Here is a 57,671-nt window from a genome sequence, read left to right on the forward strand (position 1 = left end):
TTGTTATTCCGGGGATGTGTAATTTGTGTGTGAGCTTGTGGGTGCAGAGCCTCTCTGCCCGGCTGTCCGGTGCTTTTGCTGCGGTGTTACATCATGCAGCCGCAGTTTATCCGTTTTTCTTGGCATTCTGGCGCAGATTTGCCCGCACATTTTTCACCTGTGCCGCATTTTCCACCATGGTCTCCTCGGTGTTGCGGAGCATATTGTCGCAGTAGTCCGTCACGGTCTGGCGCAGGGTGCGCACCTCATTCTGGGCTGCGGTGGTGATCTCCGCGGCACGCTGCTGCGCCGCCTTCACGATCTCCGCCTCGCTGGTCAGGATGCGGGCTCTTTCCTCCGCCTTTTTCACAATGACCTGTGCCTGCGCGTTGGCCGTTTCCACGATCTGGGCGCGGTCGTTCACGATCTGCTGGGCCTGCCGCAGCTCACCGGGCAGGTTTGCGCGGATCTCGTCCAGCAGATCACGGATCTGCTCCACGTCCACGATCTTCTTGCCGCCGGACAGAGGGACATTTGCGCCTTCCTCCAGTGCATCCTCAATGGTATCCAAAAGTTCGTTCACGTTCATAGTGCTTCTCCCTTCTGCTCATCACCGGCCGGCTGCATGGGCTTTGTGTACTTCCACAGCAGCACTCTGCCGTACTTGTACTGCTTGCGCAGGGTCAGGCCGCCTGCCTCGGCCGGCAGCACGATGCCCGTCTCGCTCTCGCACAGCACGATGCCGCCGGGTGCGGTGCATTTGTCCACCGCCGGCAGGATCTTTTCCAGCGTACCATTGCGGAAGGGCGGGTCCAGCAGTACGATGTCGAACTGCTCCCGGCAGGCGGAAAGATACCGCGCAGCCTCGCCGATATTGACGCGGCTGCGGTCGAACACGCCGCAGGCCTTGCAGTTGCGCATGATGATATTCACTGCCTCGCGGTTCTCGTCCAGAAACACGCAGCGCGCCGCGCCGCGGCTCAGTGCTTCAATGCCAAGCTGGCCGCTGCCCGCATACAAGTCCAGCACCCGTGCGCCGGGCAGGTCGAACTGGACGATGCTGAACATCGCCTCTTTTACCTGCGAAAGGGTGGGCCGGGTCACATCTGTTCCCGGCAGGGCCTCCAGACTGCGGCCCCGGGCTTCTCCTGCGATCACGCGCATGTTCTCTCTCCTCCTCCTTGCAGCCGGAAGATGCAGCTGCAAACACATTTTTGTATCACTTTATTATCACCCAACTGCATATTCTTGTCAAGAGCCGCGCGTTGCGCCGCCTGTCGGTTTGTGCTACAATAAAACCGGCAGCGCCGGGCTTTTGCGGCGCATTCTGGACACCAAAAGGAGAGTATCTGCATGAAAGTTCTGCTCATCAACGGCAGCCCCCACGAAAAGGGCTGCACCTATACCGCCCTTTCCCTCATCGCAAAGGAACTGAACGACGCCGGTGTGGACACCGAGATCCTGCATGTCGGCGGCAAGCCCGTAGGCGGCTGCATCGGCTGCGGCGGCTGCGCCGCAGGCAATGGCTGCGTGTTCGGCGGTGTGGTCAACGAAGCCATTGAGAAGGCCAAGACCGCCGACGGCTTTGTGTTCGGCAGCCCGGTGCACTATGCATCCGCTACCGGCAACATGACCAGCTTCATGGACCGCCTTGCCTACGCAGGCGGCAGATATCTGGCCTACAAGCCTGCCGCCATCTGCTGCTCGGCACGCCGCGCGGGTACCACCACCACGCTGGACCAGCTGGTGAAGTACCCGCAGTTCTTCCACATGCCGCTGGTGAACGGCTCCTACTGGGCCATGGTGCATGGCTCCAACGCCGAGCAGGTCCTGCAGGACGCCGAGGGCTGTGCCGTGATGCAGGAGCTGGGCCGTAACATGGCCTGGCTGCTGCACTGCATCCAAGCCGGAAAAGCCGCCGGCATTGAGCACCCGCAGAACCCCAAGCGGCCCATGACCAACTTTATCCGCTGAAGCAAATACAGAAAGGCCGGAGCCGCACACCGCAGCCCCGGCCTTTCTTATGTGACGCAACGGATTATGCCGCTACATTCAGATTTTTGTTTGGTGCTTTGAAGTCCACCGTGCGGGTCACAGGATAGCCGTCCGCGCCCACATACCGCACACGCAGCGTATAGCTACCGCGGCGCACCTTGACGGTGAATCGACCCTCTGCATCCGTAACAGTCTCTGCTATGACCTTATCGCCCTGCAACACCTGCACAGCAGCAGGCCGAACTGCCTGGTTGGTGCATTTGACCGTACCGCTGACTTCCACCGGCATCAGCAGCACAACGCCTACAACTGCCGCCACGGCCACGACACCGACCACTGCCGCACCGGCACCACCGCCGCCGGAAGGAGTGTCCGAATCGACCGGGTCAGTCGGCTGGACCGGGTCTATGGTAATGTCGTCCCGTGCACAGGCCACAACATACACCATCTCGCCGGTACTTGCGCCCGTGCGGAACGGCACGCTCAGTTCGCCGTCTGTTGCTGCAGTGATCTGATTGATGTAGATCAGGTTATCCGGGTTCAGCGGATTGGTTTCAGAGCGACTGATGATAACGGCATAGTCCTTGCCCGCGCTCACATTATCAAATGCTGCGCTGAAGGTGCCGTTGCTAGCAGCTGCGGAACCGGTTGTGATGGAGTTTTCAGAGGATGTATTCTCGGGAAGGATATCACCATCGGTACAGTGGATGGTAGCGGAAAGGAGGGGGTCATTGCTACTCTCACTTGGTATCTTATTCCACTGTTCCCTTGTTCCAGAATAGAAAACATTCGTTAGACTGCTACAGCCATAAAATGCAGCACCACTAATGCCAATCACACTGCTCGGAATTTCGATACTTGTCAAACTGCTACAGTTAGCAAATGTAGAGCTTTCAATTATGGTTACGCCATTCGGGATTGTAATGCTTGTTAAACTACCGCAGTCATAAAATGCAGCATGACCAATGCTGGCCACCTGGTTCGGAATCGTAATGTTTGTCAGACTGCTGCAGCCAAAAAACGCATAGTCTCCAATGCTAGTCACACTGCTCGGAATCGTAATACTCGTCAGGTTTTTGCAATCTTCAAATACAAAATCACTAATGCCAGTTACACCATTCGGAATTGCAATACTTGTCAGACTGCTACAACCCTCGAATGCATAGCCGCCAATGCTGGTTACGCTGCTTGGGATTGTAATGTTTGTCAGACTACTACAGCCAAAAAATACAAAGTCACTAATACTTGTCAGACCGTTCGGAATTTCGATGCTCGTTAAACTGCTACATTTAGAAAATGCGCCGCTGCCAATGCTAGTTACGCTGCTCGGAATTTCAACACGTGCCAAACCACTACAGCCAGAAAATGTGCTCTCTCCAATGCTGGTTATACCATTCGGGATTTCGATGCTTGTCAGGCTGCCACAGCCACCATAAAACGCATAATTTCCAATACTGGTCACACTACTCGGAATCGTAACGCTTGTCAAATTTTCGCAAGCATAAAATACAAAGTCTCCAATACTGGTTACACCGTTCGGGATTTCGATGCTTGTCAAACTTCTGCAACCAGAAAACGCATGGTCACCAATGTTTGTTACACCATCCGGAATCGTAATATGTGTCAAACTGCTACAACCGTTAAATACAGAGCTACCAATTCTGGTTATACTGTTTGAGATTTCGATACTTGTCAGACTGCTGCAGCCATAAAATGTAGCATCGCCAATGTTGGTTACGCTGTTCGAAATTATAATACGTGTCAGACTGCTACAACTATCAAATGCAGCACCACCAATGCTGATTACACTGTTCGGAATTTCGACGCTTATCAAACTTCTGCACCCCAAAAATGCATGGTTTCCAATGCTGGTTACGCTGTCCGGAATTGCAACACTTGCCAAACTTCTGCAACCAAAAAATGCATAGCTACCAATGCTGGTCACTCCGCTTGGAATTACAACATCCGTCAAATTTTTACAATCATAAAATGCATAGCTTCCAACACTGGTTATTCCTTCTGCTATTTCCACATTTTTTATTTCACTTTTTACCGCATTCCACGGAACATCTTCCGCTTTATTCCATTCTGCTTTTTGATCCATTTCTCCTTTACCTTCAATGATTAACTTTCCGTTTTCGTCCAACGACCAATTCATAGTTATACTAGAGTCCGGCCCATCTGGATTTTCGCCAGTTCCCGGTTTGTCCGGTTCCGGTTTTGAAATATCAATAGACCCCGCTTTGATCTGAACATCGACTGCATTTTCTGTAATAGTAAACGTAGCATCTCCATACGGCACATTGGAATCTTTCACTGCAGCAACTGTGTAAGTACCCGGCGCAAGATAGCATCGCATCTTTCCATTTTCAAGCGCTATGCCTCCGAGAGCCTTTGCCTTGCCTTCCAGAACATCACTCATGGAGCCCATCAAGTAAGAAATTCCCTGGGGATTTTCCTGATCCACAGATAGTATCACACGATATAACTCATGCGGACATTTATTCCATCCCCACTCATCATATTCCGGTGAATAATACCCTTCCAGTGGACCTAGCGTCAGTTCCGCAAATTGTTTTTTCTTAGGCGTAATTCCTATGATTTCAAGTGTTGCGCCAACTTTTACGATTGTTGACACCTTCACTTCAAAACAGCCTGCACATGCGTGTCTTGACTCATCATTGAATGTATCGTTGTCAATTGTTGTAATTTTCTTTGTGCCCTTCAATTCTGCTCCAACTTCCGCATCCAATGTCAATACTGTAACTTTTTCGAGAATCTTTGCTTTCGGTTTAAAATCAAATCCAATGTACAAGCTTCCTTCTGCAGAAATGTTGAATTCAACTTCAGGTTCTTTGCTTGTATTTGAAAATCCAGAAGAGCTATAATATTCTGCGCCAATTGTTGCAGTATATTTTAATTGCAGCTTACCCGTAATCTCCGCTTTTCCTTTTACTACGGGTTCAAATCCAACCCACAGGCCAAAAATCGGTCGAACACCTAAAGATCCCAGTTTGATTTCGCCTTCTGATTTTGCTGAAAAAGACACAGCTCCTGTCACTTCAAATTCATTCGAATCCGAAATAAAAGTCATATCATTTGCAAAATAGTACTGAATTTTTATTCCAAGACTGATTTTAATAGATCCCTTGACTTTTAGATTTGAGTCTCCGACTTCTTTTAGTATAAATTCATTTCCTACCTTAATTTCTCCCTGACCTGCTGCATTTGTCAAATCTATTTCGTCAGGTTCATCATAGCTCGTTCCATTATATTCTACACCAGCATCTGCTTCGGTACCATCGTAAGTAAAATCTCCGCTATCGGCATCACTTTCAATTTTGACAGCATCAAACACATCGGAGATATCCAGTGCGCTATCACCGTAAATAGTTACAGTATCTCCACTTACTGTAATGTTCTGCACACGTGCGATCAACATCACACCCGGCTCATATTCGTAAGTCAGGATATCGTTCGGCTGCAGGTTTTTGATCTCATCACTGGCATTGCCAATAACGTATACCAATGCATCATCATCTTCGCTGATGACTTGATTCTTCCCTGCAGCATTATTCTCGTATGTCACAAGCGTCGTTTCGTCACTGACAACGGCAAAGTTCGTATCATCCTGCCCATCCAGATTGATCACACGATCTTCCGGGAAGTCACTGGCTTTCGCGGTGCTCAAATCAACCATAACTTTTGTGCGCGAAGAGTCTGTATACACCTGACTCAGCGGCTCATGGGTATTTTTATTCAGCAAAAATGCCTTAACCGTATAATACTCCGGGATCTCGCCTTGAATCGCCACGGAAACCGAATCATTCCCGCCGCTGCCGGACACTTCTGCAGTACCGCTGGCAACCATTTCTTCTGCGTTGCTGTCAGTGTAAACAGCCACCACAAGGTCAGCCGCTTTATCCGTAACAAATTCCACTGTGGCAGTATGTCCGTTCATCTTCAGACTCGTAACGCGGCTAGTATACTCGCCATTCGTTCCGTTTTGCTCGTCCATACTGTTCATAAGCAGCTGGCCAAAGCTGTTGGTCGCAGTCAGCGATACATCCGATGTATCCACCTCTGCCTGCTGGCTCTGGTTTTCCTCCGTCTGCGCAGAGACATAGTTCCGCCCAAATGGATCGTATGTACTTTGCAATGCACGGGCCATTTCTTCCTGCTGCGCAGCTGTGCTCTCCGCCGATGTTTCCGGCAGAGACTCCGTGCCGCTCCCTTCCGCAAACACACTGAAAGGTACAAAGCTGACAGCCATGGCCACCGTCAGCAACGCCGCAATGAACCTTTTCATGTTTCATGATTCCTTTCCATTCTATTTTGAAGCACGTTTGCACTTCTACTTTGAATTTTACTCTCTCTTCCAGCTTTTTCAACATTTTTCAGCATCCGTCCGTATCTTTGACGAAATCACCATTTTTTCGTTTATTTATTTGTAACAATTGTTGTCGCGCAGCCAGTAATTCCAAACTTTTTTGAGCACTCTCCCGCTTTTTGTGCTGAAACGGCTAAAAATCCTTTGCAAATGGGGCTGCGGCTTCTTTTTTCGTTCATATCTTTGTGTTACTATAAGATGTAAAGTGATTTTATCAGATGGAGCGCTGCTATGGAACACTACGATTGGAATGAAGGCTGGCTGTTCACGCCCCGGTTCGACCCGGCACTGGTGCGGCCGGAATGCGAGCTGGAACTGGAGCCGGTGCGCATCCCCCATACCGTGCGGGTGCTGCCCTACAACTATTGCAGTGAAAACGAATACCAGTGTCTGTGCGGCTACCGGCGGGAATTTTTTGCGCCCAGAGAGTGGAAGGGCCGCACCGTGCTGCTCACCTTTGGTGCCATTGCCCACGATGCCACTGTGTTCTGCAACGGGCGGCGGCTGTTCCACCACGGCTGCGGCTACACCGCCTTTACGGTGGACCTGACCGGCGCACTGCACTTTGGCCAGAAAAACGTGGTGGCCGTGCGCTGCGACAGCCGCGAGGACCTGAACATCCCCCCCTTTGGCGGGCAGATCGATTATCTGACCTATGGCGGCATCTACCGTGCTGTCAGTCTGGACATCAAGGAGCCTGCTTACCTGCGGGATGTGTTCATTGAGGCAAAGGCCGAAGGCGATTTCCGCATCTACACCTCCACCGTGGGCGAGACCGTGGGCTGCACCCTGCAGGCCGAGATCCGCAGCCCCTCCGGCAGCCTCGCCGCCTACAGCGGCGAGCTTTCGCTGCCCATCACCGGCGTGCTGAACGGCGTGCATCCGTGGAGCATCGAGCATCCCACCCTGTACACCCTCACGGTGCAGCTGATCCGTCCCGGCTCTGCCGGTCTGCCGGACCGCGTGCTGGACGAAAAGACGGTGCGGTTCGGCTTCCGCACCGTGCAGTTCGTGGCTGGCGGGCTGTACCTGAACGGCCAGCGGGTGGAACTGCGCGGCCTGAACCGCCACCAGAGCTTTGCCTATCAGGGCTATGCCATGCCGGACAGCATCCAGCGGCTGGACGCTCAGATCCTGAAAAAAGATCTGGGCTGCAACGCAGTGCGTACCAGCCACTACCCCCAGAGCCCTGCATTTCTGGACGCCTGCGATGAGCTTGGCCTGCTGGTGTTTACCGAAATGCCCGGCTGGCGGTACATCGGCGATGAGAGCTGGAAGGCGCAGGCCCTGCAGAACTGCCGCGAAATGGTGTGCCAGTGCCGCAACCATCCCAGCATTTTTCTGTGGGGCGCCCGGGTGAACGGCAGCGGCGACGACGAAGCTTTCTATAAGCGTACCAACGAGGCCATCCACCGGCTGGACCCCACCCGCCCCACGGCAGGTGCACGGAACCACCGCAAAAGCCAGCTTCTGGAGGATGTGTACGCCTACAACGACTACTCCTGCCGGGGCCGCGGTGCCGCCTGTGAAGCCCGCGCCGCAGTGACCCCCGACACCCGCAAGGGCTACCTGATCAGCGAATTTGGCGGGCAGCAGATGCCTACCAAACCCTTTGACGACGAAACGCATCGGCTGGTGCAGGCGCTGCGCACCGCCGCCGTGCTGAACGATTCCATCGCGCAGCAGGGCGTGGCCGGCAGCTTTGGCTGGTGCATGGCCGATTACAACACCCACCGGGAATTTGGCAGCGGCGACCGCATCTGCTACCACGGCATGCTGGACATGTTCCGCAACCCAAAGCTTGCCGCAGCCGTGTACGCCAGCCAGAAAACGCCGCGTTCCCCTTCGGACATCGTACTGGAGGTCTCTTCCGGCATGGCGCTGGGCGACCTGCCCGGCGGCGCGCCTACGGCCTGCTGGGTGTTCACCAATGCCGAAAGCGTGCGGCTGTACCGCGGCAACGATTACATTGCCGAGTTCTCTCCCGACCGGCACGGCCGCTTTGCCGCCATGCCGCACCCGCCCATTGAGATCAACGATTTTGTAGGCTCTCTGCTGGAAAAGTACGAGGGCATGGACCCGCCTTCCGCTCAGGCCGCTGCGGCCATCCTGAATGATATGCGCCGGTGCGCCATGGAGCTTTCGCCGCTTTCCAAGGCGCGGATGCTCTCGCTGCGGCTGAGCTGGAACGAAGTGGCCCGCATGTACTGCAAATACATCGGCATTCTGGGCAGCCCCAGCCCCGTGTACCGCTTTGAGGCGGTCTGGCACGGCCGGGTCGTGGGCACAGTGGTGCGGGAGCCGGTGCAGAGCGTCCGGCTGGAATGCACCGTGCACAATCCCATCCTGACCGACGGTCCCACATGGGACTGCGCGGCTGTCAGCCTGCGTGCCATCGACCAGAACGGCAACCTGCTGCCCTACTGCGGCGAGGCTGTCCAGCTGCGTGTGGACGGCCCGCTGAAGATCATCGGCCCCAGCGTGGTGCCGCTGCGCGGCGGCATGGCGGGCACCTATCTTGCCACCACCGGCGAGGCGGGCCGCGCCGTGCTGCACTGCCGCATGGAGGGTGCGCTGGACACCGACGCCGTCCTGACCATCCGCAGCCGGGAGAACGGTTAATTTCCGTCCCTTCATGATAGATTTGCACTCTGTTCAAAATTTCATCATGGTTGGCTGGTATCCTAAGAAATGTAAAATAACAGCGGGCACATCCCGCTTTCCGCTTTGATTCCAAAACAAAAGGATGCAGGACTTATGAAAGAAAAATTCCGTCAGTTTATGATCGGCCGCTACGGCACCGATGGCCTGAACCAGTTTCTGAGCATGGCCTCCATCGTGCTGCTGCTGCTCTCGCTGCTCACCCGCTTCAGCCTGTTCACCTGGCTGGGTCTGGCGCTGCTGATCCTGTGCTACTACCGTTCCCTCAGCCGCAATATTTCCAAGCGCACCGAGGAAAATTACCAGTACTACACCCTGAAGGACCGCATCGACCGCAAATTCCACTCCCTGAAAGATCAGTGGGCCAACCGTAAGATCTACCACTACTACCGCTGCCCCAAGTGCCGCCAGAAGCTACGCGTGCCCCGGGGCCGGGGCCGTATCCAGATCTCCTGCCCCCGCTGCGGCACCCAGTTCATCAAAAAGAGCTGACCGGATATGTTTGGTTATGTTGTTCCCAATCAGGCCGCGCTTTCGGACGAGGCGCAGAAGCGCTACCGCACCGCCTACTGCGGGCTGTGCCGCCGCATCGATGCACTGCATGGCCTGCGGGGCCGCTTTACCCTGAGCTATGATCTCACCTTTCTGAATCTGCTGCTGTGCAGCCTGTACGAGGGCGAGACCGAAGCTTCTTCCGGGCACGACCGGTGCCCCATCCACCCCTTGGGCGGTGTGGAATGGCGGGCGGCCTCCCCCACCGATTACTGTGCAGATCTGAGCGTAGCTTTGCACTACTACAACGCTGAGGATAAATGGAAGGACGACCACAGCCTGCTGGGCCTCGGATACGAAAAGCTGCTTACCGGCTGCAGACAGGACGCCGAGAGCCGCTGGCCCCGTCAGTGCAGCGCCATCCGCACCTGCCTTGACCGGCTGGCCGGATACGAAGCTGCCGGCAGCGAGGATCTGGACGCAGTGTCCGGCTGCTTTGGCGCGCTGATGGCTGAGCTGTTCGACTACCGGCAGGATCACTGGTCGCCGGAGCTGCGCAGCATCGGCTTCCATCTGGGCAAATTCATCTACCTGCTGGATGCCTACGACGATCTGAAGCGCGATCAGCACAAAGGTGCCTACAATCCGCTGAAAAGCCTGAGCACCCAGCCCGGCTATGAAGAGGAAATGAAGGAGATCTTTGAGCTGCTGCTGGCACAATGCGCCCACAGCTTTGAGCGTCTGCCCTGTGTAGAGGATGCAGACCTGTTGCGCAACATCCTGTATTCCGGCGTATGGCTCAAATACAACTGCAAGACCGCAAAGGATGCCCGCAAACGGCAGTCTTGAGCGGTTTTGCTTGATTTTTGCACGGCAATACGGTAGACTATAAATGTTATGCCGCAATGGCGGCTGCATGAAATGAGACGTGAGGAAGTATATCCATGAGAGATCCCTATGAGGTGCTGGGCGTTTCGCGCGGCGCAAGCGATGACGAGATCAAAAAAGCATACCGCGCCAAATGCAAGCGCTGGCACCCGGACCTGAACCCCAACGACCCCACCGCCGAAGAGCACTTCAAAGAGGTGCAGGCGGCTTATGACGCCATCACCAAAGGCGAGACCGGCCCTCAGGGCGGCAATCCCTACGGCAGCTACCAGCAGGGCTACGGCCAGCAGAGCTATCAGCAGCAGGGCTACCAGAATGGTTACGGCGGTTTTGGCGGCTTTGATGGTTTTGACGGCTTCGACCCGTTCGGCTTCGGGTTCGGCTTCGGCGGGCAGCAGGGCTACGGCCAGCAGGGTGCCAGCTACTCCGGCTCCGACAGCCCGGAAATGCAGGCCGCCCGCAACTTTGTGGTCAATGGCCGCTACGCGGAGGCCCGCCGGGTGCTGGACGGCATGACCGGACGCAATGCACGGTGGTATTATCTTTCCTCCCTTGCCAATCAGGGACTGGGCAACCGCATCGATGCGCTGCAGGATGCCCGCCGCGCCGTGCAGCTGGACCCCAATAACACCGAATACCAGATGCACCTGCGCCGGATGCAGAACCCCGGCCAGACCTACCGCACCACCCAGACCACCTACGCACGCCCCGGCGGCCTGATGCAGTGGTGCTGGAGCATGATCCTGCTGAACCTGTTGTGCAACTGCTGCTGCGGCGGCTGGGCCTTCCGGTTCCGCATGTGATCCATTTTTTCCGCAGGATACAGCAAGGCCCCGCACCTTTTAGGTGCGGGGCCTTGTTTTTGTTACAGCATTACTTTACGATGATATTGCGGCTGATCTTGCTGCAGTTGTAATTGCCGCCGATCTCTGCCGTCTGCGTATAGGTGCCCGGCTTGGTGGGCAGCTCGCTGGTGCTCTCGGTGAACCAGCCCTGTTTCTTATAGGTATAGCGGATCTTATCGGTGGGCACCACCTGACCATCCACCTCCAGCACGGCTGCTTCGTTGAAGGCTTCCAGCTCTTCAGCAGTCATTGCCTGTTCTGCCTGCTGGGCCCAGTACATGCGCACACCGTCGCGCTTGGGCTTGATGCGGAACATGGCAAAGCCTGCCGTGTTCATATCGCTGCTTTCCAGCGCCAGCGCACCCGCCACATAGTTACCGGAATCCACCGGCTGCTCGTCCAGATAAATGCGGCTGAATGCCCCCTCCGGCAGATACTTGCGGATCAGGTTCAGTGCAAGACGCAGGCCGTTGGACACCTGATCGATGGTGGGCACATAGAAGTGCAGCACATCCATCACCGAGACGACCTCATCGGCCACCCGCAGCAGCACGCCGACGTCGTTGCCGTCGATCAGCTGCTTGAGGTAATTGTACACATTGAACTCTTCCACCTGATCCGGCGTCTTGGACATCACCCGCGGCAGAGGGATCATTTTGAGCAGGGTGCGGATCTTATCCGAGAGCATCAGCGTCACATAGCCGTTTGCCTCGCCGCCAATACCCACAACGACACCGATATACTGGGTATCGGCAGGGGTGGTCTGCACTTCCAGTTTATAATCCGAACCATAGACAAGGTCGCCCGTAGCCTTGATCCGGATGGACACTATTCCGTTTTCCTGTTCCACTGCTGCGGTCTGCTGCGGCAGTGCGGCGGCGGCGAACACCGGTGTTGCTGCTGCGCTGAGCATGAATGCCGCTGCCAGCACAAAGGATATCAATCGTTTGGCCTTCATCGTATAAGACCTCCTGTCTTTCAAAGGATCACGCAGCCGTACCCACCGGCACGCTGCATCGGGAACCGGCATGATGCCATGCCCTGTTATACTCCGATTTTACCGCAAAACGCTGTTTCGGTCAATAACTGGATTCAAGTGATTCAAATGTTTTATATTTTCGCACAAAAGAGGGCCTGCCTTCGCAGCAGGCCCTCCCGGCTTGTCATTCATCGATAAAGTATTCCGGATGGATGCTGCGTGCCTGCGCCACCGACTGCTTGTACCGGCTCAGGTGGCTTTCCAGTGCTTCACTCACATCGTCCGGGCTGCCGTGCAGCAGCGCTTCCAGGATCGCCGTGTGGGTGGCGCACACCGACTTGTTCTCCTCGGTCTGCAGGCTGAACTTGCGGATGCGCTCCACATGCTGCAGGCTGGCAAGCATGTAGTCATAGTGCGCCGCCATCCCGATCAGCTCAAAGGATCTGCGGTGGAACGCATTGTCCAGCTCCAGCAGCCGGGTGGGACGCTCAGGCTGGGTCAGATCTGCTTCCAGCACGCGGTAGTCCTCGATGTTCCTGCGGTATTCCGCTTCCTGCTGGGGTGTCACATGGCCGCGCAGCCGGTTCAGGATCTCCTTTTCCAGCGTAAAGCGGGCAAACTGCTCCATTTCCATCAGCCGCAGATTGATGGGTGCCACATGGGTCCCGCTCTGGGGCTTGATGTCCACCATGCGGGCCAGATTGAGCATCAGCAGTGCCTCCCGCATGGGGGTGCGGCTGATGCCAAGCTCCTCTGCCAGTTCACGGTCATTCAGCGGGTCGCCGGGCTTGAGCTCCATGGTGATGATCCGGCTGCGGAGGGTCTGGTAGGCCATTTCGCGCGCACTCAGTGATGCCATACGGTCTCTCTCCCTTCAGGGTGAAGAATTGATATACTAGTATTGAAGTTGTAAGACCATATTACCCAACCTGCTGGCGGCTGTCAAGTGTAACGGCAACTAAAAATCGCCCGTTTTTTTCTCTGTTTTGTCCATTTGTCCGCGCCCGTGCGCAAGAAAAGCCCCCGGCCGGGGGCTTTTGGTCATTTTCCTGCAGGGCGGTACACCACCGGCACCCACACGAAGGCCACGGCCAGACCGCACACCACATCTATGATGGAGTGCTGTTTGGTGAACACCGTGGAAGCGCAGATCAGCGCCGCCCACACCCATGCCAGCACTTTCAGGGCCGGGCGGTCCTTTGCCAGACGGCTGTTGGTGAAGGCCAGCGCCATGCAGGCCGAGCTCTGGCAGTGGATGGACGGGCACACGTTCACCGATGCATCCGCCTTCCAGATCAGCTGCAGGATGCTCATGGCAATGTTGCTGCGTCCTATCGCCTCTGCCGTGGGGCGCAGTTTCAGACCGTTGGGCAGCAGCATATAGAGGATCAGGCAGAAGGTCATGCCCGAGAACATGGTCAGGCAGAGCTTATCATAACTTTGGGTGTCGCACCACCACAGCAGCGCCGTCACCCCGGCCAGCAGCAGAAACCAGCTGCAATACGGAAAGATGAACCACTCGTTGAAGGGGATCCGGTCGTCGATCCTGCTGTGGATGATGTATTTGGGATCTGTGATGGTAAGGTCCAGCCAGAAGAACCAGATGAGGTACACCACCCAGTACAGCTGAAACCACAAATGCGGGCGGCACTGGGCCCGCAGCTGCTTGCGATTCATGGTATTTCTCCTATAATTTCAATGTGTTGACGTATGATTATACCACATCCCGCCATCTTGCGCAAACTCCTGCGGTGCGATAAAATAGACAGAGAGCTTTTTCCTGTGGAAATTGTACTGATTATAAAAGGAGCCTTTATGTTGCAAAGCTTTCCTTCTGTCCGCCTTGTTGCGCTGGATCTGGACGGCACTCTGCTGAGCCGGAACAACGAAGTCACCGCTGCCACCCGCGAAGCCATCGCCCGCGCTGTGGCGCACGGCGTGGCCGTGGTGCCTGCCACCGGCCGTCCGCTGGCCAGCCTGCCGCCTGTGGTGGCAAAGCTGCCCGGCATCCGGTATGCCATCACCTCCAACGGTGCGGCCGTGTGGGATCTGGGCGACGACCCCATGGGTGCTGTATACAGCCGCTACTCCAATGCCGCCCAGCGCCATACCAGTGAGCCCGCCTGCCTGCTGCACCGTCTGATGCCGACGGAGACTGCACGGGAGGTCTTTGCTCTGTTCCAGCAGTACGATGGTGAACTGAGCGTGTTCTGCGATGGTCTTGCCATCAAAACGCCGGAGGGCATCGCAAAGCTTGCCTCCCGCACCACCCACTTTCTCTCCTCCGAGGCCCGGCAGAACCTGACCGACAGCCGCTTTACCGTCATCCCCGGCATCGAGAGCTGGATGTCCCGCCACGCCCACGAGATCGAGAAGCTGTGCATGTTCTTTGACAGCATCGAAAAGACCGCCGCCGCTCTGCCGGGATTTCAGGCCATCCCGGGCGTGGAGGTGGTGCAGGGCTCGCCGGACAACATTGAAGTGACCGCTGCCGGTGTGGACAAGGGCAGCGCCCTGCTGGCTCTGGCCGACCTGCTGGGCATCCCCCACGAGAATACTCTGGCCGTGGGCGACAGCGAGAACGACCGCGCCATGCTGGAAAAGGCGGGCATTGCCGCCGTGATGGCAAACGGCATGCCCCAGATCAAGGCGCTGGGCGACCTTGTGAGCGAGGCCGACTGCGATCACGACGGCGTTGCAGAGCTGTTCCGGAAGCTCGGCATCTGAGTAAGCAGGGGCAAACCGGGGCAAAACGGCCCTGCTTTTCAGGTCATTCGTCATTTTTGTGCAATGTATACAAGCTATTATGCAAAACATTGTGCTTGTTGAGCATTACCAAACTTGTTTCCGTCGTTTATACTAATATTACAAGCGCACGATGGGTGTACCATGCCCAAACGGCAGCCCACGCGCACCGAGAAAGTCAAATTCAAAAAGGAGAAATGCATTTATGAATCCCATCGTAGAAAAGGTCTATCAGATCGGCATTATCCCTGTTATCGCTTTCAACAGCGTTGATGAAGCCCTGCCCCTGTGCAAGGCTCTGGCTGACGGCGGTCTGCCCGCAGCTGAGGTCACCTTCCGCACCGCATGTGCTGAGGATTGCATCCGCAAGATCCACGAGGAGATGCCCGAGATGCTGCTGGGCGCAGGCACTGTCCTGACCACCGAGCAGGCTGACCGTGCAATGGCAGCAGGCGCATCCTTCATCGTTGCTCCCGGCTTTGACCCCGAGGTCTGCAAGCACGTCATCGACAAGGGCGGTATCATGATGCCCGGCACCTGCTCTGCAGGCGAGATGCAGCAGGCTATGAACATGGGCTGCGAGGCCCTGAAGTTCTTCCCCGCTGAGGCAAACGGCGGTGTCGGCATGCTGAAGAACATCGGCGCAGCCCTGAAGAGCGCACGCTGGATGTGCACCGGCGGTGTCAACGCAAAGAACGTCAACGACTATCTGGGCTACGACCAGATCTTTGCTGTGGGCGGCACCTGGATGTGCAAGAGCGACGTGATCAAGGCTCACGACTGGGCTAAGATCACCGCTCAGAGCAAGGAAGCGGTTGACACCATGCTGGGCCTGAAGCTGATGCACGTCGGCATCAACACCGAGAACGAGGAAGAGGCCATGAAGATGGCAAACCTCATCGGCAGCCTGCTGAACATGAAGGTCGCTCCCGGCAACTCCAGCATCTTTGTGGGCAACAAGGAGTTTGAGATCATGAAGAAGCCCGGCCGCGGCACCAATGGCCACATCGCCATCGGCTGCAACAACGTCGACCGTGCCATCTACCACCTGTCTCAGCGCGGCGTGAAGTTCGACCTGGACAGCAAGAACGTGAAGAACGGCAAGACCATCGCCTGCTACTTTGCAGACGAGATCGGCGGCTTCGCATTCCATCTGGTTCAGGCCTGAGCTCCGGCTCCCCTATCCGTGAAAGCCCTGCTGCGCTGGGGATGCCCCGCAGCAGAAGGTCATAAACACCTGTAAATAAAAGGAGAATACCCAATGAAAGTTGTTACTTTTGGCGAACTGATGGTCCGTCTGCAGCCGTTCAACTACGAGCGTTTCGTTCAGGCTAACAGCCTGGAGTTCACCTTCGGCGGCGGCGAGGCAAACGTTGCTGTTTCTCTGGCCAACTACGGTCTGGACGCAGCCTTCGTCACCAAGCTGCCCGCACACGCAATCGGTCAGGCCGCTGTCAACAGCCTGCGCCGTTATGGCGTTGACACCAGCATGATCACCCGCGGCGGCGATCGCGTTGGCATCTACTACAACGAGAAGGGTGCTTCTCAGCGTGGTTCCGTCTGCATCTACGACCGCGCCAACAGCGCCATCCAGCTGGCTCAGCCCTCCGACTTTGATTGGGATAAGATTTTCGAGGGCGTGGACTGGTTCCACTTCACCGGCATCACCCCGGCTCTGGGTGCAAACGTTGTTGAGATCTGCCTGGAGGCCTGCAAGGCTGCTAAGGCTCACGGCGTAAAGATCAGCTGCGACCTGAACTACCGCGGCAAGCTGTGGACCCGCGAGCAGGCTCGCGAGGCTATGACCAAGCTGTGCGAGTACGTTGACGTCTGCATCTCCAACGAGGAGGACGCAAAGGACGTGTTCGGCATCGAGGCCGAGGCTACCGATATCTACGGCGGCAAGCTGAATGCTGAGGGCTACAAGAGCGTTGCAAAGCAGCTGGCTGACAAGTTCCACTTCGAGAAGGTCGCTATCACCCTGCGTGAGAGCCACAACGCTTCCGAGAACGGCTGGAGCGCAATGCTGTACGATGTTGCTTCCAATGAGTACTGCTTCTCCAAGAAGTACGAGCTGAAAATCATCGACCGCGTTGGCGGCGGTGACTCCTTCGGCGGCGGCCTGATCTACGCTCTGCTGAACGGCAAGAGCACTCAGGATGCTGTTGAGTTCGCTGTTGCTGCTTCTGCTCTGAAGCACACCATCGAGGGCGACTACAACATGATGACCGTGTCCGAGGTCGAGAAGCTGGCTGGCGGCGACGGTTCCGGCCGTATCCAGCGCTAATTGCAGGAAGGAGTCCACAATGGATATCCGCTACTCCTGCAACCAGAAGGATTTCAAGCGCTATACCACTGAGGAAATGCGGGACGAAATGCTCATCACCGGCCTGTACAAGGCCGATGAGGTCGTTGCTGTGTACAGCCATGTGGACCGTATGGTCACGCTGGGCTGCATGCCGGTGCACGAGACCGTGTCCATCGACAAGGGCATCGACGTGTGGGCAAACTTCGGCACCCACTACTTTCTGGAACGCCGCGAGATCGGCATGTTCAACATCGGCAAGGATTCCACCGGCATCGTGGTGGCCGACGGCGTGAAGTACGAGCTGGGCTACAAGGACTGCCTGTACATCACCAAGGGCACCAAGGAAGTCACCTTTGCTTCCGCCGACCCGGAGCATCCCGCCAAGTTCTACATGGTGTCCGCTCCCGCACATTGCTCCTACGAGACCCGCCTGATCAAGATGGCTGATGCAAATCACCGTCCTCTGGGCAGCGTCGAGACCTGCAACAAGCGCACCATCAACCAGTTCATCCACCCGGATGTGCTGAAGACCTGCCAGCTGAGCATGGGTATGACCGAACTGGACGCCGGTTCCAACTGGAACACGATGCCCAGCCACACCCACGAGCGGCGCATGGAGATTTATACCTACTTTGAACTGCCCGAGGGGCAGGTGGTGTTCCACATGTGCGGCGAGCCTACCCAGACCCGCCACATCGTGATGCACAACGAGGATGCTGTCATCAGCCCCTCCTGGAGCATCCACAGCGGCGTAGGCACCTCAAACTATACGTTTATCTGGGCAATGGGCGGCGAGAACATGGAGTTTGACGACATGGACAACATCGCTACCACTGACCTGCGCTAAAAAGCACCATTCAAAAGCCCCGTACCGGGTAACCGGTACGGGGCTTTTTGCTAAAAATTTAACTTGAGAAGGAGAAAATCATGGATCTTTCCGCTTTCAACCTGCAGGGCAAGGTTGCTCTGATCACTGGCGGTGCCCACGGCATCGGCTTCTCCATCGCCGAGGGCATGGCCCAGTGCGGTGCAACCGTCTGCTTCAACTGCTCCTCCGAGGCAAGTCTGGAAAAAGGTCTTGCCGCCTACAAGGCTGCCGGCATCGACGCCCACGGCTATGTGGCAGATGTGTCCGACGAGGACGCTGTGAACACCATGGTGGCAAAGATCAAGGCTGAGGTGGGCCCTGTGGACATTCTGGTGAACAACGCCGGTCTGATGAAGCGGGTGCCCATGATCGAGATGAGCCACGCCGACTTCATGCGGGTCATCGACGTGCATGTAGGCGGTGCCTTCAACTGCTCCAAGGCCGTTCTGCCGGACATGATGGAAAAGCGCGAGGGCAAGATCATCAACATCTGCTCCATGATGAGCGAGCTGGGCCGCGAGACCGTCTCTGCCTACGCCGCCGCCAAGGGTGCACTGAAGATGCTCACCAAGAACATCGCTTCCGAGTACGGCGAGTACAACATCCAGTGCAACGGCATGGGACCCGGCTACATTGCCACCGCCCAGACCGCACCCCTGCGGGAGTTGCAGCCGGACGGCAGCCGCCACCCCTTCGACCAGTTCATCACCGCCAAGACCCCCGCAGGCCGCTGGGGTGAGCCGGACGACATGGTGGGCCCCTGCGTGTTCCTTGCAAGCCACGCTTCCGACTTTGTGAACGGCCAGATCCTGTACGCCGACGGCGGCATTCTGGCTTACATCGGCCGCCAGCCCAAGTAAAGTCATTTGGGCACTGCGCCTTCTTTAACCTTCTGACCAGACAGCTCTGTGCAGACCAAAGTCTGCATGGAGCTGTCTTTTTACGAAGCGGCAAGCGACCTTTCCTGCAAAACTTTGCTTCATGTTAACTCATGTTAAAATGTTCCAATTTCATGCCAAATTGGTAACAGTTCCTGTTTCATCGTTGAAAATGCACACAGCCGTCTTGATTTTTTGTCGAAATTCCCGTATAATCGTCTTCATCATCCATCACACCCTGTTGGTTGATCTGAATACGAAGAAATTTCAAAGGAGTATATTTCACATGAAACTCAAGAACATTGCGATCATTGCTGCCGCTGCAACACTGGCTGTTGGCATGACCGCCTGCGGTTCTTCTACATCCTCCACCGCCGCTTCCTCTTCTGTGGCTTCTTCTGCTGCCGCTTCTTCCGAGGCTGCAAGCTCTGAGGCTGCATCCAGCGAAGCAGCTGAGCCCACCACTGCTGAGTACACTGTGTACAACACCACCGGTTCTGCCGTCACCGAGCTGTACCTGTACGATGCAGGCAGCGACGAGAAGGGCGACAATCTGGCCGGCGAGAACGGTCTGGCTGACGGCGAGAACATCGTCATCACCCGCGATGTGGAGGCCGACAAGCAGTCCGACGTGACCTACATTCTGGAGTTCACCACCGAGGACGGCCAGACCCAGAGCTTTGAGACCCTGCACTACGAGGTCGCTCCCATCTCCCTGCTGAGTGTGGATGCCGCTGCAGGTGCTACCCCCATCGCTTTTACTGCACCGGAAAAGTAAGAACTGTTTCATCACTGTAAAACGGGAAAGTCTGCGGGCTTTCCCGTTTTATTCTTTGCCAAAAGCGGGCTGAGGCTGTCATTTTCCCTTGCAATCACGCCAAAAATCCGCTATCATAGAAGCAAATATATTCCCTTGCGGCATAAAGGGAGTAAAGGAGTGGATTTTCTTATGGCAGAAAAAGAAGTGAAAGGCATCAAAAAGTTTTTTGAAGAGTTCAAGGCCTTTGCCATGCGCGGCAATGTGCTGGATATGGCAGTGGGCGTTGTCATCGGCGGTGCCTTTACCGCCATCGTCAACTCACTGGTGAACGACATCATCAACCCCGCCATCGGCCTGTTTTTCAACGCCGATTTCTCGGACGTCGGCATCCATGTGGGCGATGTGATGATCGGCATCGGTTCCTTTATCAATGCCGTCATCAACTTCCTCATCGTAGCATTCGTGCTGTTCGTGGTCATCAAGTTCGTCAACTCCCTGCACAAGAAGCCTGCTGAGCCGGAAGCTCCCGCAGAGCCCACCACCAAGGTGTGCCCCTACTGCCAGAGCGAGATCTCCATCAAGGCGGTGCGCTGCCCCCACTGCACCAGCAAGCTGGAGGGCTTCCCGGAGATCAACAATTAAATTTTGAATGGCCTCCGCTTTGTTCTGGCCATATTCAGCGGAATCATTTTCTAAATTACAAATCGGGAAAGTCTGCGGACTTTCCCGATTTGTTTTTTCACCGGCGGAGCCGCAAAGGCAAACAGCATAATCAACGCAAAACCTCCCTGCCCGGCCGCAGTCGCTGCGGTTCCAGAGCAGGGAGGTTTTACTTTATCCGGGAAAAATGTGGAAGATCAGTCTGGTGAAGCTTTACTTGACCTTGGTCAGGTCGGCCAGCTTGTGGAAGATCTCGGTGTTGTCGAACACGCCGCCGAACTTTTCCGCACCCACGCCGTTGGCGTAGACGTTCACCATGGCACCGGTGTGAGCGTAGGTGGTGTGGTCCATGCCGGATTTATGGTTGATGGTGTGGCAGATGGCCATGCTGAAGGGGATGTAGGTGCCGTACAGCTCGTAGTCCTGCTGGGACATGTCCTTCTGGCTGGCAGAGCCGACCTTCAGGGTGCGCTCGTAGGCGGTGCGCAGGTTCTGCACCTCGTAGTCGGTCAGCAGCAGCTTGCCGGCGTTGGCGGCATCCGGGTCGGTGGGCAGGGTCAGACCGAAGTTTGCCTTCACATCCTGCATGGCAGCTTCAAAGGGGGTCTTGTTGGCGATGTAGTTCTGCACATAGGTAGAATCAAACTTTGCGTAAGACATCTTCTGGTGGGCCAGATTGGTCAGGAAGGTGTCGTAGTTGGTGGTCTTGTAGCCGATGGCCATACCGCCGGTCTCGTGGTCGGCGGTGACAATGATCAGGGTCTCGTTGGGGTGCTTGTTCTGGAACTCCACAGCTGCCTGCACGGCGTTGCTCATTTCCAGCACATCGTGGATGGAAGCAGCGGCATCGTTGGCGTGGCAGGCCCAGTCGATCTTGCCGGACTCGGTCATCAGGAAGAAACCCTTGGGGTTATCCAGCAGCTCGATGCCCTTCTTGACGTAATCGGTCAGCTGCCACTCGCCTGCAGCGGCGTCCATGGCGTAGTTCATGGCCTTGCCGTCTGCCAGATTCTCGGCAATGATCAGGGTCTTGCCTGCGCCTGCGGTCAGGGCGGCAGCGCCTGCCTGCGTGGTGACCACATTGTAGCCTGCCTGAGCAGCCACCTCGTGGTTGTTGGGGCCGGTGCCGTCGCCGTTCACCTTCTGGAACTCGCCGCCAGCAAAGTATTCAAAGCCGGAGTTTGCCAGCTCCACGCCGATCTGGTAGTAGTTCTTGCGGGTCTTCTGATGAGCGTAGAAAGCGGCGGGAGTGGCGTGGTCGATGTTGACCGAGGAGATGACACCCACCTTGTAGCCCTTCTGGGCGTGCAGCTTTTCGGCAATGGTCTCATAGGGCACATCGCGTGTCCAGGGGCACATGTTGATGACGCCGCTCTCAGTCTTGTGGCCGGTAGCAATGGAGGTTGCGGTGGATGCGGAGTCCGGGCAGAAGGAGGTGCTGTCGTAGGTGGTCACGCTGCCCACGGTGGGGAAGCCGGTGAAGCTCAGGTCGGCCTCGGTCACAGCGCCGTTGTTGTCCACGGTGCCCTTGTAGAAGCGGGCAGACTGAATCTGGGCGGTGCCCATGCCGTCACCGATGAACAGGAAGATGTACTTGGGTTTCTTGAACAGGTCCAGCAGGCCGTTCTCCTCATCCTCGGCAGCAGCGGCGTCCGGCTGGGCTGCACTTGCAGCCACGGGTGCTGCGGCCATCATGCCGGCAGCGGAAGCAGCTGCACCAAACTTCAGAAAACTGCGGCGGGAGATCTTATTTTCTTTCATAACGTGATCCTCTCTTTTTATCCAATCAAATGCGGCGGGCCTGCCTCAGGCACCGTTTTTTGTCTTTCGGGAACGTCTTTATTGTAGCGCACCGCCGCCCGCGGAAAAACCATGCCGCCGCAAAGCTTTGGTAAAACCGGTGCGTGCGCTGCACCTTCAACGTAAAAAGCCGGAAAATGATGTAAAATCCTGTGCAGGCGGCGCTCTTTTTCCACAAACCGCGCCGGAAGGGTTGAAAATCGGGCGCATTTCATTGTACAATAAAAGAGTAAGTGCTTTTTTACCTTTATATAGATGGAGAGGAATGTATTTATATGGCAGAGATCAAAGTTCTGGCACTGGATCTGGATGGCACCCTGACCAACAGCCAAAAGGAAGTCACGCCCCGCACCCGGGCTGCACTGGATGCCGCCATTGCAAAGGGCGTTACCATCGTGCTTGCCTCCGGACGGCCCACCGCGGGCGTGCTGCCGCTGGCAAAGGAACTGGGGCTGGATAAAAAGGGCGGCTGCATCCTTTCTTACAATGGCGGCAAGATCGTGGACTGCCGCACCGGCGAGACTTTGTACCAGAAACAGCTGGATGCCCAGTACGTACCCGAGCTGTGCGCCTTTGCCGCCGCACAGGATGTGGCCATCATCACCTATAATAAGGAGGGCGTCGTCACCGAACGCCCGGACGATCCGTGGGCCCTGCGCGAATGCTTTACCTGCAAACTGCCCATGACCGGTGTGGACGATCTGGCAAAGTATGTGGATTACCCCATCTGCAAAATGCTCATCACACTGGACCCTGCCCGCCGGGACGAAGTGTGGGCCGCAGGCAGGCAGCAGTTCGATGGCCGCATCGACCTGTACCCCTCCAGCCCGTTCTTCATTGAAGCCGTACCGCTGGGCGTGGCCAAGGACGGCAGCCTTGCCGCCCTTTTGGAGCGCATGGGCCTGACCCGCGATAACCTGATGGCCTGCGGCGACGGCCTGAACGACCGCTCCATGATCGCCTACGCCGGTGTGGGCGTGGCGATGCAGAACGCCGAGGGCCCGGTAAAGGACTGCGCCGATTATGTGACCGCTACCGACAACGATCACGACGGCGTGGCTGAGGCCGTGGAGAAGTTTATTTTATAACCCTCTCCGTCTTTGCTTCGCAAATCCACCTCTCCCGAAGGGCGAGGTTTTATCCATCTAATCGTAACGTATGATAAAAGCTCCCCCTGAGAGGAAAGACTTCCCCCGGCCGGGGGAAGATGTCGCGCAGCGACAAAAGGGGGAATCTGGCACGGCGCAAGCCGTGACTGAGAGGGTTTGATTCAAAAGAGAGGACAAACAAAATGTCGCGCAATCTGGTTTTATTTGATCTGGAATGGAACATCGGCTACCAGCCGTATACCTTTAATTACCACGGCGTGCAGCAGACCTTCCGGGGCGAGATCGTAGAGATCGGCGCCGTAAAGATCGACGAGGACGCTAACGTACTGGATACCTTTTCCATCCATCTGCGCCCCCGCATCTTCCGCAAGCTGCAGCACCACATCGCCAAGGTCACCGGCCTGACGCAGGCCGATCTGGACAAGGGGGAGCCCATCGTGCAGGGCCTGCGCCGCTTTATGCAGTGGTGCGGCCCGGATGCCGAGTTTGCCGAGTGGGGCATGGACGATGTGCCTGTGCTCAAGCAGAACCTTTACCTGTGCAATATTGACGAGTCCAGGCCCACCGTCTGGTACGACCTGCAGCAGGTGTTCCTGCGGGAGCACCCCCGCAAGGAGGGCGAGGGCATGACGCTGGAAAGCGTGGTCACCCGCATGGGTATCCCCATGGAGCGGCAGTTCCACGATGCACTTTCCGATACGCTGTACACCGCCGATGTCTGCCGTCTGCTGGACCTGCGGGCCGGGCTTGCCGCCTACCCCACCGAGGACGAAGCCCTGCGGGCCAGCCTGTGCCCGGCCCCCGGCGACTACCGGGATTTTGAGGTGTTCCACGGCTACGTGGAGCAGTACACCTGGCGCACCGACCCCAAAATTTACACCATGAACTGCCCGGAGTGCGGTGCACCGCTCAAGCCCGACGATGTGTGGCTGAAAAAGGGCAGCAACAGCTGGTACACCCTGAGCCAGTGCCCCCGGTGCGCCGGCAGCGGCAGCGCTGCAGGCAAAGGCGTATTCCAGCGGTACAAGCTTGCCCGCCGCGACGGCCTGCACTGGAGCTACGCCCGCTGTCTCCAGATGCCGGACGACGCCTCCCTTGACCGCTGGGAGAAGCAGCGCACCGCCCAGCTGGAGCGGATGAAGGCCCGCGCAGAAAAACAGGCTGCGGAGTAAAAGCGGCACCGGCTGCTCCGTCCCGCCTGCACTCACCAAACCACCAGCGTGAGAAGCCTTTGCACTTCCCATTAAGGCTGTCTGGTCGATTTTATAGCAATTCAACTTTTTAATGCAACAGCGGTGAATTGCATATCGCAAAGATGCCGTTTGAATGCTGCACTCATTTCTTGACTTGCGATAAAATTTGCGATAAACGATTTTGGGAAGGAATATAATCATGTCGAAAGATGAATATTTGATCACAGATCCACCCCTTAAAGCGCTGACTGTTTTTGCGCTGCCGATGATCCTTGGCAGCTTTTTTCAACAAGTATACAATATGGCCGATTCCATAATCGTTGGTCAATTTGTTGGCTCCTCGGCACTTGCGGCTGTTGGTGCTTGTGCTGCACTGACCAATGTTTTTATTTGTGTGGCGCTTGGTGCTGGTGTGGGCGCAGGTGTGCTTGTAAGCCGCTATTTTGGTGCAAAAAATTATGGTAAAATGAAAACCATTGTGTCAACGTCCCTGATCAGCTTTTTGATTTTAAGCGTTGTCCTTGGTGTCTTTGGCTTTTGCTTTTCCCATTTCATGATGAGCGGATTACAGACCCCTGCCGATATATTGGAAGAAGCAGTATTGTATCTGCGTGTCTACTTTGTGGGTTTCCCGTTTCTATTCATGTACAACATTCTTTCCACCATGTTCACTTCCATCGGTGAATCCAAAATTCCGTTGGGACTGCTGATATTCTCATCGATCCTGAATATTTTTATGGATCTCTGGATGGTGGCCGGTCTTGGTCTGGGGGTGTTTGGTGCAGCCCTTGCGACCTTGATCGCACAAGGAATTTCTGCCGTGTTTTCGTTTTTGATCTTTCTGTCTCGGATGCGGCAATACAAGAGCTCCTTTAGCAGGTTCGACCGGCAGGAGCTGTATTCCATGCTTCGCATTGCGGTACCATCGGTTTTGCAGCAGTCCACAGTGTCTATCGGTATGATGATCGTGCAGGCAGTGGTAAATCCCTTCGGCACACAGGCACTTGCCGGGTATGCAGCAACGATGCGGGTAGAAAATGTTTTTTCGCTGATCTTCGTATCCATCGGCAATGCAGTTTCGCCGTTTGTATCCCAGAATCTTGGCGCAAAGAAACTTGAGCGTATCAAAAAAGGTTATCATGCTGCACTGGTGTTGGATCTATGCTTTGCAGTTCTTGCTTTCGTGGTCATTGAAACACTGCACACACAGATTTCCTCGTTGTTCTTGGGAAAAGACGGAACCACGTTGGCCTATCAGGTGTCCGGTGATTATATGAGATGGCTTGGTTACTTTTTCATCTTCATGGGCATCAAGATGGCAACTGATGGCGTTCTTCGCGGACTTGGAATCATGCGGCCGTTTCTTATTGCAAATATGGTAAACCTTGCAATCCGCTTGTCTGTTGCCTTGATTTGTGCACCGCGTTTTGGCATTGCTTTTGTTTGGCTTGCAGTCCCGGCAGGTTGGCTTGCAAACTTCCTTATTTCCTATGCGGCGCTCAGAAGATCGTGGCCAGAGGATAAAGCAGCGGTATCTCAATGATTTCATGCAGTGGAGAGGTGCTTTGTTCTGACGGGTTTCCCTTACAGAGAATGTGACGCGAAAAAAATTCGCCGGTGTTCCGTGTGATGATAAAAATAGACCCCGGCAGGAGATTGCCGTCGTAAAAAAAGAGATTGCCTTACGTGCAGCCTACACGCCAGACATGGCTTCGCGCAGCTTGCCGGAGCAGCCGGTGTCGTTTCTCACCTGTTTTGCAGGAAATCACCTCTCTGCTTCGTAGTATCCCAAGGAAGCTGTGTGCAGGGCAAAAAAAGTCGTTTTCTGTTCATGGCTCTGTCATACAATGTGGATATACTACGGATAGACGGCCCGCGCTTTGGGAAAGGGCGCAGGCAGAAGGGATGGAATACGCACGATGAACGTTTGGCTGCGTCAGCTTGGAACGCTGGAATTCTGGAAAGCATTACTGGACAGCTTTGGCGGCCTTGGCCCCATTGCCCCCATCGTGCTGGCCATGGTGGAGTCTTTTTTCCCGCCGCTGCCGCTGATCGCCATTGTGGCGCTGAATGTGGCGGCCCACGGCGGCCTGCTGGGCTTTCTGTACAGCTGGGCCGGTGTGGCACTGGGCGGCTGCATCATGTTCCTGCTCTGGCGGCGGGTAGTCAAGCGCTTCTTCTGGAAGTTCGCCTCCCGCTCCCCCAAGCTGGAAAAAGCTCAGCAATGGGTGAACCGCTTTGACACCTCGTCGCTGTTCATGCTCACGCTTCTGCCCTTCACGCCAAGCTCCTTTATGCATCTGGCCTTTGGCATCTCGGACTTTGACGAAAAGCGGTACCTCATCACCATGCTGCTGGGCAAAGGCGTCATGGTGGCCCTGATCGCGCTGTTCGGGCAGTCGCTTGTCAGTTCCATGAAGAACCCGGTCTATCTGGTGCTGGCCATTCTTTTATGGGCAGGCATGTACTGGGTGAGCAAAAAGTTCTGCAAGAAGCACAATCTGGAATAATAATTTAGAATGCCCTCCGCTTCGCTCTGGGCATATTTAGCGGAACAATATTTTTATAATAGAGCAACAGCAGACAGCCTGCGGGCTGTCTGCTGTTGCATTTTCACAGTAATGGCCCAAAAGGGAAACTCCATCTGTTGCGCTTATTTCCTTCGGAAATGACCGCGCAACCGGAAAATATGCCGCTTGCAACTACGGCCCCTTCCGTGAAAAAGCAAACCAGCCAAGCCCGCTGACATGATCCCCCTCAAGTAGACAATGTAAATAACCAAATTCTACTTAGGGGGTATTTTATGCCCAGAGCAAAGCGGAGGGCATTTAAAATCGTTCACTTCCCCTTGACATTCACTTTGTCTGCTGTATAATATGTATGTTATCGAACAGTTCTATTCAAAACTGTCCAGTTTCAAACAAATCAAAGGAACCGATCATTATGTGTGACGAAATCAAAATCGATTGCTGCAAACGCACGGACCCGCCCTGGGAAAGCCCGCAGGTCATCCCGGCACAGATCCGCCGGGTGGATAACCTGATCTTCCGCAAGATCAACCAGTTTGCCCGCGAAAACGGCGTGGAGCAGGCCACCCCCATGCACGGGTGGATCATTGAGTATCTTTACCGCCACCGGGACGCAGCCGTGTTCCAGCGGGACATCGAGCGGGAGTTCTCCATCACCCGCTCCACCGTGACCAACATCCTGCAATTGATGGAGCGCAAGGGGTATATCGAGCGGCGCAGTGTCCCGCAGGACGCCCGGCTCAAGCAGCTGGTGCTCACCGAAGAGGGCATCCGCTTCCACGAGAACACGATTCGTTCCTTCCATCAGACCGACGATTATGTGGCAGGGTTGCTGACGGAGGAAGAGAACACCGAGCTGCTGCGGCTGCTGAACAAGCTGCGGGATGCACTGAAATGAACCCTCTCAGGCTCGCTTTGCTCGCCAGCTCCCCCGAAGGGGGAGCTATGTGCACCATAATACAAAGGGTGATGCGTCCAATTCAAAGCAGGTCGTATCGTTCAGAGCAAAAAAAGCTCCCCCCTTTGGGGGAGCTGGCAAAGCCGACAGGCTTTGCCTGAGAGGGTTTGTCAACTTGCCTAAAATCAGCTTGCTAAATTAGTAATTATGAACATTTCTCGAAACGTCTTGACAATTAAAATGTTTTGTATAAAATTGTTCTGTACCAAACAAATAAAAAGCAACAGGAGGTAACTCAGATGATCAAAAAGTTAGTGTCGCATCTGGGCGAGTATAAACGCGCCGCAGTCCTGACACCGCTCTTTGCCGCTCTGGAAGCCGTGATGGATGTGCTTTTGCCCACCATCATGGCCTTCATCATCGATCAGGGCATTGAAAAGGGCGATATGAACGCCATCCTCAAGTACGGCCTGCTCACCTTTCTGGTGGCTGTGGTCGCGCTGGCGCTGGGCGTTCTGGCCGGCAAATACGCCGCCGAGGCATCCACCGGCTTTGCCGGCAACCTGCGCGATGCCATGTATGAGAACATCCAGCATTATTCGTTCTCCAACATTGATAAGTTCTCCACCGCAGGCCTTGTCACCCGCATGACCACCGATGTGACCAACGTGCAGAACGCCTTCCAGATGATCGAGCGCATGTGCGTGCGCGCCCCGGTGCATCTGGTGTTCGCCCTGTTCATGGCCGTGATGATCGGCGGCCCGCTGTCGCTGATCTTCGTGGTGGCGGTGGTCTTTCTGGTGGCAGTGCTGGCAGGCATCATGGTGCCCACCTTCCACATCTTTGACCGGGTGTTCAAAAACTACGACGCCCTGAATGCGTCCGTGCAGGAGAACGTCTCCGCCATCCGCGTGGTGAAGAGCTTCGTGCGCGAGGGCTTTGAGAACGAAAAGTACACCAAGGCCTGCCAGAGCCTGTATGACCAGTTCGTCAACGCCGAAAGCCGCCTGAGCTTCAACAACCCCGCCATGCTGGTCGCTGTCTACGGCTGCAACCTTGCACTGAGCTGGCTGGGCGCAAAATATGTGCTGCACGGTGCCATTACCACCGGCCAGCTGAACGCTCTGTTCGGCTACATCATGAACATCCTCATGGCCCTGATGATGCTCAGCATGGCCTTTGTCATGATCTCCATGTCTGCCGCTTCCGCCAAACGTATCGTGGAAGTGCTGGACGAGACCACCGACCTGCCCCCCGCAAAGCAGCCGGTGCAGCAGGTGGCCGATGGCAGCATCCAGTTCGACCATGTCACCTTCAAGTATAAGCACGGCAGCGGTCAGCCGGTGCTGAACGACATCAGCTTTACCATCCGGCCCGGCGAGACGCTGGGCATCATCGGCGGCACCGGCAGCGCAAAATCCAGTCTGGTGCAGCTGATCCCCCGCCTGTACGATGCCGAGAGCGGCACCGTGCGCGTGGGCGGCGTGGATGTGCGGGACTACAATCTCGATGTGCTGCGCCGCGAGGTATCCATGGTGCTGCAGAAGAACGTGCTGTTCAGCGGCACCATTCTGGACAACCTGCGCTGGGGCGACGAGAACGCCAGCGAGGAAGAGTGCATCCGTGTGGCAAAGCTGGCCTGCGCGGATGAGTTCATCGAGCGCTTCCCGGACAAATACAATACATGGATCGAGCAGGGCGGCTCCAACGTGTCCGGCGGCCAGAAGCAGCGCCTGACCATCGCCCGCGCCCTGCTGCGCAAGTCCAAGGTGCTGATTTTGGACGACTCCACCAGCGCCGTGGATACCGCTACCGATGCCAAGATCCGCAAGGCGTTCCGCGAAGAAATTCCCGGCACCACCAAGATCATCATTGCACAGCGTATTTCCTCGGTGCAGGACGCTGACCGCATCCTTGTGCTGGACAACGGCCGCATCGATGGTCTGGGCACCCATGAGGAGCTTTTGAAGACCAACGCCATCTATCAGGAAGTCTACAGCAGTCAGACACAGGGCAGCGGCGACTTTGACAAACAGGGAGGTGAACAGTAATGGCTCAGGCAAAAGAAGTTCGCGGCCCCGGCCCCCGCATGGGCGGCCCGCGCCCCAAGGTGGAAAACCCGGGCAAGCTGCTGAAGCGCATCATGGATGAGGTATTCCGGCACTATCTGCCCCACTGCATCCTTGTGCTTGTCTGCATCGTGGTCAGCGCACTGGCAAACGTACAGGCCAGTCTGTTTTTAAAGACTCTGATGGACGATTACATCGTACCCATGACCCAGCAGCAGGACCCGGATTTTGCCCCGCTGGCTGCGGCTCTGCTGCGGGTAGGCATCATCTACGTCATTGGCATTCTGGCAGCGTGGGGCAACGCCCGCATCATGGTCAACGTGACACAGGGCACCCTGCGCAACCTGCGCACCCAGCTGTTCACCCACATGGAGAGCCTGCCCATCAAGTATTTTGACCAGCATCCCCATGGCGACATCATGTCCGTGTACACCAACGATGTGGATACCCTGCGCCAGATGCTCAGTCAGAGCATCCCGCAGCTGGTGTCCAGCGCCATTACCATTGTTTCCGTGTTCTTCAGCATGTGCATGCTCAGCTGGCAGCTGACGATCGTCACCATGCTGATGGTGGCGCTGATGATGTTCTGCTCCAAAAAGATCACCCAGCAGTCCGGCAAATACTTCATCCAGCAGCAGCGGGATCTGGGCAAGTTGAACGGCTACATCGAAGAAATGATGGAAGGCCAGAAGGTCGTCAAGGTGTTCACCCACGAGCAGAAGGCGCTGGACGGTTTCCGCCAGCTGAACGACCAGCTGAAGGACAGCGCCAACAAAGCAAACAGCTTTGCCAACATCATGATGCCGGTCAACGCCCAGCTGGGCAACATCAGCTATGCCGTCTGCGCGCTGGCAGGCGCAGCCATGGCCGTGAGCGGCATGGGCGGCACGACCCTTGGCACAGTGGTGGCTTTCCTGAGCCTGAATAAGGGCTTCAACATGCCCATCAGTCAGGTGTCCATGCAGGCCAACAGCGTCATCATGGCACTGGCTGGTGCTGAGCGCATCTTCAAGATGATGGATGATCCCAGCGAGACGGACGAAGGCTATGTGACCCTTGTCAACGCAAAGTACGACCGCAACGACCAGCTGGTGGAGACGGATGAGCGCACCGGCCTGTGGGCATGGAAGCACCCCCACCACGATGGCACCACTACCTACCACAAGCTGGCGGGCGACATCACCTTTACGGACGTGGACTTCGGCTATGTGCCGGAGAAGACCGTTCTGCACGGCATCAACCTCTATGGCCGCCCCGGCCAGAAGATCGCCTTTGTCGGCTCCACCGGTGCGGGCAAGACCACCATCACCAACCTCATCAACCGGTTCTACGACATTCAGGACGGCAAGATCCGCTACGACGGCATCAACATCCACAAGATCAAAAAGGCCGATCTGCGCCGTTCGCTGGGCATCGTGCTGCAGGACACCCACCTGTTCACCGGCACGGTGATGGAGAACATCCGCTACGGCCGGCTGGAGGCTACCGATGAAGAGTGCATTGCCGCTGCCCGCCTTGCCAACGCCGACAGCTTCATCAAGCGCCTGCCGGAGGGCTACAACACCATGCTTACCGGCGATGGTGCCAACCTTTCGCAGGGACAGCGCCAGCTGCTGGCCATCGCCCGCGCCGCCGTGGCAGATCCCCCGGTGCTGATCCTGGACGAGGCCACTTCCTCCATCGATACCCGCACCGAAGCGCTGGTGCAGCGCGGCATGGACGGCCTGATGTACGGCCGCACCAGCTTTGTCATTGCACACCGCCTGTCCACCGTCCGCAATGCAGACTGCATCGTGGTGCTGGAGCAGGGCCGCATCATCGAGCGTGGCAGCCACGACGAGCTGATTGCCAAAAAGGGCAAGTATTACCAGCTCTACACCGGCAATCTGGCCGAGAACTAAGCTTTTTCTGCCTCCTCAAAGGAGCCGCCGCACCGGCACACCGCCGTGCGGCGGCTCCTTTTTGTCCTCTTGAAAACAGCAAAAGCCACGACGCGCATGCACCGTGGCTGAATTTGACCTATAAACAGGAACGGGGGACGGCATCAAAACCATCCCCCATCGATTGGCGTTTGGTGGGTGTGCCCCTTCCCACATTTCTTTTGGCCCAATGGGCGTGTAGCAGCACATTCTCTACTTCAAATGCAACTTTATCAAAGTATAGCATGATTCTGTATCGCTGTAAAGTCAGGTGTCGAGCACCTTTTAAAAACAGGATACATCCGAAATCATTTTTCACCCGCTCTGGACAATCACCCCCTGTTCGCGGTATACTGAACCTTGAATGAATTGCAGGAAAACGAGGTCAGAACATGGCATATCCGGAGAACATCCTTATATTGGACATCCTGCCCCTTTCGGCAGACACGGCCCGGCTGGTGCGGGTGTACGGCACTGCACCCTGCGTGGTGCTGCCTACCGTCCTGCCTGCGCCGGAGGGCGGCAGTTTTGCCGTCACCGAGCTGGGCGGCTACTGCTTCTCGGAAAAGCCCCGCAGCCTGCCTGCGGCAGACAAGACCTGCCGCTATACGGTGGAGCCGGACGGCACGGCGCGGCTGACCCGGGCATTCGGGCAGGCGGTGGGCGGCACCTGCCGTCGGTATGACTTCGACTTTGACGCCCCGGCTTCCGATGCGGACACGCTGCACCCGGTGTGCGGTAATTTTCTGGAAGAGATTGCCCTGCCGGACAGTTTGCAGGTCATTGGCAGCTGCGCCTTTTACAACTGCCGCAGCCTGCGCCTGCTCACGGTGGGCAGCGGCAGCCTAACCGTAGGTAGCGATGTGTTTTTGAACTGCTTCGCGCTGGAGACCATCCGGGTGCAGGCCGCGCCCGGGGACTCCACCGGTCTGTTTGCCCTTGTGAACAACATCACCGAGGCCGTGCGGGCGGAGTTCCGGCCTGCCGGTGCCGCCGCGCCGCTGGCGGCGCTGTGGTATCCCGCCTACTGGGAGGACATCGAGGAGACCCCCGCCCACATCCTGCTGCACACCTTTTCCGGGCAGGGATACCATTACCGGCAGTGTTTTCTCAATAATATATTCCTACCTGCAGAATATGACAGCATTTTCCCGCAGGGCCACGATGCCGACGATGCCAATGTGATGGCAATGCTCTGCTTTGACCGCCTGCGGTATCCGTGGCAGCTGACCGAAGCCGCCGCCGGGCATTACCGGGCGTTTCTGGCAGCAAACACCGACCGGGTGCTGGCCCGCCTTTTAAAGGCGCAGGACCTTGACGGCATCCGCGCCCTGCTGGCGCTGGATGTGCTGGACAAAGCCGGTTTTGCGTCCGCCGCCGCCCTTGCCGCCAAGGCAGAGAACGCCGCTGCCGCCGCCCTGCTGGCAGATGCAGAGCACAAAAAATATGCCCCTCAGCCCAAAAAGCAGCGGTACGATTTTGATTTTTAAGGAAGCCCCCTCTCCGTCACGGCTTACGCCGTGCCAGCTCTCCCTTTGGGAGAGCTGCCGAGCGCAGCGAAGCTGAGAGGGTTCTAAGTGAGGTGACACCTTTGCCCCAAACCATCCAAAAAGAAAAATTTTTCGACCCCCGCAAGCCCTTCCAGTCCCAGCGGCCCGAGACCCACGAGGAATGGCAGGCGCGCATGGGCGGCGAGGTGCTGGCGGTGGTGCGCAGCGGGCTGTATCTGGACTTCCGGTTTCTGGATATGGCACTCAGCGCCCTGTCCCCTGCCCCGGACGAGCGCTGCCGGGTGCTGGCTACGGACGGTCAGGCCCTGTTTTATCAGCCCAGCCACCTGCTACGGCTCTATCAGGACAACCCAAAATATCTTAACCGGTTGTATCTGCACACCATATTCCACTGTGTATTCCGCCATCTCTGGCTGAAAGGCCGCCGGGAGCCGCAGCTGTGGAGCCTTGCCTGTGATATCGCGGTGGAGAATGTCATCGACAGCCTGAACCGCACCAGCGTCAAGCGGCCGCTGACCTATGTGCGGCAGAACGCCTACCAGCAGATCACCGCAGAGGAAACCGTGGTGGCAGCCGCGCCGGTGTACCGATGGCTCACCCGGCAGACCCCCGGCGTACTGCGGCAGCTGGGGCGGGAGTTCGTGACCGACGACCACCGCCTGTGGCCCAAGGACGCTCCCGACCAGCCCCAGCAGATGCCCACTCCCCTGCCCCAGAAAACGTGGCAGAAGATCGGGGAGCGGATGCAGACAGAACTGGACCTGCGGGACAAGGAAGCGGGCGACGGGGCCGATGCTCTGAAGCAGCAGGTGAAGGCCGCCAACCGCAGCCGCCGCAGCTACAGAGACTTCCTGCGCCGGTTCTGCGTGCTGCGGGAGGAAGTCAAGCTGGACCCGGACGAGTTCGACCTGAACTTCTACACCTACGGCCTTTCGGTGTATGGCAACCTGCCCCTCATCGAGCCGCTGGAAAGCCGGGAGAGCAAAAAGATCGAGGAGCTGGCCCTTGTCATCGACACCAGCTACTCCACCTCCGGCGAGCTGGTGCGGGCATTCCTTGCCGAGACCTACACCCTGCTGAAAGGGCGGGAAAACTTTTTCCACCGCATGAACCTGCACCTCATTCAGGCGGACAACGCCATCCGGCAGGATATCCTCATCCACAACGAGGACGAGCTGATCCACGCCATGAACCATTTTGAGCTGCGGGGCGGCGGCGGAACGGACTTCCGCCCGGCCTTTGAATACGTGAACCAGCTCTGCGCCGAAAAGAAGTTTGCAAATCTGCGGGGGCTCTTATACTTCACCGACGGCATGGGCACCTACCCCGCCAGGCGCCCGGCCTACGACACCGCTTTCCTGTTTTTGGGGGAGCGGTTCGATGACGCCAATGTGCCGCCGTGGGCCATGAAGGTGGTTCTGGACGAAGAAGAATTTACCGGTGCAGCAGCCCGCCCGGCCAGTGCTCTTGCAGACGCTCTGGCCGAAGAGGACGACCTGTACCGTGACCTGAACAACTCCTGATAAAGAGGGGAACATCTGTTATGAACATCAAACGTGCCAAAGAAGAGATCGAACACACCGTAAAAGCCTACCTTGCCAAGGACGCCTTGGGCGAATACGCCATCCCGGCCATCCGGCAGCGCCCCATCCTGCTGATGGGGCCTCCGGGCATTGGCAAGACACAGGTGATGGAGCAGGTGGCCCGGGAATGCGGGGTGGCGCTGGTGGCCTACACCATCACTCACCACACCCGCCAGAGCGCTGTGGGCCTGCCCTTCATCCGCCAGCGCAACTACGGCGGAAAGGACGTCTCGGTGACCGAATACACCATGAGCGAGATCATCGCCAGCATCTACGCCAAAATGGAGGCCACCGGCCTTGCGGAGGGCATCCTGTTCATCGACGAGATCAACTGCGTGTCCGAAACGCTGGCCCCCACCATGCTGCAGTTTTTGCAGTGCAAGACCTTCGGCAATCAGGCTGTGCCTGCAGGCTGGGTCATTGTGGCGGCAGGCAACCCGCCGGAGTACAACAAGTCGGTGCGGGATTTTGACATCGTGACGCTGGACCGTGTGCGCCGCATGGACATTGAGCCGGATCTGCCGGTGTGGAAGGACTACGCCCGCGCGGCCCACATCCACAGCGCCATCCTGAGCTATCTGGAGCTGCACCCCCAGAACTTCTACCAGATCAACGCAGACGTGGACGGCACCCAGTTCGTCACCGCCCGCGGCTGGGAGGACCTGTCCAATCTGCTGGACACCTACGAAGCGCTGGGGCTGCAGGCAGACGAGGAGCTGATCCGGGAATACATCCAGCACCCGAAGATCGCCGAGGATTTCTCGGCGTACCTCGACCTCTACTATAAGTACCGCGACGACTACGGCGTGGAGGAGATCCTTGCCGGGCAGACGAAGCCCGCCGTGTTCGCACGGCTGCTGCAGGCCCCCTTTGACGAGCGGCTGAGTCTGGTCAATCTGATCCTGTCCGGTCTGAATACCCGGTTCACCGCATCCCGGCAGGCGGACGCTGTGGCCGACAGCTGCTACGCCCTTCTGCGGGAGATCAAAAAAGCCCTTGCCACCCTGCCGGAGGATATCCCGGACGGCTCCGCGGAGCTGTTCCACCAGCAGCTCGTGGATTACGATGCCGAGACCCAGCAAAAGCGCGCGGCGGGGCTGCTCTCCAAAGACAGCCTGACCACCCGTCTGCAGGTCCTGGCCGTACTTCGTCAGTGGGAGGGCGAACTGCGCCGCGCCAGCGCCGCCGGGACACAGGAAGCCTTCGACCTGCTGCGCGGGCAGTTCCAGTCTCTGGCCGATGCACGCGAAAAGGCCCAGCAGGCCGCCAGCGCCGCGCTGGAAGCTGCCTTTGACTTTATGGAGCAGGCCTTTGCCGAAAGTCAGGAGATGGTGGTGTTCGTCACCGAGCTTACCGTGGACCCTGCGTCCCACGCTTTCCTCACCGAGAACGGCTGTGAGCGCTACTTCCAGTACAACAAGGATCTGCTGCTGGACCACCGCAAAGCTGCCCTGCAGCAGGAGCTGGCGGCAGAGCAGCGCCGCCACGGCGGGGTGTGAGCCATGCTGGAAAATCTTCTGTTCAGCCTGAACAGCACCCTGCCGCTGTTCTTTATCATGCTGCTGGGCTATGTGCTGCACCGCACCGGCTTTCTGAGTGACGCATTTGTGGCAGGAGCCAACAAATTCGTTTTTTATGCTGCATTGCCGGTGCAGCTCTTCCGCGACCTTGGCAAAAACGACGTCCGCACCACCTTTGACGGCCGGTACGTCCTGTTCTGCTTTGTGGTCACACTGGTGAGCATCCTTGTGATCTGGGCGCTGGCAAAGGTATTTTTAAAGGGCACCGGCCTTGTGGGTGAGTTCGTACAGGCGTGCTACCGCTCCTCTGCTGCCATTCTGGGTTCGGCCTTTCTGCAGAGCATCTACGGCGACGCCAGCATGTCCAGCCTGATGATCTTAGGCAGCGTGCCGCTTTACAACATTATGGCCGTGGTCATCCTGACGCTGGAAAGTCCGGCCGCCGCCCAGACCGGCAGCATGTCTGCAAAGCTGAAAAAAAGCGCCAAAGGCGTCCTGACCAACCCCATCCTGCTGGGCATTGCAGCAGGCTTTGTATGGAGCATGCTGCACATTTCCATGCCTGCCATGCTGGATAAGACCCTCTCCAATGTGGCCGGGCTGACCAGCCCTCTGGCCCTGCTTGCCATCGGTGCGGGCTTCAAGGGCCGCAAGGCGCTGGGCTATCTCAAGCCCACCACCATCGCCACCGTGGTCAAATTGATGATCCTGCCCGCACTGTTCCTGCCGCTGGCGGTGCACCTTGGCTTTACAGACGAAAAGCTGGTGGCACTGCTGGTGATGCTGGGCAGCATCACCACCCCGGCGTGCTACGTCATGGCAAAACAGATGGGGCACGAAGGCGTCCTTACCGGCAGCGTATGCGTCACCACCACCTTGTTCAGTGCCTTCAGCCTGACCTTCTGGCTGTTCGTGCTGCGGAGCCTTGGGTATATTTTATAACCTCTTTTGCATAGCAAAACAGCGGGCAGCCTGCAGGCTGTCCGCTGTTTGCTTTTCAGAAGCTATTGGGGAAGCAGGGTGCACCGAACGGATGCAGCTTCTGCCTTTTATTCGGTCATTTCCAGTTCAGCGATCCATTCCCGCACGCGGTCGGGACGGTTGGTCACGATGGCATCCGGCTGCAGCGGCCAGAGGTCTTTTACCGTCTTTTCCTCGTCCACCGTCCAGTATGCCGTCTTGATGCCCAGATCATGCAGCTTCTGCACCATGCCGGGCTGCTGATAGGCGGTGTGGTACTCGCAGCTCACCCAGTCCGGCTTGAAATCCAGCGTCTGGACATACTTCACCGGGTCCCGCTGATCCAGCAGGTGCTGGATCACTTCTATCAGGCTCTCGTTCGGAAAATCCACCTGCAGCATACTGACCTGACTGCCTATCTGGCGCAGCATCCAGCTGCAGTTTTCATCGTCCACATTTTCCACCGAGAACATGGGCAGCTGTGGAAAATCATCCTCTTCCAGACTGTTCTGCAAACCAAGGATCTCCCACATGGCGGTGGGCAGAGCCATGGTCTCCATGGCACCGTAGACCAGCACGCCCACCTTCAGCTCCGGCATCAGCTGCTTTGCCTGCCGCAGCAGGTCGTGGTTGAACGAGATCATCACCAGCCGATCGGTGATATCCGCCGCACGGATCTCTTCGATCACCCGGGGCACAAAGTCCGGGTCGTTATCGATGGTGGCCTTCAATTCCAGCTGGACAACAGTGCCGTCCATTTCCCTGCACAGTGCCAACGCCTCCTGCAGGGTGGCGATCCGCTCATCCTTGTAGCTCACATCCTTCCAGCTGCCAAAGTCCAGCGCCTTCAACTCCTCCATGGTCATGTCGTAGATCTGGCCCCGCATATCGGTGTGCCAGTCAATGAGAAAATCGTGGTGGATGACCAGCTTTTTGTCTCCGGTCTGCTGTACGTCCATCTCCACGCCGTCCGCGCCGATCTCCATCGCCTTGCGGAATGCTGTAAGGGTATTTTCCGGTGCAAGGTAGGACGCACCACGGTGTGCAATGATCTCAGGCATCATTCTTTTCTGATTCCTCTCTCGTTTGTTTTTGTATTTTATGCAAGGTCAGAGCCGTTTGAAGCAATGACCTTTTTGTACCAGTAAAAGCTGTCCTTGCGGCTGCGGGCCAGAGTGCCCCTGCCGTCGTTGTCCTTATCCACATAGATAAAGCCGTAGCGCTTTTTCATTTCGCCGGTAGAGGCGCTCACCAGATCGATGGGCCCCCATGTGGTGTAGCCCATCAGCGGCAGGCCATCCTCGTTGATGGCCTTTTCCATCTGTTCAATGTGGGCCCGCAGATAATCGATCCGGTAGCTGTCGTGGATGGAGCCATCCGGCTCCACCGTGTCCACCGCGCCCAGACCGTTCTCCACAATGAACATGGGCTTCTCATACCGGTCGTAGATGGTGTTCAACGTCACGCGCAGGCCCACCGGGTCGATGGCCCAGCCCCACTCGCTGGCCTTGAGGTAGGGGTTCTTTACAGCTTCCTGCACCGCATTGCCGTCGGCCTTTTCTTCTGACAGGATTTCCTTGTCCGTGGTGATGCAGCGGCTGGAATAGTAGCTGAACGAGACAAAGTCCACCGTGCCCTCCCGCAGGGTCTTTTCGTCCTCCGGCTCGGTCTGCAGCACGATGCCTGCCCGCTCCATCCGTTTTCCGGCCCACACCGGGTAGGCCCCACGGGCCTGCACATCGGTAAAGAAGTAGTTGTCGCGGTCCGCTTCCTGTGCGGCGCGGATATCCTCCGGTGCACAGGTGCGCGGGTAATACTGGCCCGCTGCCAGCATACAGCCCACCATGGCACCGGGCATCTTTTCGTGGGCCAGCTTCACGGCCTTTGCGCTGGCCACCAGCTCATGATGTGCCGCCTGATACTGCACCTGCTTTACGTTTTCGCCCGGATGGAACACCAGCCCTGCGCCGGTGAAGGGCAGATGCAGCAGCATGTTGATCTCGTTGAAGGTCAGCCAGTATTTCACCTTGCCCCTGTACCGGTCGAACAGCACCCCACAGTAGTGCACATAGGCATCCACCATGCGGCGGTCCTTCCAGCCGCCGTATTTTTTGATAAGGGCAATGGGCGTATCAAAGTGGCAGATGGTAACAAGCGGCTCGATCCCATATTTATGGCATTCATCGAACACGGCATCGTAGAAGGCAAGGCCCTCTTCGCTCGGCTGGGCATCATCGCCGTTTGGCAGGATGCGGGTCCATGCGATGGACAGCCGGAAACACCGGAAGCCCATCTCGGCAAAGAGGGCGATATCCTCTTTGTAGTGGTGATACAGGTCAATGGCCTCGTGGCTGGGGTAATAGTGCCTGTCGTCGCATTCCAGCATTTCCAGCCGGCCCAGCGCCACCGGAAAGCGGTCAGCGCCAAACGGGGTCACATCCACGGTGGCAAGGCCCTTGCCGCCCGCCTGCCATGCGCCTTCGCACTGATTGGCAGCGGTGGCACCGCCCCACAGAAAATCTTTCGGGAAACTGCCCATACATAAAACCTCCCTGTTATCTATCTTTCCGGCACCGGACAGGCCGGAGCCCTGCTTTATCTAGTATAAAATACCGCACAATCCGCTCTGTGTCTATGCCCGCATTTTACAAAAAATCGCTTCATTGTTGTGAAAGTACGACTTTTATCGTCAAATCGCCGAATTTCACTTTTATTTTTCGTACATTTTTCACGAGAAAAATGCAAAAACGGCCCCATTTTCCTTTCATTCTGTTTCTTTCAAACTGTCCGCAGACATGGTACAATAATCAGGTAAGATACACCGCCGCTTTTTCGGCATTGGAAAATGGAGTGTTTGATTATGACTGAGTTCAAGCCCATTAAAGAAGGCAAGGTCCGTGAGATCTATGATAACGGTGACAGCCTCATCATGGTTGCTACCGACCGCATTTCCGCGTTTGATGTCATCCTGAAAAACAAGGTCACCAAAAAGGGCACTGTTCTGACCCAGATGAGCAAGTTCTGGTTCGATTACACCCGCGATCTGCTGCCCAACCACATGCTGAGCGTGGACGTGAAGGATATGCCGGAGTTCTTCCAGCAGCCCCAGTTCGACGGCAACAGCATGATGTGCCGTAAGCTGACCATGCTGCCCATCGAGTGCATCGTGCGCGGCTACATCACCGGCAGCGGCTGGGCCAGCTACCAGAAGACCGGCAAGGTGTGCGGCATCCAGCTGCCCGAGGGCCTGAAGGAATCCGACAAGCTGCCCGAGCCTATCTACACTCCCTCCACCAAGGCCGAGATCGGCGACCACGACGAGAACATCTCCTACGAAAAGAGCATCGAGGTGCTGGAAAAGCAGTTCCCCGGCCACGGCGAGGAGTATGCCACCAAGCTGCGCGACTACACCATTGCCCTGTACAAGAAGTGTGCTGAGTATGCGCTCTCCCGCGGCATCATCATTGCCGACACCAAGTTTGAGTTTGGTCTGGATGAGAACGGCAACGTAGTGCTGGGCGACGAGATGCTCACCCCGGATTCCTCCCGCTTCTGGCCGCTGGAGGGCTACGAGCCGGGCCACAGCCAGCCTTCCTTCGATAAGCAGTTCGTTCGCGACTGGCTCAAGGCCAACCCCGACAGCAACTACGACCTGCCGCAGGACGTGATTGACAAGACCATTGCCAAGTATCTGGAGGCCTACGAGCTGCTCACCGGCAAAAAGCTGTAAATTTTACGATAAAACGAATCCCGGCAGATGCTTGACAGCTCTGCCGGGATTCGCTATAATGTCTATAGAAAGGGCACTGCGACAAGCGGTTGGCCCCAGTTCAAGGTTTACAGTTTTTGAGAACCGTCACCGTGCCGGGTGGCGGTTCTTACTTTTTCACGCGAATGGTGAATGTCAATCCAAACAAGTGGAATGTCAAAGTAATTGGCATGTACTCACCTCCTTTCGGAAGTGAGGACCGAACCGCCTGCCGTTGTTTGCAGTGCCCCGCCGCCTTTCAGCAGCAGAGATAGCATAACATAGTTTTCGGCTGATTTCAACAAAAAAACGCTTCCGTGCGGCGCACGGAAGCATTTTTTGTTTTACTCACTCAGCTCCGCGCTTTCCTCGGAAAAAGCTTCGGGCTCTGCCGTTTCTTCGTTTTCTTCGTCCAGCAGGTACTGCACCTCGGTCTGCTTTGCCATCTGGTCAGCTGTCCAGTCCAGCTGCGCAATGCCCACCAACTCCAGCGTGTACTGCTCCACCCGCTGCAGCGTACCAGCGGTAAGGCTCTGGCCCGGGTCGTTGTCCGGCGCCCATGCGATCCGCAGCTCGTCCGGCAGTGCACTGCACTGCTGCACGGCATCGGTCACTCTGCGGCAGTCCTGTGCAAATGCCTGCACGCTGTCATAATCGCCGAACAGCACCACGGTCAGGCTCAGATGACTGCCTCCTGCGTCCAGATCCCGGAGCGTTTCCGTCTTGCTGCTGTACAGATAGGCGTTTCCGCGGATGTCCTTCACTCGGACCTCCGGCGCGGCCGTTTTGATCCGGTCATAGGCTTCCGCTGTATATTCCTGCCCCAGCCTGAGCTCGGTCTGACGGCGCTGGGGGCTGATCTCCTCCCACACCACCGGCAGCAGCGAAAGGCCAAAGCACCCGCCCATGAGTACAAGGCAGATCAGCACCGACCAGAAATCGTATTTCCAGCGGCCCGGCCGGGCGGCAAAAAAGAGCACCTCGCCGCCCAGCATCACAAGGCCTGCTGCCGGGACGATCCGGAGCACCGGCTGTGTGGGAAAGCCCGGCACAAAATAGGTGAGCAGAAAGAAGATGCCCGCTGCGATCAGGCATGCACCCAGCGTAAAGCTGCCCACCCGGCGCAGCGGCGGCTGTTTCCCGGGCATTTCCGGGGCAGCAGAGCCGGTCTCATTCTTCTCGTCCATCCTCGTCCTCCGTCTCGTCCTCCGGGGTCACAGGCTTGCCCAGCAGGGCCGAGAGCTTGGGCATTGCAAAGCCCTTTTTCTCCGGCCCGGCCGGTGTTTCCTGTGCGGCATACTCGGTAAAATCGGCGTCCGCGGCCTTCTGCTTCGGCTTTCTGCCCTTGGGGCCGCGCACCAGCCACGCACCGCAGATGATCAGGGCCACGCACACAACGATCTCCGGCAGCTGATCCATCATCAGATAAAGTGCGCGGAAGAAGGGGCTGCTCTGGCCCCAGCGCCACACGATATCCCCCAGCGTGTTCATAAGGATGTTCTGGTAGGCCACCAGTGCGCCCAGCACGATCAGGCCCCAGCCCAGCAGCTTGTGGCTGTCCATCATGAACTCCTGCATCCGCTGGTCCTTCCAGTTGATATGCACCAGATAATCGTCCTCCGGGGCGGTGCCTGCGCCGATCTGCGCCCGGAGATTGAAGGTGTCAAAAAAGCTGTACATCCACACGATGACACAGCCGATGGTCAGCACTTCCAGCGTAGATACGCCAATTACAACGGACAGGCAGAACATCGTGATCAGCGAAAGGCCGCGCTTCATATAGCCCTGATACATCTGGCCTGCGCCCGGGCAGAAGGCAAAGATAAAGGTCAAAATCCCGTTTTTCATCATGATCGATTCCCTCATTTCGTTTGATCGGTAAGCGGCAGATCTCTGTTGTCCTCTGCCGCCGGGCTGTGGGCCCCGAACAGCAGATCATTGACCGCCTTTGAAAAAGACGCCTGCGGCTTCGGCTCTTCGTCCTCCACCGGTCGTCCCAGTGTTTTCGGCTCGGCAGGCCGACGGCCATCCTCCACCGGTCGGCCCAGCTGCGCAGGTTCTTCGGTCTGGCTCTGGCTGGCTTCCTGTGTCCAGCTGCGCAGCTCCTGCCGGAAGTCCAGCAGCTGCTCCACGGTACCGGAGCGCCACATGGTGAACGCCAGCACTGCCGCCACACCGGCCACTGCAGCGCGGCCCCATGTGTTCTGCATCAGCCGCACCCAGACGGCGGCCATCACAGCCTTGTGCGCGGAGTGCGGCGGCGTTTCAAGCGCATCTGCCGTCAGCAGGGCCGTGTAACGGTCCATGCATTTATCGCAGTAGGCAAGGTGCTCGGCTGTTTCCAGCCGCCCCAGCTCATCCAGCCCGCCTGCCTGCAGGGCCTGCAGGCCTTCGTCGGTCAGGCAGCCGTTTTTGTCAAACAGTTCCATGTACACACTCCTCTCCGCAGCGCTCACGCTGTAATATCTGCTGTGCCAGCATCTTTTTGGCCCGGTAGATCTGCGCCTCCACCGTCTTGGGCGGGCGGCTGCACAGCTGTGCCGCCTCGGCCATGGTGTGCTGTTCCAGCAGCACCAGACGGCAGGGCGTTCTGTAGGGCTCCCGCAGGTCCAGGATCATGGCGGTGAGCTCTTCTTCGCCCAGAGCATCCAGCACCTGCTTTTCCGGCTCGGTGCCGGGCGGCGCGCCCTCCAGTGCCAGCACCTCATCGCCGGGGGTGTTCACCCGGCGCACCCATGCGCTGCGCAGATAGTCTTTTGCCTTGTTGGAAGCAATGCGCGCCAGCCACTGTTTTTCAAACCCGGGCGGGCAGCGGTCAATGGCCCGCCATGCCGCCAGAAAGGTCTCCTGCGTCAGGTCCTGCGCATCGCCGGCATCCGGCACCAGCTGGTGGCAGACCGTATACACGAGCGACTGGTATTTTTGCACCATCGCGCTGAATTCCAAGGTCGTCAACGATCCACCCACCTCCTTTTGGTTTCGTCCCGGTCCGACGAAGTGCAGCCTCTGCACTGCCCTTCTGCACATTCATACGAAACAGCCGTTCAAAATCCTGCAAAAAATTTTATTTTTATGATACAATAGAAGTAGTATAGCACAAAAGGAGGCATTCGGCCATGGCTGTCAGTACCCGTCAGGCACTTTTGCAGGCACTTTCCTCTGCCGGGGGCAGCTACGTTTCCGGCCAGCAGCTGGCCGAGACCCTCGGCGTGAGCCGCGCTGCCGTGCACAAGGCCGCTGCGGCCCTCACAGCCCAAGGGTACGCGCTGGAAGCTGCGCCCCGCCGGGGCTACCGGCTGGCGGGCGGTGACCCGTTCTGCGCCGAAGCCATCGGGGACTACCCTGCACCCATCTATTTATATGACACGCTGGAAAGCTCCAACCGCACGGCAAAGCTGCTGGCGCTGGATGGTGCACCCCATGGCACACTGGTACTCACCGCCCACCAGAGCGCCGGACGCGGCAGGCTGGGCCGGAGATTTGAAAGCCCGGCAGGCAAGGGCGTTTACTGCTCGGTGCTGCTGCGCCCGGAAATGCCCGCCGCCAATGCCCAGACCGCTACCATCAGCGCAGCGGTGGCGGTCTGCCGTGCCGTGAAAAAGCTCTGCGGGCTGGAGCTTGCCATCAAGTGGGTCAACGACCTGTACTATCAGGGCAGAAAGGTCTGCGGCATCCTGACCGAAGCGGGGACCGACCTCGAGAGCGGACAGCTGGAATGGCTGGTGGTGGGCATCGGGCTGAACCTTACCTCTACCGCCGCCGACTGGCCGGAGGAGCTGGCCCGCAGGGCCGGGAGCCTGTACCCCGGCGGGCCTGCCCCGGTGAGCCGGGCCGCACTGGCCGGGGCCATTGCCCGGGAGCTGCTGGCCCTCTGTCCCGGCTTTGACTGTCTGGATGAGTACCGCGCCCGGTGCTTTGTGCCCGGCCACTGGGTGACGGTGTGTGCCGAGACCGAGACCTACGCCGCAAAGGCCCTTGCCATCGACGAGGAAGGGCGGCTGGTCATCCAGCGGGAGAACGGCCGACAGGAGGCTCTGCGCTGCGGCGAGGTGACCACACGGCCTGCACGGACCGAATAAGACGCAAAAAAGCACCCTTTCCTGCCCGGAAAGAGTGCTTTTTATGTTCTGCACTTATGTATCCAGATTCACGGCTTCCAGCACCGTGATGTCCTCTTTTTCAAAGGCGGTGCGGATCATCCCGGCAAGGCCGGGCATTTCGGCCTTGTTCTCGATGCACAGGGTGATGATGCCGTTCAGGCTGGAGGCTTCCACGCCCATGGAGCCGCCATCCGGCGGAACCCAGACGTTGAAGTCTTTGGTGTACTTCTGAAGCTCCGGCGTGGCCGGCAGCAGCGGATTGCCCAGATAGCTGAGCCAGAAATCCGCCGAGACACCGCTGATGTACTCGCCCATCTGGAACACCCTCTGCTTGATGCGCAGGGGCGCTTTCTGCTGGTCTACCTTGTACACCCAGCTCATCTGCTGGGTCATCTGACGCAGCTTTGACTCCGGCTGCAGGGTGCGGAGCACCTCGGCATCCATCTCCGGCACGATGTCCGCAAGGCGGGTATCATCGTTCAGCTTCACGCCGCTCTGAAAGGAGCACACGCAGTTGTAAAGGGCATCCGGCACGCCCGCTTCCCTGCGGGTATCTGCCGAGTAGGAATACTGGATCTCGTCCTTGCCCAGATAGCTGCGCAGCGCAAGGCTCAGCAGACCTGCCAGCGCTGTGAAGGGCTTGACGCCGTTCTCCACTGCCCGGTCCACAAGGCTCTGCTTGGTCAGCCGCACCCGGGTGCGGCGCATCCTGCCCTCGTAGGTCTGCACCACATTCCTCTGCATCGTGTTCTCGGTGGCTGTGGGGGATGGGTATTTTTCCATCATGGCCTCGATGTCATAGGCCGGGCTGCACAGGATGGGCGTGTTTGCAAACGCCGTGCCATAGCGCAGGTTGCAGTACTGTTCCAAAATGCGGGTGAGGAAGGGCGACACCCCGTGGCCGTCCATGAGGAAGTGATACCAGTCAAAATAGACGGTGTCCCCCTCACAGCTCACGCTGAAAAGATAGCCGTTCGTTTCCTCCGGGATATCGCGCTGTGCACTGCCCTGATACACAAGGCAGGGGTTCGGGTTCGGCTCCAGAAAAAAGCTCCGCTTTTCCTGCACCAGCTGTACCTGATAGTACGGTGCGGCCGAAAGCGCCGTATCCAGTGCACTCTGCAAAAGAGCGGGTTCCACCGCGTCCTGCAGCGCAAACTGGTACCGGCACAGGATCTTCTCCCGACGGAAGAAATACATCGTTCCCTGAAAGATGTACTCCGTCGAGCGCTGCGACTCATTCATGAACTGTTACCCCGCGTTTGCCGCCAGATAATCCACCAGATCCCCTATGGTCACAAAGTTGCGCAGCTCCTTTTCGGGGATGCGCAGGCCGAAGGTCTCCTCCAGGTCTGCCACAATGGTCAGGATCTCCATTGAGGACAGATCCAGATCGTCCATCAGGACGCTGTTCTCGTTCACATCTTCGGGAGAGACCTCGGCAACATCCTCCAGGATGGCCAGGATCTGGGAAATGATCTCTGCTCGTTCCATAGAAATTTTCTTCCTTTCCGTGACGGATGATAGGCACAATCTCCTGTGCCTTTCCATAATAATACCCTGATTCTCTCCTGTGCGCAAGGGTTCCGGCAACAAAGCCTTGTTTTTTGTCGGAACTCCTGTCATCAGTCTTCCGGTCTGCCAGCCCATTTATGCATCCGGGCATTCTACCGCATCCGTATCACTGGCGCAGCAGTTTTCCCATGGCGTTGCGGGGCAGCGGCTGTGCGCTGAGCTCCGGCACCATGCGCTTGTACAGCGGCAGGCCGCGGTTGACCCCGGTGACGAACTCTTTCACCGCATCCTGCTTTGCAGGGTCACAGTAGATGAGGGCACAGATCTTCTTGTCCTTTTCCTTCACGATGCACTCCCGAATGTCCGCACAGGGTACCAGCAGCTTTTCCAGCTCCTCGGGGCTCACGTTCTCGCCGCTGTCCAGAATGATCACGTTCTTCTTGCGGCCGGTCAGGTACATGTAGCCGTCCTCTTCCACTCGGGCAATGTCGCCGGTATGGAACCAGCCCTCTGCATCGATGACTTCCGCAGTGCCTTCCGGGTCCTTGTAGTAGCCCAGCATGATGGGGCCGCCCCGCATGCACAGCTCGCCGTCGTCCAGCTTGTATTCACAGCTGAGGTCCACATGGCCCACGCTGGTCAGGTACTTTGCCTCCTGCGAGGAGTTCCATGCACCGTCGCCGCAGGTCTCGGTCAGGCCGTACATCTGAGCCACAAAGAAGCCCTTCTCCATCATATCACTCAGCATCTTGGGGTCGAACATGGCAGCACCGCAGGTCAGCATGCACAGGCCGTTCAGGCGGTCGCGGCGGCCCCTCATCACATCGCTGTAGATGCTCTTCAGCAGCACCGGCACCACCGCCATCACCTCGCTGTGCATGGCACCCAGATCACGGTAGAAATACTTCAGGTTGTTGCACAGGTTGATGGAGTGGCCGGTGATGCTCCACGAAACAAGGCTGGTCATGGCGGAGATGTGGAACATGGGCAGGGCGGACAGGGACGAGAACTCGTCGGTGTTCCAGCCCGTGTACTTCTTCACATCGTCAAAGGGGTTCAGGAAAGCCGGCATGGCGCTGAACAGGTTCTTCTGGCTCAGCATAACGCCCTTGCTGCGGCCGGTGGTGCCGGAGGTGAACATGATAAAGGCCAGAGCAGAGAGGTCCTCCACCTCGGTCACGTCCTCGGCAGGCTCATAGGCAGAAAAAGCGTCCATAGGCTTCAGGATGCTGCCGTAGGTCTCAGCGAGGGCAGGCTCCCGCTCCGCGAACTCGCCATCCTGCAGGATACACACCGGCTCGGTGAGGCCCAGCTCGTAGGAGATGGCATCCCAGTCCTTGCCAAGGTTCAGCGGTACAGCCACGCCGCCTGCGATCACGGTGCCGTACATGCAGATGACATACTGGTAGCTGTTGCGGGCCAGGATCGCCACACGCTTGCCGCGCACGTCGCCATACTCTGCACGCAGGAACGCCACGAACCGGCGCAGATCCTGGGCATACTGTGCGTAGTGCACCTCGGCAACGCCCTGCTTTTCTTCATCATACCAGCGCAGAGCCACACGGTCTGCAATGTTGGTTTCCATATTGCAAAGGGACTGATACAGCGATGTAATCATTTTTTCCTCCATTTTTATCATCCGATCCGGTGCACCGGTGTAAGCCCACACAGATCCTGCCAGACATTTCCAACTGTGCCCAGTATACAATAAAGCCCGTGTCAATGCAAGAGTTTTGCAACATTTAATTTCCAATATTGACAACAAAGCATTGCACATCGTGCCGTTTCCAGATGTAAATTCTGCCTTTCGTTGCGAAGCCGCCCGGCCTGTGCTATGCTTTTATTGCAGGCGGCAATGTGTCCCCGCCCACCGGACCGCAATTCAAAATTGACAGTCTGTGCAAAAAGCATTATACTGGGTTCATATCCATACAAAATTTTATCTTTTTCATTCAAAATCTACGCATTGTGCGGCGTCCGGCTCTGAGGGAATGTCCCGCGCAAGGAAGGAACCTCCATGGAAGGAACCAAACCCCGCACCGCCAGCTCCATCGGCATGTTCGACATGCTCAAGGGTGCCGGTATGCTGATCATCGTTTTTGCGCATACCGCCGAGCTTTATCCCATGCAGGCGGTCAGCGGCCTGTCCCTGACCGCGTTTTTCCCCTTCATCTACCGCGAAGCGCTGATGGCCGCTTTCTTTATCGCCAGCGGCTACGGCTTCCGCAAGCGCTCCATCGGCAAATGCATCCACCAGCAGCTGAAAAGTCTGCTCAAGCCCTACCTCTATACTGCGCTGTTCACCTGCGTGCTGCACTTTATCATCCACTATAAAACGTTCCAGTACCTGCCCGGCACCATTGGCGAGTCGGTCAAGGTCACCGGCGGTTTTCTGCTGGGCCTGCCCCACACGGCAGAGTATTTCGGGCAGGAATTTTTCTCCTGCGGGCCCATGTGGTATCTGCTGGCCCTCATGGTGGGCTGGATCCTGCTGGATGTGATCCTGAACATCTTCCCGGAGCAGTACGTTCTCTGGGCTGTGGCCGGGTGTGCGCTGCTGGGCTGGGGCGTCAGCCTTGTGTGGGAGCCGCCCTTCTGCCTGATCCAGGGCGCGGTGATCGTCCCCTATCTCTATATCGGCTTCCTTGCCAAAAAGAAGCATCTGCTGGACGAGCCCCTGCCGCCCAAAGTCTTTGCCGGGCTGCTGGGGGCCTCAGCGCTCATTGCCGTAGGCGCTCTTGCCACCCGCACCACCGACTGCATCTCGCTGGCCGAGTGGTCGCTGGGCCCCCTGAGCATCTTTCTGGACGGTGCTGCCGGTCTTTTATTCATCCGGCTGTTCATGCGGCTCAGCCATTTCCACGGCCTCATCGTGCGCTTTCTGGAGGCGGTGGGCCGACGCTCGCTCCACATTTTCTGTATACATACCGTGGAGATCATCGCCATCCCCTGGTATCTGATGGTAGCCAGATTTTCGGACCGGCCGGTGCTGGGCATGTGGCTGCAATACGCCATCGCTCTGGGCTCCATCTGGCTGGTGTGTGAGCTGCTGCGTGCACGCCGTGCACTCATCATCCGTTTTTTCCCTGCACGGCGCAAGAGCCCTGCCGTGCACTATACCGCCCGGCATTAAGATGTTTTTCCGGCTGCTGCGGTGCAGCCTATCATAAATGTAAGAGGAGAATCCCGTTATGAACAACGATGCCCCCGAGACCCTTGCTGCGGCCCGCAGCCGCGCTGCCGACCTTGAGCAGCAGCTCAAGCTCTCTGACGAAGGCGTATCCCGGCTGGCACAGCGGTGTCTGGAGCTGGAACAGCAGGTGCTGAACTATCAGGCCGCGCTGGCAAGGCACGGCAGCGACAACGAGCCTGCCGCCCTCACCCTGCCGCAGCTGTTCTACGATTCCGGCTCCGGCTATTCCCCGCGGGAATGCCTGACCGTTGCCGAGGACGCCTACGACGAGCTGACCCACGAGGTCTCTGCGGTGTTCACCCTGCCCACGGATGCCCGTGCACTGCGGCTGGACCCCGGTGAGCTGGCCTGCTGCGTGACTGACCTGAGTATCTCGGACGAGCGGCTGGAATGCCGCGCCATGAACGGCATCCAGCTGCAGGAAGACTGCCTGCTGTTTCTGGATGTGGACCCCAACCTGACCGTGCAGAGCACCGTGCCCTTTGCGGCCGGGATGAAGTTTGCCGTGACCTATCATTACTATCCGCTGGGCCGCTTCCAGCACGAACAGCCCGGCAAGGCCCTGCTGCAGGCCCTGAGCGCCATCAAGCTGCGGGCCGAAGCGGAGCAGAACGATCTCCGCGGGCAGCTGCAGGCCGCCCTTGCCGAGAATACCCGGCTGAACAACCAGATGACCGAGCTGCAGAACAGCCGCGCCGCCTACGAAAACTCGCTGGAAAACCTGTACGAAAGCAGCAGCTGGCGGCTTACCGCCCCGCTGCGTGCACTGCACCGGCTGTTCCGTCATTGATACGATTTGCAGAGGAGTGTCATTATGTACACAAGTTACAGCACCCTGCAGCGTAAACAGCTGACGAAGCAGGTGTATACCGATACCCAGAGCACCTATCTGCTGGTGTATGCGCCCGGCCGCCATCAGGCGCTGGAGCACGCACTGGAAAACCAGCTGCACCGCAAGTTCCGGCTGGTGACGGAGCTGGCCCCCGCCCTGACCGACTCGGTGGAGGGCGTGCTGCTGGTCAGCGAAGATCTGGAGTGCACCTCCACTGCCCTGACCTATTTTGCCGGTGCCCTGCGCACCGGTGCAGACCTTGTGGTGTGTGATGCCGCCTTTGGCTTTGACGGTTCCACCGCCCTGTACCTGAGCACCCAGCACATCCCCTGCAGCCGCTGTGCCATGGTATCGCGGAAGCTTCTGGACCGCATCCGCGCCGCTGCCCGCGGCAGGGACAGCGTGACCGAGCTGCTGCGCCTTGCCACCGCCATGGCAGAAAACTGCCGCCGCATCCCGGAGTCCCTGTTGCATTTCCGGCGGGAGCTGTGTGCCGATGATGTGTTCTCTGCCTCCGGAAAGCGTGCTCTGATCCTGAGCCATGAGCTCACCATGACCGGTGCCCCCATCGTGCTGGTGAGCGCCGTGCCGGTGCTGCGCAGCATGGGCTTCGAGGTCGTGGTTCTGGGCCCTGCGGACGATGGCTCTCTGCCGCTGTTCCTAGATGCCGGCGCTGCCGTTGTCACCCGCAGCGACTGCGTGATGAGCTCCTCCCTGTGGGGGCTTGCCACCAGTGCGGATTTTGTGCTGGCCAATACTGTGGTGGAGGCCGCCGCCGTGAGCACCCTGAACGGCTCCTTTGTGCCGGTGCTGTGGTGGCTGCACGATGCCTTTGCAGGCTATCCGTTCATTGCGCACAGGATCCCCAAAACGCTGGACTCCAATGTGCATGTGTGCGCCGTAGGCTCCCACGCCACTGCCGCCATGCATTCGGTGCGGCCGGATTTTAACATCGAACAGCTGATCTACGGCCTGCCGGACTACGCGCAGGAGAGCTTCCCGGTCTATGATATCAGCTACGCGGGCGGACGCCCTCTGTTCGTGACCGTGGGCTCCTTTGAGCCCCGCAAGGGTCAGGATATCTTCTGCAATGCCATCCGTCTGCTCAAGCCCGAAGTGCGCCAGAAAGCCGCTTTCCTGTTCGTGGGCAAGGCCGCAGACAAGAGCCTGAAGAGTGCCGTGGATGCACTGGTGGAGGATTACCCGGACACCGTGTTCTACCGCAAGCGGCTGGAACGCCCGGAGATCAAGTCCCTGATGGATCAGTGCACCTGTGTGGTGTGCTCCTCCCGCGACGACCCCATGCCCACCTTCGTCACCGAGGGCCTGATCTTCGGCAAGCCCTCCATCGTGTCGGAGCACACCGGCACTGCCGGGCTGATCACCGAGGGCGTGGACGGCTTTGTGTACCGGGACGACGACCCCGACCAGCTGGCAAAGGTGCTGGAACATGCCATCCTGCACCCCGATCAGCTGGCTGCCATGAAGGCCGACTGCCGGAAAATGTACGAGAAATATTACTCCAACGAAGCTTACGTTGCCACTCTGACGCGGCTGGTGAACGAACTGACCACCTGAGTGTCCGCTGTTTTGGTGCAGCATGAAAAAAAGAGGAAGATCCGGCGGGATCTTCCTCTTTTTTCGCAGAAGGAGCAGGGCAGAAGCGGATTCAGTCCGTCCTGCCCACCGTGTGCAGACAGGCATACAGCGCGCCCACCTGATTGGCTTCACTGCTGAAATGGCAGGGCACGATCTCGGTGCGCGGCAGACCGATCATGTAGGGCGAATCTCCCCGGGAAGCGAACAGCCCGGCATATACCCGGCGCAGGCTGTCCAGCAGCAGCGGCTGTTTGCTGATGCCGCCGCCAATGGCCACCTTTTCCACATCCAGCAGGACGGTCAGGTTGTAGATCTGCACCGCCACCGCTTTGCAGAACCGTTCCAGCACTTCCAGCGCTTCCGGTTCTCCGGCGTTGGCGGCATCAAAAAACTGTCTGCCATTCATGGGCGCATCAGCGGGCAGGCCCCTGCGGGCGCGGTACCACTGCAGCAGATTGGTGGTGCTGCACTGACAGGCCATGGTTTTTCCGGTGTTCTCCCACTCGTCGGCGTTGGTGTTCACAAAGCTGTATTCCCCGGCGGTAAAGTGGATGCCCCGCACCAGCTGGCCGTTGGCGATGATGCCGCCGCCCACACCGGTGCCGATGATAAACACCGCCGCGTTGCAGCAGCCCTGCAGCGCACCGGCCTGCAGCTCTGCAAGGGCAGCGGCCTTGCCGTCATTTTCCAGCGTGACCGGACAGCCGCATCTTTCGCGCACCAGCTGCCCCACCTGCGTACCGGTGTTATACAGAAGTGCCCCGCCGTTGGAGACAAAGCCGGTGTGAGTGTCCACAAAGCCGGGCAGGGCCATGGCGATGCTGCTTACTTCATCCCGGTGCGGTGCATACAGAGCATATAATGTGTCGAGAAAATGCTCCTGCGTATCCTGTGGCGTAGGCACAGACCCGGCATCGGTGCGGTTCAATCCTTCGTCCATCACCGAATACTTGATCTCAGTGCCGCCCACATCAAAAACCATGACCTTCATTGTGCCTGCCTCCGCTCATGTTATTTCTGGTTTTATTATGGCAAATTGCGTTTGGAATGTAAAGAGAAAAGCGGAAAAAACAGTACGGCTTTATACGCTGCTTTTCTCGCGAAAAAACAGCCCGGAAAGATCCGCAGATCTTTCCGGGCTGTAAATTTAAAATACTAATTCCGCTAAAGATGCCCAGAGTGAAACGGAGGGCATTTTAGAACGTGTTACAGTTTGCTCAGCTGCGGGCCCTGTGCGGTGTCCTTGACCGCCCAGCCCAGCTCGGTCAGCTGTGCGCGGATGGCGTCGGCGGTGGCCCAGTCCTTGGCCTTCTTGGCGGCGGCACGCTTCTCAACCAGCTCCGTCACCTCGGCGGGCACCTCGTCCTTCTTGCGGTTGTACAGCAGGCCCAACACGCCGGTGATCTCGTCAAAGGCGGCGGCAGCGGTCTGCAGGGCGTCCTTGGAGGAAACAGCCGACAGCGTATTGATCTCCTTGACCAGATCGAACACGGCAGCCAGTGCATCCGGGGTGTTCAGGTCATCGTCCATGGCGGTGCAGAACTTGGTGCGGGCCTCGGCAGCCTTTTCCTTCAGGGTCTCGTCGGTGCCAAAGGTGTCTTTGGTCAGGGCAAAATCCAGATTCTCGCGGCAGGTGTACAGGCGCTCCAGGCTGTTCTTGCAGCTTTCAATGAGGTCCACGGTGTAGTTCAGGGGCATCCGGTAGCCTGCGGTCAGCATGAAATAGCGGATGGGTTCGTAGCCGTAGACGCCCGCCACGTCCCGCACGGTGAAGAAGTTGTGCAGGCTCTTGGACATCTTCTGATTGTCCACGTTGATGAAGCCGTTGTGCATCCAGTAGCGGGCGAACTCGCAGCCGTTGGCGCACTCGCTCTGGGCGATCTCGTTCTCGTGGTGAGGGAAGATCAGATCCTGACCGCCGCAGTGCAGGTCGATGGTCTTGCCCAGATGGGTGCGGCTCATGGCACTGCACTCGATGTGCCAGCCCGGGCGGCCCATGCCGTAGGGGCTTTCCCATGCAGGCTCACCGGGCTTTGCGGCCTTCCACACAGCAAAGTCGGCGGGGTCCTCCTTCAGGTCGTCGTCCATGCGGCTGCGCAGTTCGCGGTTGCCGCTTTCCAGATCGTCCAGCTTCAGGTGGCTCAGCTTGCCGTAGCCGGGGTCGCTCTTCACCCGGAAATACACATCGCCGTTCTTTGCAACGTAGGCATGGCCGGAGTCGATCAGGTCCTTCACGATGTCCAGGATCTGCTGGATATGCTCGGTAGCCCGGGGCTGGACGGTGGGCTTTTTGCAGTTCAGACCGGCGGCATCCTTGAGGTACTCGGCCTCAAAGCGCTGAGCGACCTCCTTCATGGAGGTGCCCTCCTCCTGACCCTTCTTGATGAGCTTATCGTCGATGTCGGTGATGTTGGAAACATAGATCACCTTGTTGCCGCGGTACTCAAGGTAGCGGCGCAGGGTGTCGAATACGATCAGCGGGCGTGCGTTGCCGATGTGGATATAGTTATAAACGGTAGGGCCGCAGACGTAGATGCGGTATTCACCGGGCACCTGCGGAACAAATTCTTCCTTCTGGCGGGTCAGGGTGTTGAAGATCTGCATGGTCAATTCTCCTTTTTGTGGCAGACAGAAGCCGCAAAACAAAACGCCCCCGGAGCGGTGCACAAAGCACAGCTCCGAAGGCGGTTTTTCATCAAAATCGCGGTTCCACTTCTGTTTGTCGCTCAAAGCCTGTAACGGCGGCGCACCGCACGGCGATACTTCCCGTAGGGGTTCCCGCCGCGTGCTGTCCGGGCGCACTTTGCGCGGCAGTCTGCAAACAGGCTTCCAGCCAGTGGCCTGTTCTCTCTGCGCAGACGGTATGCGGCGCTACTCTGCCCGGATAAACGCATTTATCCTTTTACCTCTTTATTATAGCGGTGCCGCACAGGGAAGTCAAGGTGGAACAAAAACGATTCAGAATGCCCGCCGCGTTGCTTTGGGCATAATTTAAGGAAAATCATTTTAGTATTTGTAAATCTGGAAAATCTGCGGATTTTCCAGATTTACTTTTTCACGGGAGGAGCTGTAAAGGCAAACAGCATCGCAAGATTTCACCGAAGCGCCGCGCTTCCGAAGGAAGCGGCGCTGCAAATGCAGCTTACCACTGCGACTCTTCCCGTGAAAAGGGAACCCCGGAGCGTCCGCAGACGCTCCGGGGTTCCGAAATCATAAATCTTCTTTCCGCTGAAATAGCGCAGAGCGAAGCGGAGCGCAATTAAAATCGTCTTGCCTTACCCGGGATACCGGCTCACTTCCAGCAGTTCTTCTGCACGCTTCACCTGCTCCGCTGTGGGCGGCACGGCGTCCGGCAGCGGATAAGGGATGCCCAGCTTCTGCCACTTGAACAGACCCAGTGTGTGGTAGGGCAGCACCTCCACCCGCTGCACGGTTTTCAGGCTGCGGATGAAGTCTGCGGTCCTGCGCAGGCCCTCCTCGTCGTCGGTCAGGCCGGGCACCAGCACATGCCGGATCCACAGCGGGATGCCGAGGTCCGAGATGCGGCGCGCCATCGCGAGGATGTTGGCATTGTCTTTGCCGGTGAGCTGTCGGTGGCGTTCCGGGTCGATCTCCTTCAGGTCGAGGATGACCAGACTGGTGGACTTCATCAGCCGGTCGAAACCGGCCAGATAATCCGGGTCATCGGGCCGGAAGGGCTGACCGGCAGTATCCAGAGCCGTGTGCACGCCTTTGGAGCGGGCCAGCTCGAAGAATGCCGTCAGGAACTCCATCTGGCGCAGCGGTTCACCGCCGCTGACCGTGATGCCGCCCTTTTTGCCCCAGTAGTTGCGGTAGCGGTAGACCCGCTGGAACAGCTTTTCCACTGTCCATTCCTCGCCGCCCTCCGCAGCCCACGTTTCCGGGTTGTGGCAGTATTTGCACCGCAGGGCACACCCCTGCAAAAACACCACAAAGCGCACGCCGGGGCCGTCCACAGAGCCGAAGGATTCCAGCGAGTGGACATAGCCGATGGGGTTACAGGGCTGCATGGCAGGTGCGGGAGATAACATCCATCTGCTGCTCGCGGGTCAGGTCGATGAACTTGACGGCGTAGCCGGAGACACGGATGGTGAAGTTGGCGTACTCCTCCTTCTCGGGGTGCTCCATGGCGTCCAGCAGCTTCTCCTTGCCAAAGACGTTCACGTTCAGGTGGTGTGCACCCTGATCGAAGTAGCCGTCCATGACCTGTACCAGATTCTCCACCCGCTCGCCTTCGCTGTGGCCCAGAGCGTCCGGGTTGATGGTCTGGGTGTTGGAGATACCGTCCAGTGCCCAGTGGTAAGGCAGCTTTGCCACCGAGTTCAGAGAAGCCAGCAGGCCGTTCTGCTCTGCGCCGTAGCTGGGGTTTGCACCGGGAGCAAACGGGGTGAAGGCGGCACGGCCATCGGGCAGAGCGCCGGTGTACTTGCCGTACACCACGTTGGAGGTGATGGTCAGGATGGAGGTGGTCGCCTCGGAGTTGCGGTAGGTGTGGCGCTTCTTGATCATCTCCAGGAAGGTGCGCAGCAGCCACACGCCGATCTCGTCGGCGCGGTCGTCGTCGTTGCCGTACTTGGGGAAGTCGCCGTCCACTTCAAAGCCGGTGGCAAGGCCGCTCTCGTCACGCACCACCTTGACCTTGGCGTACTTGATGGCGCTCAGGGAGTCGATAACGTGGGAGAAGCCTGCAATGCCGGTGGCAAAGGTGCGGCGCACATCGGTGTCGATGAGGGCCATCTCGGCTTCCTCATAGTAGTATTTATCGTGCATATACTGGATCAGGTTCAGCACATTGACGTACAGACCAGCCAGCCAGTCCAGCATCTGGACATACTTGGGCAGCACCTCGTCGTAGTTCAGGTATTCGCTGGTGATGGGGGCATAGTTGGGGCCGCACTGCTCGTGGCTCTTCTCGTCCACACCGCCATTGATGGCGTACAGCAGGCACTTGGCAAGGTTGGCGCGGGCACCGAAGAACTGCATCTCCTTGCCGGTCTGGGTGGCAGACACGCAGCAGCAGATGGAGTAATCGTCGCCCCAGACGGGCTTCATCACGTCGTCGTTCTCGTACTGGACAGAGCTGGTATCGATGGACACCTTGGCGGCATATTTCTTGAAGCTCTCC

General features: G+C 57.7%; 49 protein-coding genes (1 of these 49 cut by a window edge). 28 read left to right on the plus strand and 21 right to left on the minus strand.

Annotated features, from left to right (window positions below; translation table 11 throughout):
• Positions 1-106 precede the first annotated feature (106 nt).
• A complete protein-coding gene (locus tag MTP37_RS11385; RefSeq protein WP_249237383.1) occupies positions 107-568 on the minus strand; it encodes an ATPase in 462 nt (153 codons plus the stop codon).
• Entirely contained in the window at positions 565-1,143 is a 579-nt protein-coding gene (gene rsmD / locus MTP37_RS11390; RefSeq protein ID WP_249237384.1) for a 16S rRNA (guanine(966)-N(2))-methyltransferase RsmD, read from the minus strand. The genes MTP37_RS11385 and rsmD overlap by 4 nt, the downstream gene beginning before the upstream one ends.
• A 189-nt stretch (positions 1,144-1,332) precedes the next feature.
• Between rsmD and MTP37_RS11395 the strand changes: the two genes are divergently transcribed.
• The gene (locus MTP37_RS11395; RefSeq protein ID WP_249237385.1) at positions 1,333-1,953 is read left to right on the plus strand and encodes a flavodoxin family protein; all 621 of its coding nucleotides are present in this window, start codon (positions 1,333-1,335) and stop codon (positions 1,951-1,953) included.
• 64 nt (positions 1,954-2,017) lie between these two features.
• Here MTP37_RS11395 and MTP37_RS11400 read toward each other — a convergent pair whose 3' ends face one another.
• Positions 2,018-6,283: a leucine-rich repeat protein gene (locus MTP37_RS11400; protein ID WP_249237386.1), complete on the minus strand. Its 4,266-nt coding sequence runs from the start codon at positions 6,281-6,283 to the stop codon at positions 2,018-2,020.
• A gap of 312 nt (positions 6,284-6,595) precedes the next feature.
• Here MTP37_RS11400 and MTP37_RS11405 point away from each other — a divergent pair, with 312 nt between their 5' ends.
• From MTP37_RS11405 to MTP37_RS11420, 4 genes are all read left to right on the plus strand, one after another.
• Positions 6,596-8,986: a glycoside hydrolase family 2 protein gene (locus MTP37_RS11405; protein ID WP_249237387.1), complete on the plus strand. Its 2,391-nt coding sequence runs from the start codon at positions 6,596-6,598 to the stop codon at positions 8,984-8,986.
• 135 nt (positions 8,987-9,121) lie between these two features.
• Positions 9,122-9,517: an RING finger protein gene (locus tag MTP37_RS11410; RefSeq protein ID WP_249237388.1), complete on the plus strand. Its 396-nt coding sequence runs from the start codon at positions 9,122-9,124 to the stop codon at positions 9,515-9,517.
• A gap of 6 nt (positions 9,518-9,523) precedes the next feature.
• Complete coding sequence (locus MTP37_RS11415; RefSeq protein WP_249237389.1) at positions 9,524-10,366, plus strand: DUF5685 family protein; 843 nt, start codon at positions 9,524-9,526, stop codon at positions 10,364-10,366.
• A gap of 95 nt (positions 10,367-10,461) precedes the next feature.
• Entirely contained in the window at positions 10,462-11,208 is a 747-nt protein-coding gene (locus MTP37_RS11420) for a J domain-containing protein (RefSeq protein WP_249237390.1), read from the plus strand.
• 70 nt (positions 11,209-11,278) lie between these two features.
• Here MTP37_RS11420 and MTP37_RS11425 read toward each other — a convergent pair whose 3' ends face one another.
• The 3 genes from MTP37_RS11425 to MTP37_RS11435 all read right to left on the minus strand — a co-directional run bounded on the left by MTP37_RS11425 (position 11,279) and on the right by MTP37_RS11435 (position 13,906).
• A complete protein-coding gene (locus tag MTP37_RS11425; RefSeq protein WP_249237391.1) occupies positions 11,279-12,208 on the minus strand; it encodes a hypothetical protein in 930 nt (309 codons plus the stop codon).
• A 205-nt stretch (positions 12,209-12,413) separates the two neighbouring features.
• Positions 12,414-13,088, minus strand: coding sequence for a GntR family transcriptional regulator (locus MTP37_RS11430; RefSeq protein ID WP_249237392.1), 675 nt, complete (start codon positions 13,086-13,088; stop codon positions 12,414-12,416).
• A 182-nt stretch (positions 13,089-13,270) separates the two neighbouring features.
• Positions 13,271-13,906, minus strand: coding sequence for a phosphatase PAP2 family protein (locus MTP37_RS11435; RefSeq protein ID WP_249237393.1), 636 nt, complete (start codon positions 13,904-13,906; stop codon positions 13,271-13,273).
• A 138-nt stretch (positions 13,907-14,044) separates the two neighbouring features.
• On the opposite strand from MTP37_RS11435, the gene MTP37_RS11440 reads away from it, so the two are divergent.
• The 7 genes from MTP37_RS11440 (at position 14,045) to mscL (ending at position 20,430) form a co-directional block, all read left to right on the plus strand.
• Positions 14,045-14,956, plus strand: coding sequence for an HAD-IIB family hydrolase (locus MTP37_RS11440; RefSeq protein ID WP_249237394.1), 912 nt, complete (start codon positions 14,045-14,047; stop codon positions 14,954-14,956).
• A gap of 223 nt (positions 14,957-15,179) precedes the next feature.
• Complete coding sequence (gene eda, locus MTP37_RS11445; RefSeq protein ID WP_249237395.1) at positions 15,180-16,142, plus strand: bifunctional 4-hydroxy-2-oxoglutarate aldolase/2-dehydro-3-deoxy-phosphogluconate aldolase; 963 nt, start codon at positions 15,180-15,182, stop codon at positions 16,140-16,142.
• 93 nt (positions 16,143-16,235) lie between these two features.
• Positions 16,236-17,261 (plus strand): sugar kinase, encoded by a 1,026-nt coding sequence (locus MTP37_RS11450; protein ID WP_249237396.1) that lies wholly within the window; start codon positions 16,236-16,238, stop codon positions 17,259-17,261.
• A gap of 19 nt (positions 17,262-17,280) precedes the next feature.
• Positions 17,281-18,129 carry a 5-dehydro-4-deoxy-D-glucuronate isomerase gene (gene kduI / locus MTP37_RS11455; protein ID WP_249237397.1) on the plus strand — a complete coding sequence of 283 codons (849 nt, stop codon included), beginning with the start codon at positions 17,281-17,283 and terminating at the stop codon, positions 18,127-18,129.
• Positions 18,130-18,209: 80 nt separating this feature from the next.
• On the plus strand, positions 18,210-19,010 hold the full coding sequence (locus tag MTP37_RS11460) for a gluconate 5-dehydrogenase (protein WP_249237398.1): 801 nt from the start codon (positions 18,210-18,212) through the stop codon (positions 19,008-19,010).
• 304 nt (positions 19,011-19,314) lie between these two features.
• Positions 19,315-19,806, plus strand: coding sequence for a cytochrome C (locus tag MTP37_RS11465; protein ID WP_249237399.1), 492 nt, complete (start codon positions 19,315-19,317; stop codon positions 19,804-19,806).
• A gap of 171 nt (positions 19,807-19,977) precedes the next feature.
• On the plus strand, positions 19,978-20,430 hold the full coding sequence (gene mscL, locus MTP37_RS11470) for a large conductance mechanosensitive channel protein MscL (protein WP_249237400.1): 453 nt from the start codon (positions 19,978-19,980) through the stop codon (positions 20,428-20,430).
• A gap of 231 nt (positions 20,431-20,661) precedes the next feature.
• Here the strand turns inward: mscL and MTP37_RS11475 are convergent, their stop codons facing one another.
• On the minus strand, positions 20,662-22,209 hold the full coding sequence (locus tag MTP37_RS11475) for an alkaline phosphatase (RefSeq protein ID WP_249237401.1): 1,548 nt from the start codon (positions 22,207-22,209) through the stop codon (positions 20,662-20,664).
• 17 nt (positions 22,210-22,226) lie between these two features.
• Positions 22,227-22,424: a hypothetical protein gene (locus MTP37_RS11480; RefSeq protein WP_249237402.1), complete on the minus strand. Its 198-nt coding sequence runs from the start codon at positions 22,422-22,424 to the stop codon at positions 22,227-22,229.
• 99 nt (positions 22,425-22,523) lie between these two features.
• Here MTP37_RS11480 and MTP37_RS11485 point away from each other — a divergent pair, with 99 nt between their 5' ends.
• The 11 genes from MTP37_RS11485 (at position 22,524) to MTP37_RS11535 (ending at position 37,520) form a co-directional block, all read left to right on the plus strand.
• Positions 22,524-23,336, plus strand: coding sequence for a Cof-type HAD-IIB family hydrolase (locus tag MTP37_RS11485; protein WP_249237403.1), 813 nt, complete (start codon positions 22,524-22,526; stop codon positions 23,334-23,336).
• Between the two features lie 203 nt (positions 23,337-23,539).
• Positions 23,540-24,529: a 3'-5' exonuclease gene (locus MTP37_RS11490; RefSeq protein WP_249237404.1), complete on the plus strand. Its 990-nt coding sequence runs from the start codon at positions 23,540-23,542 to the stop codon at positions 24,527-24,529.
• A gap of 220 nt (positions 24,530-24,749) precedes the next feature.
• A complete protein-coding gene (locus tag MTP37_RS11495; protein WP_249237405.1) occupies positions 24,750-26,093 on the plus strand; it encodes an MATE family efflux transporter in 1,344 nt (447 codons plus the stop codon).
• A gap of 376 nt (positions 26,094-26,469) precedes the next feature.
• Entirely contained in the window at positions 26,470-27,060 is a 591-nt protein-coding gene (locus tag MTP37_RS11500) for a TVP38/TMEM64 family protein (RefSeq protein ID WP_249237406.1), read from the plus strand.
• Positions 27,061-27,493: 433 nt separating this feature from the next.
• The gene (locus MTP37_RS11505) at positions 27,494-27,976 is read left to right on the plus strand and encodes a MarR family winged helix-turn-helix transcriptional regulator (protein WP_249237407.1); all 483 of its coding nucleotides are present in this window, start codon (positions 27,494-27,496) and stop codon (positions 27,974-27,976) included.
• A gap of 299 nt (positions 27,977-28,275) precedes the next feature.
• The gene (locus MTP37_RS11510; protein ID WP_249237408.1) at positions 28,276-30,027 is read left to right on the plus strand and encodes an ABC transporter ATP-binding protein; all 1,752 of its coding nucleotides are present in this window, start codon (positions 28,276-28,278) and stop codon (positions 30,025-30,027) included.
• The gene (locus tag MTP37_RS11515) at positions 30,027-31,946 is read left to right on the plus strand and encodes an ABC transporter ATP-binding protein (protein ID WP_249237409.1); all 1,920 of its coding nucleotides are present in this window, start codon (positions 30,027-30,029) and stop codon (positions 31,944-31,946) included. The genes MTP37_RS11510 and MTP37_RS11515 overlap by 1 nt, the downstream gene beginning before the upstream one ends.
• A gap of 410 nt (positions 31,947-32,356) precedes the next feature.
• On the plus strand, positions 32,357-33,454 hold the full coding sequence (locus MTP37_RS11520) for a leucine-rich repeat protein (protein ID WP_249237410.1): 1,098 nt from the start codon (positions 32,357-32,359) through the stop codon (positions 33,452-33,454).
• 92 nt (positions 33,455-33,546) lie between these two features.
• A complete protein-coding gene (locus MTP37_RS11525) occupies positions 33,547-34,998 on the plus strand; it encodes a vWA domain-containing protein (RefSeq protein ID WP_316543872.1) in 1,452 nt (483 codons plus the stop codon).
• 20 nt (positions 34,999-35,018) lie between these two features.
• Positions 35,019-36,557, plus strand: coding sequence for an AAA family ATPase (locus MTP37_RS11530; RefSeq protein WP_249237412.1), 1,539 nt, complete (start codon positions 35,019-35,021; stop codon positions 36,555-36,557).
• A 3-nt stretch (positions 36,558-36,560) separates the two neighbouring features.
• Positions 36,561-37,520: an AEC family transporter gene (locus tag MTP37_RS11535; protein ID WP_249237413.1), complete on the plus strand. Its 960-nt coding sequence runs from the start codon at positions 36,561-36,563 to the stop codon at positions 37,518-37,520.
• A gap of 107 nt (positions 37,521-37,627) precedes the next feature.
• Here MTP37_RS11535 and MTP37_RS11540 read toward each other — a convergent pair whose 3' ends face one another.
• On the minus strand, positions 37,628-38,602 hold the full coding sequence (locus MTP37_RS11540) for a glycerophosphodiester phosphodiesterase (RefSeq protein WP_249237414.1): 975 nt from the start codon (positions 38,600-38,602) through the stop codon (positions 37,628-37,630).
• Between the two features lie 35 nt (positions 38,603-38,637).
• On the minus strand, positions 38,638-40,077 hold the full coding sequence (locus tag MTP37_RS11545; protein ID WP_249237415.1) for a 6-phospho-beta-glucosidase: 1,440 nt from the start codon (positions 40,075-40,077) through the stop codon (positions 38,638-38,640).
• Between the two features lie 321 nt (positions 40,078-40,398).
• Between MTP37_RS11545 and MTP37_RS11550 the strand changes: the two genes are divergently transcribed.
• On the plus strand, positions 40,399-41,268 hold the full coding sequence (locus MTP37_RS11550) for a phosphoribosylaminoimidazolesuccinocarboxamide synthase (RefSeq protein ID WP_044953963.1): 870 nt from the start codon (positions 40,399-40,401) through the stop codon (positions 41,266-41,268).
• Positions 41,269-41,630: 362 nt separating this feature from the next.
• On the opposite strand, the gene MTP37_RS11555 is transcribed toward MTP37_RS11550, so the two are convergent.
• Genes MTP37_RS11555 through MTP37_RS11570 form a run of 4 tightly spaced genes read right to left on the minus strand, consistent with a single transcriptional unit; the run spans position 41,631 to position 44,241 of the window.
• Positions 41,631-42,473, minus strand: coding sequence for a hypothetical protein (locus MTP37_RS11555; RefSeq protein ID WP_249237416.1), 843 nt, complete (start codon positions 42,471-42,473; stop codon positions 41,631-41,633).
• A complete protein-coding gene (locus MTP37_RS11560) occupies positions 42,457-43,137 on the minus strand; it encodes a hypothetical protein (RefSeq protein WP_249237417.1) in 681 nt (226 codons plus the stop codon). The genes MTP37_RS11555 and MTP37_RS11560 overlap by 17 nt, the downstream gene beginning before the upstream one ends.
• An 11-nt stretch (positions 43,138-43,148) precedes the next feature.
• Positions 43,149-43,715 carry a hypothetical protein gene (locus tag MTP37_RS11565; protein WP_249237418.1) on the minus strand — a complete coding sequence of 189 codons (567 nt, stop codon included), beginning with the start codon at positions 43,713-43,715 and terminating at the stop codon, positions 43,149-43,151.
• Positions 43,702-44,241, minus strand: a complete 540-nt coding sequence (locus MTP37_RS11570; protein ID WP_249237419.1) for an RNA polymerase sigma factor — start codon at positions 44,239-44,241, stop codon at positions 43,702-43,704. Before MTP37_RS11570 ends, MTP37_RS11565 begins: the two co-directional genes overlap by 14 nt.
• Before the next feature lie 161 nt (positions 44,242-44,402).
• Here MTP37_RS11570 and MTP37_RS11575 point away from each other — a divergent pair, with 161 nt between their 5' ends.
• Positions 44,403-45,365 carry a biotin--[acetyl-CoA-carboxylase] ligase gene (locus tag MTP37_RS11575; RefSeq protein ID WP_249237420.1) on the plus strand — a complete coding sequence of 321 codons (963 nt, stop codon included), beginning with the start codon at positions 44,403-44,405 and terminating at the stop codon, positions 45,363-45,365.
• Positions 45,366-45,419: 54 nt separating this feature from the next.
• Here the strand turns inward: MTP37_RS11575 and MTP37_RS11580 are convergent, their stop codons facing one another.
• The 3 genes from MTP37_RS11580 to MTP37_RS11590 form a co-directional block, all read right to left on the minus strand.
• On the minus strand, positions 45,420-46,631 hold the full coding sequence (locus tag MTP37_RS11580) for a hypothetical protein (protein ID WP_249237421.1): 1,212 nt from the start codon (positions 46,629-46,631) through the stop codon (positions 45,420-45,422).
• Positions 46,632-46,637: 6 nt separating this feature from the next.
• A complete protein-coding gene (locus MTP37_RS11585; RefSeq protein WP_044953961.1) occupies positions 46,638-46,880 on the minus strand; it encodes an acyl carrier protein in 243 nt (80 codons plus the stop codon).
• Positions 46,881-47,067: 187 nt separating this feature from the next.
• Positions 47,068-48,519, minus strand: coding sequence for a class I adenylate-forming enzyme family protein (locus MTP37_RS11590; RefSeq protein ID WP_249237422.1), 1,452 nt, complete (start codon positions 48,517-48,519; stop codon positions 47,068-47,070).
• Between the two features lie 399 nt (positions 48,520-48,918).
• Here MTP37_RS11590 and MTP37_RS11595 point away from each other — a divergent pair, with 399 nt between their 5' ends.
• The 3 genes from MTP37_RS11595 to MTP37_RS11605 are packed head-to-tail and all read left to right on the plus strand — an operon-like array spanning position 48,919 to position 52,504.
• Complete coding sequence (locus MTP37_RS11595) at positions 48,919-50,034, plus strand: acyltransferase family protein (protein ID WP_249237423.1); 1,116 nt, start codon at positions 48,919-48,921, stop codon at positions 50,032-50,034.
• A 58-nt stretch (positions 50,035-50,092) separates the two neighbouring features.
• The gene (locus MTP37_RS11600; RefSeq protein WP_249237424.1) at positions 50,093-50,884 is read left to right on the plus strand and encodes a hypothetical protein; all 792 of its coding nucleotides are present in this window, start codon (positions 50,093-50,095) and stop codon (positions 50,882-50,884) included.
• A 24-nt stretch (positions 50,885-50,908) separates the two neighbouring features.
• Complete coding sequence (locus MTP37_RS11605) at positions 50,909-52,504, plus strand: glycosyltransferase family 4 protein (RefSeq protein WP_249237425.1); 1,596 nt, start codon at positions 50,909-50,911, stop codon at positions 52,502-52,504.
• A gap of 91 nt (positions 52,505-52,595) precedes the next feature.
• Here the strand turns inward: MTP37_RS11605 and MTP37_RS11610 are convergent, their stop codons facing one another.
• From MTP37_RS11610 to pflB, 4 genes are all read right to left on the minus strand, one after another.
• Positions 52,596-53,516: an ROK family protein gene (locus tag MTP37_RS11610; RefSeq protein ID WP_249237426.1), complete on the minus strand. Its 921-nt coding sequence runs from the start codon at positions 53,514-53,516 to the stop codon at positions 52,596-52,598.
• Between the two features lie 215 nt (positions 53,517-53,731).
• On the minus strand, positions 53,732-55,129 hold the full coding sequence (gene cysS, locus MTP37_RS11615) for a cysteine--tRNA ligase (RefSeq protein ID WP_249237427.1): 1,398 nt from the start codon (positions 55,127-55,129) through the stop codon (positions 53,732-53,734).
• Positions 55,130-55,800: 671 nt separating this feature from the next.
• Positions 55,801-56,556: a pyruvate formate-lyase-activating protein gene (gene pflA / locus MTP37_RS11620; RefSeq protein ID WP_249238724.1), complete on the minus strand. Its 756-nt coding sequence runs from the start codon at positions 56,554-56,556 to the stop codon at positions 55,801-55,803.
• Positions 56,543-57,671, minus strand: partial view of a formate C-acetyltransferase gene (pflB, locus tag MTP37_RS11625; RefSeq protein ID WP_249237428.1) — the 3' portion only. The gene runs 1,124 nt beyond the window's last position; only the last 1,129 of its 2,253 coding nucleotides appear in the window; its start codon lies beyond the right edge, outside the window — the gene reads right to left on this strand; it ends in the stop codon at positions 56,543-56,545. Before pflB ends, pflA begins: the two co-directional genes overlap by 14 nt.

Origin of the sequence: Faecalibacterium sp. HTF-F (assembly GCF_023347535.1) — a bacterium.
Taxonomy (GTDB): Bacteria; Bacillota; Clostridia; order Oscillospirales; family Ruminococcaceae; genus Faecalibacterium; species Faecalibacterium wellingii.

Coding starts and splice junctions, on each gene's coding strand:
- MTP37_RS11385 (WP_249237383.1), bottom strand. CDS start 568: ATGAACGTGAACGAACTTTTGGATACCATTGAGGATGCACTGGAGGAA.
- rsmD (WP_249237384.1), bottom strand. CDS start 1,143: ATGCGCGTGATCGCAGGAGAAGCCCGGGGCCGCAGTCTGGAGGCCCTG.
- MTP37_RS11395 (WP_249237385.1), top strand. CDS start 1,333: ATGAAAGTTCTGCTCATCAACGGCAGCCCCCACGAAAAGGGCTGCACC.
- MTP37_RS11400 (WP_249237386.1), bottom strand. CDS start 6,283: ATGAAAAGGTTCATTGCGGCGTTGCTGACGGTGGCCATGGCTGTCAGC.
- MTP37_RS11405 (WP_249237387.1), top strand. CDS start 6,596: ATGGAACACTACGATTGGAATGAAGGCTGGCTGTTCACGCCCCGGTTC.
- MTP37_RS11410 (WP_249237388.1), top strand. CDS start 9,122: ATGAAAGAAAAATTCCGTCAGTTTATGATCGGCCGCTACGGCACCGAT.
- MTP37_RS11415 (WP_249237389.1), top strand. CDS start 9,524: ATGTTTGGTTATGTTGTTCCCAATCAGGCCGCGCTTTCGGACGAGGCG.
- MTP37_RS11420 (WP_249237390.1), top strand. CDS start 10,462: ATGAGAGATCCCTATGAGGTGCTGGGCGTTTCGCGCGGCGCAAGCGAT.
- MTP37_RS11425 (WP_249237391.1), bottom strand. CDS start 12,208: ATGAAGGCCAAACGATTGATATCCTTTGTGCTGGCAGCGGCATTCATG.
- MTP37_RS11430 (WP_249237392.1), bottom strand. CDS start 13,088: ATGGCATCACTGAGTGCGCGCGAAATGGCCTACCAGACCCTCCGCAGC.
- MTP37_RS11435 (WP_249237393.1), bottom strand. CDS start 13,906: ATGAATCGCAAGCAGCTGCGGGCCCAGTGCCGCCCGCATTTGTGGTTT.
- MTP37_RS11440 (WP_249237394.1), top strand. CDS start 14,045: ATGTTGCAAAGCTTTCCTTCTGTCCGCCTTGTTGCGCTGGATCTGGAC.
- eda (WP_249237395.1), top strand. CDS start 15,180: ATGAATCCCATCGTAGAAAAGGTCTATCAGATCGGCATTATCCCTGTT.
- MTP37_RS11450 (WP_249237396.1), top strand. CDS start 16,236: ATGAAAGTTGTTACTTTTGGCGAACTGATGGTCCGTCTGCAGCCGTTC.
- kduI (WP_249237397.1), top strand. CDS start 17,281: ATGGATATCCGCTACTCCTGCAACCAGAAGGATTTCAAGCGCTATACC.
- MTP37_RS11460 (WP_249237398.1), top strand. CDS start 18,210: ATGGATCTTTCCGCTTTCAACCTGCAGGGCAAGGTTGCTCTGATCACT.
- MTP37_RS11465 (WP_249237399.1), top strand. CDS start 19,315: ATGAAACTCAAGAACATTGCGATCATTGCTGCCGCTGCAACACTGGCT.
- mscL (WP_249237400.1), top strand. CDS start 19,978: ATGGCAGAAAAAGAAGTGAAAGGCATCAAAAAGTTTTTTGAAGAGTTC.
- MTP37_RS11475 (WP_249237401.1), bottom strand. CDS start 22,209: ATGAAAGAAAATAAGATCTCCCGCCGCAGTTTTCTGAAGTTTGGTGCA.
- MTP37_RS11485 (WP_249237403.1), top strand. CDS start 22,524: ATGGCAGAGATCAAAGTTCTGGCACTGGATCTGGATGGCACCCTGACC.
- MTP37_RS11490 (WP_249237404.1), top strand. CDS start 23,540: ATGTCGCGCAATCTGGTTTTATTTGATCTGGAATGGAACATCGGCTAC.
- MTP37_RS11495 (WP_249237405.1), top strand. CDS start 24,750: ATGTCGAAAGATGAATATTTGATCACAGATCCACCCCTTAAAGCGCTG.
- MTP37_RS11500 (WP_249237406.1), top strand. CDS start 26,470: ATGAACGTTTGGCTGCGTCAGCTTGGAACGCTGGAATTCTGGAAAGCA.
- MTP37_RS11505 (WP_249237407.1), top strand. CDS start 27,494: ATGTGTGACGAAATCAAAATCGATTGCTGCAAACGCACGGACCCGCCC.
- MTP37_RS11510 (WP_249237408.1), top strand. CDS start 28,276: ATGATCAAAAAGTTAGTGTCGCATCTGGGCGAGTATAAACGCGCCGCA.
- MTP37_RS11515 (WP_249237409.1), top strand. CDS start 30,027: ATGGCTCAGGCAAAAGAAGTTCGCGGCCCCGGCCCCCGCATGGGCGGC.
- MTP37_RS11520 (WP_249237410.1), top strand. CDS start 32,357: ATGGCATATCCGGAGAACATCCTTATATTGGACATCCTGCCCCTTTCG.
- MTP37_RS11530 (WP_249237412.1), top strand. CDS start 35,019: ATGAACATCAAACGTGCCAAAGAAGAGATCGAACACACCGTAAAAGCC.
- MTP37_RS11535 (WP_249237413.1), top strand. CDS start 36,561: ATGCTGGAAAATCTTCTGTTCAGCCTGAACAGCACCCTGCCGCTGTTC.
- MTP37_RS11540 (WP_249237414.1), bottom strand. CDS start 38,602: ATGATGCCTGAGATCATTGCACACCGTGGTGCGTCCTACCTTGCACCG.
- MTP37_RS11545 (WP_249237415.1), bottom strand. CDS start 40,077: ATGGGCAGTTTCCCGAAAGATTTTCTGTGGGGCGGTGCCACCGCTGCC.
- MTP37_RS11550 (WP_044953963.1), top strand. CDS start 40,399: ATGACTGAGTTCAAGCCCATTAAAGAAGGCAAGGTCCGTGAGATCTAT.
- MTP37_RS11555 (WP_249237416.1), bottom strand. CDS start 42,473: ATGGACGAGAAGAATGAGACCGGCTCTGCTGCCCCGGAAATGCCCGGG.
- MTP37_RS11560 (WP_249237417.1), bottom strand. CDS start 43,137: ATGATGAAAAACGGGATTTTGACCTTTATCTTTGCCTTCTGCCCGGGC.
- MTP37_RS11565 (WP_249237418.1), bottom strand. CDS start 43,715: ATGGAACTGTTTGACAAAAACGGCTGCCTGACCGACGAAGGCCTGCAG.
- MTP37_RS11575 (WP_249237420.1), top strand. CDS start 44,403: ATGGCTGTCAGTACCCGTCAGGCACTTTTGCAGGCACTTTCCTCTGCC.
- MTP37_RS11580 (WP_249237421.1), bottom strand. CDS start 46,631: ATGAATGAGTCGCAGCGCTCGACGGAGTACATCTTTCAGGGAACGATG.
- MTP37_RS11585 (WP_044953961.1), bottom strand. CDS start 46,880: ATGGAACGAGCAGAGATCATTTCCCAGATCCTGGCCATCCTGGAGGAT.
- MTP37_RS11590 (WP_249237422.1), bottom strand. CDS start 48,519: ATGATTACATCGCTGTATCAGTCCCTTTGCAATATGGAAACCAACATT.
- MTP37_RS11595 (WP_249237423.1), top strand. CDS start 48,919: ATGGAAGGAACCAAACCCCGCACCGCCAGCTCCATCGGCATGTTCGAC.
- MTP37_RS11600 (WP_249237424.1), top strand. CDS start 50,093: ATGAACAACGATGCCCCCGAGACCCTTGCTGCGGCCCGCAGCCGCGCT.
- MTP37_RS11605 (WP_249237425.1), top strand. CDS start 50,909: ATGTACACAAGTTACAGCACCCTGCAGCGTAAACAGCTGACGAAGCAG.
- MTP37_RS11610 (WP_249237426.1), bottom strand. CDS start 53,516: ATGAAGGTCATGGTTTTTGATGTGGGCGGCACTGAGATCAAGTATTCG.
- cysS (WP_249237427.1), bottom strand. CDS start 55,129: ATGCAGATCTTCAACACCCTGACCCGCCAGAAGGAAGAATTTGTTCCG.
- pflA (WP_249238724.1), bottom strand. CDS start 56,556: ATGCAGCCCTGTAACCCCATCGGCTATGTCCACTCGCTGGAATCCTTC.